The organism is Enterobacter cloacae complex sp. HYC033_NIDB, from assembly GCF_056673335.1.
The window spans coordinates 2697614-2753501 of the sequence record NZ_CP115123.1 but is presented as its reverse complement, the minus strand read 5'-3'; the positions used below and the strand labels follow the sequence as shown (position 1 = coordinate 2753501).

At 53.0% G+C, this 55888-nt stretch carries 66 protein-coding genes and 1 pseudogene (2 of these 67 cut by a window edge); 14 read left to right on the top strand and 53 right to left on the bottom strand.

Features of this window, described 5'->3' with window-relative positions; translation table 11 throughout:
* On the top strand, positions 1-1010 hold the 3' portion of the coding sequence (gene pbp4b / locus O1721_RS13235; protein ID WP_032648033.1) for a penicillin binding protein PBP4B. The gene continues 292 nt to the left of window position 1, outside the view; only the last 1010 of its 1302 coding nucleotides appear in the window; its start codon lies off the left edge, out of view; it ends in the stop codon at positions 1008-1010.
* Positions 1011-1059: 49 nt separating this feature from the next.
* Here the strand turns inward: pbp4b and O1721_RS13230 are convergent, their stop codons facing one another.
* The 3 genes from O1721_RS13230 to O1721_RS13220 all read right to left on the bottom strand — a co-directional run bounded on the left by O1721_RS13230 (position 1060) and on the right by O1721_RS13220 (position 4698).
* Entirely contained in the window at positions 1060-2982 is a 1923-nt protein-coding gene (locus O1721_RS13230; RefSeq protein ID WP_017384681.1) for a DNA topoisomerase III, read from the bottom strand.
* A 4-nt stretch (positions 2983-2986) separates the two neighbouring features.
* Positions 2987-4030: a selenide, water dikinase SelD gene (gene selD, locus O1721_RS13225; protein ID WP_017384682.1), complete on the bottom strand. Its 1044-nt coding sequence runs from the start codon at positions 4028-4030 to the stop codon at positions 2987-2989.
* A 116-nt stretch (positions 4031-4146) separates the two neighbouring features.
* Entirely contained in the window at positions 4147-4698 is a 552-nt protein-coding gene (locus tag O1721_RS13220; RefSeq protein ID WP_032104149.1) for an NAD(P)H nitroreductase, read from the bottom strand.
* Positions 4699-4865: 167 nt separating this feature from the next.
* On the opposite strand from O1721_RS13220, the gene sppA reads away from it, so the two are divergent.
* From sppA to chiD, 4 genes are all read left to right on the top strand, one after another.
* Positions 4866-6722 carry a signal peptide peptidase SppA gene (gene sppA, locus O1721_RS13215; protein WP_023303508.1) on the top strand — a complete coding sequence of 619 codons (1857 nt, stop codon included), beginning with the start codon at positions 4866-4868 and terminating at the stop codon, positions 6720-6722.
* A 62-nt stretch (positions 6723-6784) separates the two neighbouring features.
* Positions 6785-7801 carry an asparaginase gene (ansA, locus tag O1721_RS13210; RefSeq protein WP_023303507.1) on the top strand — a complete coding sequence of 339 codons (1017 nt, stop codon included), beginning with the start codon at positions 6785-6787 and terminating at the stop codon, positions 7799-7801.
* A gap of 9 nt (positions 7802-7810) precedes the next feature.
* Positions 7811-8452 carry a bifunctional nicotinamidase/pyrazinamidase gene (pncA, locus tag O1721_RS13205; RefSeq protein ID WP_017384686.1) on the top strand — a complete coding sequence of 214 codons (642 nt, stop codon included), beginning with the start codon at positions 7811-7813 and terminating at the stop codon, positions 8450-8452.
* A 219-nt stretch (positions 8453-8671) separates the two neighbouring features.
* Positions 8672-9928 (top strand): chitinase ChiD, encoded by a 1257-nt coding sequence (gene chiD, locus O1721_RS13200; protein ID WP_032104147.1) that lies wholly within the window; start codon positions 8672-8674, stop codon positions 9926-9928.
* A 60-nt stretch (positions 9929-9988) separates the two neighbouring features.
* Here the strand turns inward: chiD and O1721_RS13195 are convergent, their stop codons facing one another.
* Together O1721_RS13195 and msrB are read right to left on the bottom strand one after the other, a co-directional pair.
* Positions 9989-10267, bottom strand: a complete 279-nt coding sequence (locus O1721_RS13195) for a YeaC family protein (protein WP_003857863.1) — start codon at positions 10265-10267, stop codon at positions 9989-9991.
* Between the two features lie 41 nt (positions 10268-10308).
* Positions 10309-10722, bottom strand: a complete 414-nt coding sequence (gene msrB / locus O1721_RS13190) for a peptide-methionine (R)-S-oxide reductase MsrB (RefSeq protein WP_003857865.1) — start codon at positions 10720-10722, stop codon at positions 10309-10311.
* Positions 10723-11063: 341 nt separating this feature from the next.
* Between msrB and gapA the strand changes: the two genes are divergently transcribed.
* Positions 11064-12059: a glyceraldehyde-3-phosphate dehydrogenase gene (gene gapA / locus O1721_RS13185; protein ID WP_006809136.1), complete on the top strand. Its 996-nt coding sequence runs from the start codon at positions 11064-11066 to the stop codon at positions 12057-12059.
* Positions 12060-12133: 74 nt separating this feature from the next.
* Positions 12134-13018, top strand: a complete 885-nt coding sequence (locus O1721_RS13180) for a D-hexose-6-phosphate mutarotase (protein ID WP_032104146.1) — start codon at positions 12134-12136, stop codon at positions 13016-13018.
* Positions 13019-13084: 66 nt separating this feature from the next.
* Here O1721_RS13180 and O1721_RS13175 read toward each other — a convergent pair whose 3' ends face one another.
* Positions 13085-13831 (bottom strand): MipA/OmpV family protein, encoded by a 747-nt coding sequence (locus tag O1721_RS13175; RefSeq protein WP_017384691.1) that lies wholly within the window; start codon positions 13829-13831, stop codon positions 13085-13087.
* A gap of 432 nt (positions 13832-14263) precedes the next feature.
* Here O1721_RS13175 and yeaG point away from each other — a divergent pair, with 432 nt between their 5' ends.
* Positions 14264-16198 carry a protein kinase YeaG gene (gene yeaG, locus O1721_RS13170; protein WP_006809140.1) on the top strand — a complete coding sequence of 645 codons (1935 nt, stop codon included), beginning with the start codon at positions 14264-14266 and terminating at the stop codon, positions 16196-16198.
* Positions 16199-16287: 89 nt separating this feature from the next.
* Entirely contained in the window at positions 16288-17571 is a 1284-nt protein-coding gene (locus tag O1721_RS13165) for a YeaH/YhbH family protein (RefSeq protein ID WP_032104144.1), read from the top strand.
* A gap of 259 nt (positions 17572-17830) precedes the next feature.
* On the opposite strand, the gene O1721_RS13160 is transcribed toward O1721_RS13165, so the two are convergent.
* From O1721_RS13160 to O1721_RS13030, 27 genes and pseudogenes are all read right to left on the bottom strand, one after another.
* Positions 17831-18151: a hypothetical protein gene (locus O1721_RS13160; protein WP_032668956.1), complete on the bottom strand. Its 321-nt coding sequence runs from the start codon at positions 18149-18151 to the stop codon at positions 17831-17833.
* On the bottom strand, positions 18151-18390 hold the full coding sequence (locus O1721_RS13155) for a hypothetical protein (protein ID WP_022650864.1): 240 nt from the start codon (positions 18388-18390) through the stop codon (positions 18151-18153). The genes O1721_RS13160 and O1721_RS13155 overlap by 1 nt, the downstream gene beginning before the upstream one ends.
* An 82-nt stretch (positions 18391-18472) precedes the next feature.
* Entirely contained in the window at positions 18473-19771 is a 1299-nt protein-coding gene (locus O1721_RS13150) for a phage tail fiber protein (protein ID WP_047719380.1), read from the bottom strand.
* Between the two features lie 59 nt (positions 19772-19830).
* Positions 19831-20796: a DUF6453 family protein gene (locus tag O1721_RS13145; protein WP_032104413.1), complete on the bottom strand. Its 966-nt coding sequence runs from the start codon at positions 20794-20796 to the stop codon at positions 19831-19833.
* 1 nt (position 20797) lies between these two features.
* The gene (locus tag O1721_RS13140; protein ID WP_479953046.1) at positions 20798-24376 is read right to left on the bottom strand and encodes a TipJ family phage tail tip protein; all 3579 of its coding nucleotides are present in this window, start codon (positions 24374-24376) and stop codon (positions 20798-20800) included.
* A 53-nt stretch (positions 24377-24429) separates the two neighbouring features.
* Entirely contained in the window at positions 24430-25035 is a 606-nt protein-coding gene (locus O1721_RS13135; protein WP_032668962.1) for a tail assembly protein, read from the bottom strand.
* A gap of 43 nt (positions 25036-25078) precedes the next feature.
* A complete protein-coding gene (locus O1721_RS13130; RefSeq protein ID WP_072026015.1) occupies positions 25079-25420 on the bottom strand; it encodes a hypothetical protein in 342 nt (113 codons plus the stop codon).
* A gap of 29 nt (positions 25421-25449) precedes the next feature.
* Positions 25450-26160: a C40 family peptidase gene (locus tag O1721_RS13125; RefSeq protein WP_032668965.1), complete on the bottom strand. Its 711-nt coding sequence runs from the start codon at positions 26158-26160 to the stop codon at positions 25450-25452.
* A 1-nt stretch (position 26161) separates the two neighbouring features.
* Positions 26162-26920 (bottom strand): phage minor tail protein L, encoded by a 759-nt coding sequence (locus tag O1721_RS13120; protein WP_023305932.1) that lies wholly within the window; start codon positions 26918-26920, stop codon positions 26162-26164.
* The gene (locus tag O1721_RS13115; RefSeq protein WP_432465059.1) at positions 26917-27255 is read right to left on the bottom strand and encodes a phage tail protein; all 339 of its coding nucleotides are present in this window, start codon (positions 27253-27255) and stop codon (positions 26917-26919) included. Before O1721_RS13115 ends, O1721_RS13120 begins: the two co-directional genes overlap by 4 nt.
* Before the next feature lie 2 nt (positions 27256-27257).
* Complete coding sequence (locus tag O1721_RS13110; protein ID WP_479953043.1) at positions 27258-30761, bottom strand: phage tail tape measure protein; 3504 nt, start codon at positions 30759-30761, stop codon at positions 27258-27260.
* A gap of 61 nt (positions 30762-30822) precedes the next feature.
* Positions 30823-31188, bottom strand: coding sequence for a hypothetical protein (locus O1721_RS13105; protein ID WP_063845038.1), 366 nt, complete (start codon positions 31186-31188; stop codon positions 30823-30825).
* Between the two features lie 46 nt (positions 31189-31234).
* Positions 31235-31513 (bottom strand): phage tail assembly protein T, encoded by a 279-nt coding sequence (locus tag O1721_RS13100; RefSeq protein WP_062939316.1) that lies wholly within the window; start codon positions 31511-31513, stop codon positions 31235-31237.
* An 8-nt stretch (positions 31514-31521) separates the two neighbouring features.
* Complete coding sequence (locus O1721_RS13095; RefSeq protein ID WP_001549114.1) at positions 31522-31905, bottom strand: phage tail assembly chaperone; 384 nt, start codon at positions 31903-31905, stop codon at positions 31522-31524.
* A gap of 32 nt (positions 31906-31937) precedes the next feature.
* A pseudogene (locus O1721_RS13090) lies at positions 31938-32357 on the bottom strand (phage tail tube protein); the annotation flags it as partial.
* Between the two features lie 59 nt (positions 32358-32416).
* Entirely contained in the window at positions 32417-32764 is a 348-nt protein-coding gene (gene gp17, locus O1721_RS13085) for a tail completion protein gp17 (protein ID WP_063922089.1), read from the bottom strand.
* Positions 32761-33210, bottom strand: a complete 450-nt coding sequence (locus O1721_RS13080; RefSeq protein WP_022648887.1) for an HK97-gp10 family putative phage morphogenesis protein — start codon at positions 33208-33210, stop codon at positions 32761-32763. The genes gp17 and O1721_RS13080 overlap by 4 nt, the downstream gene beginning before the upstream one ends.
* Complete coding sequence (locus O1721_RS13075; protein ID WP_032648717.1) at positions 33207-33557, bottom strand: phage head closure protein; 351 nt, start codon at positions 33555-33557, stop codon at positions 33207-33209. The genes O1721_RS13080 and O1721_RS13075 overlap by 4 nt, the downstream gene beginning before the upstream one ends.
* Before the next feature lie 8 nt (positions 33558-33565).
* Complete coding sequence (locus O1721_RS13070; RefSeq protein WP_032648721.1) at positions 33566-33892, bottom strand: head-tail connector protein; 327 nt, start codon at positions 33890-33892, stop codon at positions 33566-33568.
* Positions 33889-34803: a phage portal protein gene (locus O1721_RS13065; RefSeq protein WP_032648723.1), complete on the bottom strand. Its 915-nt coding sequence runs from the start codon at positions 34801-34803 to the stop codon at positions 33889-33891. The genes O1721_RS13070 and O1721_RS13065 overlap by 4 nt, the downstream gene beginning before the upstream one ends.
* On the bottom strand, positions 34800-36155 hold the full coding sequence (locus tag O1721_RS13060; RefSeq protein WP_032668515.1) for a phage portal protein: 1356 nt from the start codon (positions 36153-36155) through the stop codon (positions 34800-34802). The genes O1721_RS13065 and O1721_RS13060 overlap by 4 nt, the downstream gene beginning before the upstream one ends.
* Positions 36155-36322: a hypothetical protein gene (locus O1721_RS13055; protein ID WP_086623572.1), complete on the bottom strand. Its 168-nt coding sequence runs from the start codon at positions 36320-36322 to the stop codon at positions 36155-36157. Before O1721_RS13055 ends, O1721_RS13060 begins: the two co-directional genes overlap by 1 nt.
* A 36-nt stretch (positions 36323-36358) precedes the next feature.
* Positions 36359-38293 carry a phage major capsid protein gene (locus O1721_RS13050; protein ID WP_032668517.1) on the bottom strand — a complete coding sequence of 645 codons (1935 nt, stop codon included), beginning with the start codon at positions 38291-38293 and terminating at the stop codon, positions 36359-36361.
* 58 nt (positions 38294-38351) lie between these two features.
* The gene (locus O1721_RS13045) at positions 38352-40013 is read right to left on the bottom strand and encodes a terminase large subunit (protein ID WP_087654008.1); all 1662 of its coding nucleotides are present in this window, start codon (positions 40011-40013) and stop codon (positions 38352-38354) included.
* Positions 40010-40504, bottom strand: a complete 495-nt coding sequence (locus O1721_RS13040; protein WP_000954404.1) for a terminase small subunit — start codon at positions 40502-40504, stop codon at positions 40010-40012. The genes O1721_RS13045 and O1721_RS13040 overlap by 4 nt, the downstream gene beginning before the upstream one ends.
* Positions 40505-40609: 105 nt before the next feature.
* Entirely contained in the window at positions 40610-40978 is a 369-nt protein-coding gene (locus O1721_RS13035) for an HNH endonuclease (RefSeq protein ID WP_032648734.1), read from the bottom strand.
* Positions 40971-41564 carry a hypothetical protein gene (locus tag O1721_RS13030; RefSeq protein ID WP_032648736.1) on the bottom strand — a complete coding sequence of 198 codons (594 nt, stop codon included), beginning with the start codon at positions 41562-41564 and terminating at the stop codon, positions 40971-40973. The genes O1721_RS13035 and O1721_RS13030 overlap by 8 nt, the downstream gene beginning before the upstream one ends.
* Before the next feature lie 164 nt (positions 41565-41728).
* Between O1721_RS13030 and O1721_RS13025 the strand changes: the two genes are divergently transcribed.
* On the top strand, positions 41729-41950 hold the full coding sequence (locus O1721_RS13025; protein WP_032648738.1) for a hypothetical protein: 222 nt from the start codon (positions 41729-41731) through the stop codon (positions 41948-41950).
* Positions 41951-42061: 111 nt separating this feature from the next.
* On the opposite strand, the gene O1721_RS13020 is transcribed toward O1721_RS13025, so the two are convergent.
* From O1721_RS13020 to O1721_RS12930, 19 genes are all read right to left on the bottom strand, one after another.
* The gene (locus tag O1721_RS13020; RefSeq protein ID WP_032668519.1) at positions 42062-43519 is read right to left on the bottom strand and encodes a glycosyltransferase family 2 protein; all 1458 of its coding nucleotides are present in this window, start codon (positions 43517-43519) and stop codon (positions 42062-42064) included.
* Positions 43520-43535: 16 nt separating this feature from the next.
* The gene (locus O1721_RS13015) at positions 43536-43763 is read right to left on the bottom strand and encodes a hypothetical protein (RefSeq protein ID WP_032667396.1); all 228 of its coding nucleotides are present in this window, start codon (positions 43761-43763) and stop codon (positions 43536-43538) included.
* Between the two features lie 11 nt (positions 43764-43774).
* On the bottom strand, positions 43775-44662 hold the full coding sequence (locus tag O1721_RS13010; protein WP_432465058.1) for a hypothetical protein: 888 nt from the start codon (positions 44660-44662) through the stop codon (positions 43775-43777).
* Positions 44663-44963: 301 nt separating this feature from the next.
* A complete protein-coding gene (locus tag O1721_RS13005; RefSeq protein WP_047719375.1) occupies positions 44964-45152 on the bottom strand; it encodes a hypothetical protein in 189 nt (62 codons plus the stop codon).
* Between the two features lie 29 nt (positions 45153-45181).
* On the bottom strand, positions 45182-45373 hold the full coding sequence (locus tag O1721_RS13000) for a hypothetical protein (protein WP_047719374.1): 192 nt from the start codon (positions 45371-45373) through the stop codon (positions 45182-45184).
* Positions 45324-45599, bottom strand: a complete 276-nt coding sequence (locus O1721_RS12995) for a hypothetical protein (protein WP_074128402.1) — start codon at positions 45597-45599, stop codon at positions 45324-45326. The genes O1721_RS13000 and O1721_RS12995 overlap by 50 nt, the downstream gene beginning before the upstream one ends.
* Before the next feature lie 7 nt (positions 45600-45606).
* Positions 45607-46236 (bottom strand): glycoside hydrolase family 19 protein, encoded by a 630-nt coding sequence (locus O1721_RS12990; RefSeq protein ID WP_032668767.1) that lies wholly within the window; start codon positions 46234-46236, stop codon positions 45607-45609.
* On the bottom strand, positions 46236-46517 hold the full coding sequence (locus tag O1721_RS12985; RefSeq protein WP_032668766.1) for a phage holin family protein: 282 nt from the start codon (positions 46515-46517) through the stop codon (positions 46236-46238). Before O1721_RS12985 ends, O1721_RS12990 begins: the two co-directional genes overlap by 1 nt.
* Positions 46504-46899: a phage holin family protein gene (locus tag O1721_RS12980; protein WP_032668765.1), complete on the bottom strand. Its 396-nt coding sequence runs from the start codon at positions 46897-46899 to the stop codon at positions 46504-46506. The genes O1721_RS12985 and O1721_RS12980 overlap by 14 nt, the downstream gene beginning before the upstream one ends.
* Before the next feature lie 155 nt (positions 46900-47054).
* Complete coding sequence (locus tag O1721_RS12975) at positions 47055-47633, bottom strand: DUF1133 family protein (RefSeq protein ID WP_032668764.1); 579 nt, start codon at positions 47631-47633, stop codon at positions 47055-47057.
* Positions 47634-47645: 12 nt separating this feature from the next.
* Positions 47646-48635, bottom strand: a complete 990-nt coding sequence (locus O1721_RS12970) for a DUF968 domain-containing protein (RefSeq protein ID WP_032668763.1) — start codon at positions 48633-48635, stop codon at positions 47646-47648.
* On the bottom strand, positions 48632-49021 hold the full coding sequence (locus O1721_RS12965; RefSeq protein WP_126498266.1) for a RusA family crossover junction endodeoxyribonuclease: 390 nt from the start codon (positions 49019-49021) through the stop codon (positions 48632-48634). Before O1721_RS12965 ends, O1721_RS12970 begins: the two co-directional genes overlap by 4 nt.
* On the bottom strand, positions 49018-49341 hold the full coding sequence (locus O1721_RS12960) for a LexA family protein (RefSeq protein ID WP_032668762.1): 324 nt from the start codon (positions 49339-49341) through the stop codon (positions 49018-49020). The genes O1721_RS12965 and O1721_RS12960 overlap by 4 nt, the downstream gene beginning before the upstream one ends.
* A complete protein-coding gene (locus O1721_RS12955; protein WP_032668761.1) occupies positions 49338-49997 on the bottom strand; it encodes an MT-A70 family methyltransferase in 660 nt (219 codons plus the stop codon). Before O1721_RS12955 ends, O1721_RS12960 begins: the two co-directional genes overlap by 4 nt.
* Positions 49997-50491, bottom strand: coding sequence for a hypothetical protein (locus O1721_RS12950; RefSeq protein ID WP_032668760.1), 495 nt, complete (start codon positions 50489-50491; stop codon positions 49997-49999). The genes O1721_RS12955 and O1721_RS12950 overlap by 1 nt, the downstream gene beginning before the upstream one ends.
* The gene (locus O1721_RS12945) at positions 50488-51414 is read right to left on the bottom strand and encodes a conserved phage C-terminal domain-containing protein (protein WP_032668759.1); all 927 of its coding nucleotides are present in this window, start codon (positions 51412-51414) and stop codon (positions 50488-50490) included. Before O1721_RS12945 ends, O1721_RS12950 begins: the two co-directional genes overlap by 4 nt.
* On the bottom strand, positions 51377-51583 hold the full coding sequence (locus O1721_RS12940; protein WP_044703888.1) for a DUF4222 domain-containing protein: 207 nt from the start codon (positions 51581-51583) through the stop codon (positions 51377-51379). Before O1721_RS12940 ends, O1721_RS12945 begins: the two co-directional genes overlap by 38 nt.
* Before the next feature lie 163 nt (positions 51584-51746).
* Complete coding sequence (locus O1721_RS12935; protein WP_032668784.1) at positions 51747-52301, bottom strand: YmfL family putative regulatory protein; 555 nt, start codon at positions 52299-52301, stop codon at positions 51747-51749.
* Between the two features lie 22 nt (positions 52302-52323).
* Positions 52324-52527 (bottom strand): Cro/CI family transcriptional regulator, encoded by a 204-nt coding sequence (locus O1721_RS12930; protein WP_032668783.1) that lies wholly within the window; start codon positions 52525-52527, stop codon positions 52324-52326.
* A gap of 100 nt (positions 52528-52627) precedes the next feature.
* Between O1721_RS12930 and O1721_RS12925 the strand changes: the two genes are divergently transcribed.
* Entirely contained in the window at positions 52628-53260 is a 633-nt protein-coding gene (locus O1721_RS12925) for a LexA family protein (protein ID WP_032668758.1), read from the top strand.
* 378 nt (positions 53261-53638) lie between these two features.
* On the opposite strand, the gene O1721_RS12920 is transcribed toward O1721_RS12925, so the two are convergent.
* Positions 53639-54085, bottom strand: a complete 447-nt coding sequence (locus O1721_RS12920; protein WP_159425653.1) for an ECs1072 family phage-associated protein — start codon at positions 54083-54085, stop codon at positions 53639-53641.
* Positions 54086-54470: 385 nt separating this feature from the next.
* Here O1721_RS12920 and O1721_RS12915 point away from each other — a divergent pair, with 385 nt between their 5' ends.
* The 3 genes in view from O1721_RS12915 to O1721_RS12905 are tightly spaced (each overlapping or abutting the next) and all read left to right on the top strand, a layout consistent with a single transcriptional unit that may run on beyond the window.
* Positions 54471-54815 (top strand): hypothetical protein, encoded by a 345-nt coding sequence (locus tag O1721_RS12915; protein WP_225990899.1) that lies wholly within the window; start codon positions 54471-54473, stop codon positions 54813-54815.
* The gene (locus tag O1721_RS12910) at positions 54808-55830 is read left to right on the top strand and encodes a chromosome partitioning protein ParB (RefSeq protein WP_032668756.1); all 1023 of its coding nucleotides are present in this window, start codon (positions 54808-54810) and stop codon (positions 55828-55830) included. Before O1721_RS12915 ends, O1721_RS12910 begins: the two co-directional genes overlap by 8 nt.
* Positions 55817-55888, top strand: the 5' end (the start) of a protein-coding gene (locus O1721_RS12905; protein WP_050594993.1) for a hypothetical protein. The gene runs 348 nt beyond the window's last position; only the first 72 of its 420 coding nucleotides appear in the window; its start codon is at positions 55817-55819; its stop codon lies off the right edge, out of view. Before O1721_RS12910 ends, O1721_RS12905 begins: the two co-directional genes overlap by 14 nt.

Below are 55888 nucleotides of genomic sequence, written 5' to 3'. Positions count from 1 at the left end.
ACGATCTGGCTTCCAATACCAAAATGTATGCAACAAACTTTGCGCTACAGAAGCTGGTCTACGAAGGCAAAATAAGCGCGACCGACCTTGTCGCGAAATATATTCCAGGGTTCGCGGATAACCCCACCGACAAAATTAAAGGAAAAGATGCCCTGCGAATTATTGATATTTTGCATCATACCGCCGGCTTCCCGGCCGATCCGCAATATCCAAACAAGCGTGTTGCAGGCAGCCTCTACTCTCAGGATAAACAGACCACGCTGGAGATGATTAAGCGAACGCCGCTTGATTATTCGCCAGGTACAAAACATGTCTACAGCGACATCGATTACATGATCCTCGGATTTATCATCGAGTCCGTTACCGCAATGCCGCTTGATGTGTATGTTGAGAAACATATTTACCAGCCGCTCGGCCTGAAGCACACGGTGTTTAACCCTCTGTTAAAAGGCTTTAAGCAACAGCAAATTGCCGCCACCGAACTTAACGGTAACACCCGGGATGGTGTAATCAGTTTTCCGAATATTCGTACCACTACCCTCTGGGGCCAGGTTCATGATGAAAAGGCATGGTATTCCATGGAGGGCGTTTCAGGTCACGCAGGTCTGTTCTCAAATACACATGATATTGCCGTGCTGATGCAGACCATGCTTAACGGGGGGCATTATGGCAACGTTACGTTATTTGATCAGAGTACAGTAGATGAGTTTACCCGTAGCTCGGCAGCAGATGTCACCTTTGGACTGGGCTGGAGGGTTAACGGTAATTCCTCTATGACCCCAACCTTTGGCGTACTGGCAAGCCCTCAAACCTATGGGCATACGGGCTGGACAGGCACGCTCACCGCCATTGATCCCGTAAAACGTATGGCGATTGTCATTCTGGGCAACCGACCACACTCCCCCGTCGCTGATCCTAAAATGAATCCGAATGTTTTTGTCAGCGGGACCTTACCTGCGGCAACATATGGATGGATTGTCGATCAGATCTATGGCGCACTGAACGAGTAAACGCCACCCTTCATGCCGGGTGGCGGCTTCGCCTTACCCGGCCTACGGTTTAAGCGGTTGTATTTTTGGCTGCGCTTTTCTTCTTTTTGAACGGTTTCTTCGCCCCGCCGCCCGGGGCGACCATTCCCCGGAATCGCTTCACTGGCGTACTGCGCGCCTGGTCAATCAGCTGATAAAGCGTCCCTACCAGCGGCTGCATAAAGTCCTGATAACGGCACTGCTTTTCGCTGATCTGCGTCAGCACCGACTCCCAGTGCGCGGTCATGTCCGGCCTGGCGGCCAGCTCCGGCAGCGAATGAATTAGCGCCCGGCCCGGTTCTGTTGAATGGATGTAACGTCCCTTTTTCTCCAGGAAGCCGCGCTTAAAGAGCAGTTCGATGATCCCCGCGCGGGTCGCCTCCGTCCCCAGACCGTCGGTGGCGCGCAGGATCTTCTTCAGATCTTTATCCTGCACAAAGCGGGCGATGCCGGTCATGGCCGAAAGCAGCGTCGCATCGGTGAAGTGGCGCGGCGGCTGGGTTTGTCGTTCAACCACTTCGCCCTTCTCGCACAGCAGTTCGTCGCCTTTGGCCACGACCGGCAGCGGCGTGCCGTCGTTCTCTTCGTCACGCTCTTTGTTGCCGAGCAGCGTGCGCCAGCCCGCTTCTGCAAGGAAACGCGCTTTGGCGATAAATTTGCCTTTGGCAATTTCCAGTTCAATAACGCACTTGCGGAACACCGCGTCCGGGCAGAACTGCATCAGATACTGACGCGCGATCAGGTTATAGACCTTTGCTTCGTTGTCGGTCAGGTTGACGTTGCTGGTGCGCGCCGTCGGGATTATCGCGTGGTGAGCATCGACTTTTTTATCGTCCCAGCAGCGGTTATGGGTATCCGGGTTTACCGCCGGTTGCGGCAACAGATCCGGCGCATGGACGCCAATGGCATTCATCACCGAGTGGCGTCCGGCGAAGTGTTCTTCCGGCAGATAGCGGCTGTCCGAACGCGGATAGGTGATCAGCTTGTGGGTTTCGTAGAGCTTCTGGCAGATATCGAGCACGTTCTGCGCGCTAAGACCAAAGCGCTTAGCCGCCTCAATCTGCAACGCCGAAAGGGAGAACGGCAGCGGTGCGGGCTCCGTTTCCCGTTTGTCGTTATAGCTGGTGACGATTGCGGGCTGGCCGGTAATGCGGTTGACCACGTGCTCCGCCAGCGGGCGATGCAGCAGCCGTCCCTCTTCGTCCTGATATGACTCACAGGCATCGCTTGGCTGCCAGACGGCGGTAAAGCGTTCGTCTTTCGGCGTGACGATATGCGCTTTGACTTCGAAGAAGTCTTTGGCGACGAAATTTTCGATCTCTTCGTCGCGACGCACCACCAGCCCCAGCACCGGTGTCTGGACACGACCGACGGAGAGTACGCCCTGATAACCCGCGTTGCGCCCGAGAATGGTGTAGGCGCGGGTCATGTTGATCCCGTACAGCCAGTCCGCACGGGCACGCGCCAGCGCGGAGACACACAGGGGAATAAATTCGCTGTTGGCGCGCAGGCGTGAAATGGCCCGCTCTACCGCCTGAGGGTTGAGGTCGTTGATCAGGCAGCGCTGCACCTGCTGGCGCTTTTCCGGCGCCAGCTCCAGGTAGTCCAGCACTTCATCGACCAGCAGTTGCCCTTCCCTGTCCGGGTCACCCGCGTGGACCACTTCCGTCGCCTCATGCAGGAAGCGCTTAATGACGTTGAGCTGTTTGGTGACGGAAGGACGCGGTTGGAGACGCCACTTTTCCGGCACAATCGGCAGATCGTTGAGGTTCCAGCGGGCGTAGCGGCTGTCGTAGACATCCGGCTGCGCCTGTTCAAGCAGGTGACCGATACACCAGGTGACCACCTGCCCGTTACCGCATTCGATAAAGCCGTCTCCTTTGCGATGCGGCCTGGGCAGCACATCGGCGATGGCACGCGCCAGACTCGGCTTTTCGGCAATAAACAACCGCATCGAATTAACGGATCTCAATCATCGGGCGACCACCGCGGGCGGTCACCAGCTCACCAATGGCCGTCAGGGTGATGCCAAACTCGGCAGCCGTCGCCTGAACGTCAGCTTCAGCTTCCGGCGTCACCGCCAGCAGCAGGCCGCCGGAGGTTTGCGGATCGCACAGCAGGTTACGCCACGCTTCCGGCATTTCGCCCATTAAATGGCCGTAGCTGGCGAAGTTGCGCTGCGTCCCGCCCGGCACTGCGCCCTGAGCAATGTACTCTTCCACGCCCGGCAGCTTAGGCACATCCTGATACCAGACCTGCGCCTGCACGCCCGCGCCCTGACAGACTTCAGAGAGGTGCCCCAGCAGACCAAAACCGGTCACGTCGGTCATGGCCTTCACGCCGTCGATATTGGCGAATGCCGCACCGGCGAGGTTCATCTGGCACATCACTTCCGTTGCCAGACCGATATGCTCGGGCTTCAGCAGGGATTTCTTCTCGGCAGTGGTCAGTACGCCAATGCCCAGCGGCTTAGTGAGGAACAGCTTGCAGCCCGCCTGCGCCGTGCTGTTGCGCTTCACGCGCTCGGTCGGCACCACGCCGGTGACGGCCAGGCCGAAGATCGGCTCCGGCGCATCGATAGAGTGACCACCGGCCAGGGCAATACCCGCCTGCTGGCAGGCAAAGCGTCCGCCTTCGATCACGTCGCGGGCAATCTCCGGCGGGAGGGTGTTAATCGGCCAGCCCAGAATGGCGATCGCCATAATCGGTTTACCGCCCATCGCAAAGATATCGCTGATGGCGTTGGTGGCCGCAATGCGCCCGAAGTCGAACGGGTTGTCGACAATCGGCATAAAGAAGTCAGTAGTGCTGATAATGCTGGTGCCGTTACCCAGGTCATAAACCGCTGCATCGTCACGCGTTTCGTTACCGACAAGCAGGTTCGGGTCGACAAACTTCGCCTGCTCACTGTGCAGGATGGTCTCCAGCACTTTCGGGGAAATTTTACAACCGCAACCGGCTCCGTGGCTGTATTGCGTTAAACGAATGGTTTGCTCGCTCATGGACGTCTCCTGTCATCTCAATCGCGCTATGGTAGCGCTCATTCCATAAAGAGGTAAGTATGACTGTCTGAATTCTGCGGCGGATGCTCAGAATCCAGACAGTTTAGCGCGGGTGATTAAAAACGGCTGACGAAAGGCGTGGTGTCCGGCACGCTAATGGTGCTGGAAGCTTTAAGCTGCGGGGTGCCAAGATAGAGGAAGCCGACAATTTTATCCTGTTCGCCGCAGGAGAAACCTTCCCGCACGGCGGCGCTCCCGGTCAGCGGTCCGGTGCGCCAGATGCCATTGAAGCCCTGCGCGACGGCGGCCATTTGCATCGCCATTACCGCGCAGCCTGCGGACATTTCCTGCTCCCAGACCGGCACCTTATGGTCGGCCTGACATTTCGCCACGACAGCGATGATCATCGGCGCGCGGAATGGCGCACTGCGGGCTTTATCAATCCCCTTCTCATCCTGGCCTGCGGCAACAGCCCCCTGCTCCAGCAGCTGGCTGAAGCGGTCGCGCCCTTCGCCTTCAATAATAAAGAAGTGCCACGGCTGCAATGTGCCATGGTCCGGCGCACGCATTCCGGCACGCAGAATGTTTTCCAGCTGCTCGCCGACGGGTGCCGGTTCGGCCAGGCGGGAAGCGCTACGACGGTTAACAAGCAGTTCAAGTGCGTCCATTGGTTAACTCCTTTCATGAAATTTACTCACAAAATTAACACGACAGCAGAATTTGTTACAGCGTGGCAGGCGATTCCTGCTGACAAGTGGCGGTTGGGTCATTACGATAACCGCACATTACCGTCCCGTGGCGACGGAAACAGTCCTTTTCTGGTTAGGGAGAATACATGCGAACCCTTTGGCGAATCTTTGCCGGTTTCTTTAAATGGACGTGGCGACTGCTCAACTTCGTCCGCAACCTGGTGATGAACATCTTCTTCATCTTCCTGGTCCTGGTATGCGCAGGTATCTGGATGCATATCAGCAACGCAAACCAGTCGCAGCATTCGACGCGCGGCGCGCTGTTACTCGATATCACCGGGGTGATTGTTGATAAGCCATCGACCAGCAACCGTCTGGGCGTGATTGGTCGCCAGCTGTTCGGCGCAACGTCAGACCGTCTTCAGGAAAACTCCCTGTTTGATATCGTCGACACCATCCGTCAGGCTAAAGACGATCGTAACATTACCGGTATCGTGCTGGACCTGAAAGATTTTGCCGGCGCCGATCAGCCGTCAATGCAGTACATCGGTAAGGCGCTGCGCGAATTCCGCGACAGCGGTAAACCGGTTATTGCCATTGGCGACAGCTACACCCAGGGACAATATTATCTGGCGAGCTTTGCCAATAAGATCTGGCTTTCGCCACAGGGTACGGTCGATCTGCATGGCTTTGCCACTAACGGTCTGTACTACAAATCGCTGCTCGACAAGCTGAAGGTCACCACCCACGTCTTCCGCGTTGGGACCTATAAATCCGCCGTGGAGCCGTTTATCCGCGATGATATGTCCCCTGCCGCCCGTGAAGCGGACAGCCGCTGGATTGGCGAGCTGTGGCAGAACTACCTCGGCACCATTGCCGCTAACCGTCAGATTACCGCTGAGCAGGTCTTCCCGGGCGCGCGCGGCGTGCTGGACGGCCTGCGCAAGGTGGACGGCGATACAGCGAAATACGCGCTTGATAACAAACTGGTCGATCAGCTGGGTTCCAGCGCTGAAATTGAAAAAGCGCTGACCAAACAGTTCGGCTGGAGTAAAGAGGATAAAAACTACAGCGCCATCAGCATGTATGACTACGCCGCGAAAAAGCCGGACGACAGTGGTGACAGCATCGCCGTGGTGTTTGCTAACGGGGCCATTATGGATGGCGAAGAAACGCCGGGGAACGTCGGCGGGGACACTACCGCGTCGCAGATCCGCGATGCGCGCCTGGATCCGAAAGTGAAGGCGATTGTCCTGCGGGTGAACAGCCCTGGCGGCAGCGTCAGCGCCTCTGAAGTGATCCGTGCTGAACTGGCCGCCGCGCGCGCCGCGGGCAAGCCTGTAGTGGTATCGATGGGCGGCATGGCGGCTTCCGGGGGGTACTGGATCTCGACGCCAGCCAACTACATTGTGGCTAACCCAAGCACGCTGACCGGTTCGATTGGCATCTTCGGCGTGATCAACACCGTAGAGAACAGCCTGGATTATCTCGGCGTCCACACCGACGGCGTTTCCACCTCGCCGCTGGCGGATGTGTCCGTCACCAAATCCCTGCCGCCTGAGGTGTCTGAGATGATGCAGCTCAGCATTGAGAGTGGCTATAAACGTTTCATCACGCTGGTTGCGGACTCCCGTAAAAAGACGCCCGATCAGATTGACCAGATCGCTCAGGGCCATGTCTGGACCGGCCAGGACGCGAAGAGTAACGGCCTGGTAGACAGTCTGGGTGACTTCGACGACGCCGTGAAGAAAGCAGCGGAGCTGGCGAAGCTCAAGCAGTGGCACGTGGACTATTATCAGGACGAACCAACGTTCTTCGATATGGTCGTGGACAGCATGTCCGGCTCCGTTCGTGCCATGCTGCCGGACGCGCTTCAGGCTTATCTGCCGGCGCCGGTGGCGACCGCGGCGAAAGCCATGAAAGCGGAGAGCGACAAGCTCGCAGCCTTTAATGATCCACAAAGCCGCTACGCGTTTTGCCTGACCTGTGCGAACGTGCGTTAAAAACCGTCCCCTCTTCCCGTGAAGAGGGGATTTTTTCTTTTGAAGAACAAGAACTCATTACCATGCAGAAGAAATCAATTTATGTCGCCTATACCGGCGGTACCATCGGTATGCAGCGCTCAGAAAATGGCTATATCCCGGTTTCCGGCCACTTACAGCGCCAGCTGGCGCTGATGCCTGAATTCCACCGTCCGGAAATGCCGGACTTTACCATCCACGAATATGAGCCGCTGATGGACTCCTCCGACATGACGCCGGAAGACTGGCAGCATATTGCGGACGATATTAAAGCCCATTACGACCAGTACGACGGCTTCGTGATCCTGCACGGTACCGACACCATGGCGTTCACCGCCTCGGCGCTCTCCTTCATGCTGGAGAACCTGAGCAAGCCCGTCATCGTGACCGGCTCGCAGATCCCGCTGGCGGAACTGCGTTCAGACGGGCAGATCAACCTGCTTAACTCCCTGTACGTGGCCGCTAATTACCCGATCAACGAGGTAACGCTGTTCTTCAACAACCGACTGTACCGCGGGAACCGTACCACTAAAGCGCACGCTGACGGCTTTGACGCTTTTGCCTCACCTAACCTGCAACCGCTGCTGGAAGCGGGGATCCATATCCGTCGTCTGGGCACGCCGCCCGCGCCGAATACCGCAGGCGAGCTGATCGTTCACCCCATCACCCCGCAGCCGATTGGCGTAGTGACGATTTATCCGGGTATTTCCGCTGACGTGGTGCGCAACTTCCTGCGCCAGCCGGTGAAGGCGCTGATCCTGCGCTCCTATGGTGTGGGTAACGCCCCGCAGAACGGTGAATTCCTGAAAGAGCTTCAGGAGGCGAGCGATCGCGGGATTGTGGTGGTCAACCTCACCCAGTGTATGTCCGGCAAAGTCAATATGGGCGGCTACGCCACCGGTAATGCCCTGGCGCACGCTGGGGTGATCAGTGGTTTCGATATGACCGTTGAGGCAACGCTGACTAAACTTCACTATTTACTGAGTCAGGATCTGGATATTGATTCCATTCGCCGCGCCATGATGCAAAACCTGCGCGGTGAACTGACGCCGGACGAATAAGGAGGTCCCATGAAGCAACGCGCCCTGTTACTGGTCGATTTGCAAAATGATTTCTGTGCGGGCGGTGCGCTGGCCGTCGCGGAAGGCGACAGCACCGTAGACGTCGCGAATTCGCTGATTGAGTGGTGTAAAGCTCGTGGTGAAGCGGTGGTGGCGAGTCAGGACTGGCATCCGGCAAACCACGGCAGCTTTGCCAGCCAGCACAACGTTGAGCCTTACAGCCAGGGCGAACTGGACGGGCTGGCGCAAACCTTCTGGCCCGATCACTGCGTGCAGCAGACGGAAGGCGCTGAGCTGCATCCGCTGCTGAACCAGAAGGCCATCGACGCGGTGTTCCACAAAGGTGAAAACCCAACCATCGACAGCTACAGCGCGTTCTTTGATAACGGTCATCGTCAGAAGACGGCGCTGGACGCGTGGTTGCGCCACCATGAGATCACCGAGCTGATTGTGCTGGGCCTGGCGACGGATTACTGCGTGAAGTTCACCGTGCTGGATGCGCTCCAGTTGGGCTATACCGTGAATGTCATCACCGACGGCTGTCGCGGGGTGAATATTCAGCCGCATGACAGCGCTCAGGCGTTTATGGATATGGCCGCAGAAGGCGCAACGCTGTATACGCTGGCTGACTGGATGGAGACGCAGGCGTAAGCTTTTTAGCCGGGTGACGGCTTAGCCTTACCCGGCCTACTTTCTCTGGTTTTGTAGACCGGGTAAGCGTCAGCGCCACCCGGCATTTCTTCCCCAATCCCCATAAAGTGAACTCCCTCGCATCACAAGCGAAACGGCGATGCTATTCTCTTCAGGCTGTTTTTTCGCCACGCCTTTTCTGTGGCGTGGTTATTTTTATTTGGTCAAAGAGGAACTTATATGAAACGTTTGCCCTTGCTGGCAGCATTACCCTTGCTTTGCGCGTCACTGGCTTCCGCCGCGCCCCTGATGTCCGTGGGCTACTTCAATGGCGGTGGCGATGTTACCGCCGGACCGGGTGGCGATATTAATAAACTCGACGTCCGCCAGATCACTCACCTCAACTACTCGTTTGGTCTGGTCTATAACAACGAGAAAGACGAAACCAACGCCGTGCTGAAAGATCCGGCAAAACTGCATCAAATCTGGTTATCACCTAAGGTGGCATCCGATCTGGCGTTACTTCCTCAGCTTCGTAAACAAAACCCGAACCTGAAAGTCCTGCTTTCCGTTGGCGGCTGGGGCGCGCGTGGTTTTTCTGGTGCCGCGGCGACCAAAGAGAGTCGCGCGGTATTTATTCGCTCCGCGCAGGAGATCGTCAGTCAATACGGCCTGGACGGGATCGACCTGGACTGGGAATATCCGGTCAACGGCGCGTGGGGACTTGTCGAAAGCACCCCTGCCGACAGGGATAATTTCACCGCGCTGTTAAAAGAGATGCGTGACGCGTTTGGTAAGAAAAAGCTGGTCACGATTGCGGTGGGCGCGAATGCGGAAAGTCCGAAAAGCTGGGTGGATGTGAAAGCCATTGCCCCCCTGCTCGATTACATCAACCTGATGACCTACGACATGGCGTACGGTACTCAGTATTTTAACGCGAATCTGTATGACTCCAGCGCCTGGCCGACCGTGGCCGCTGCCGATAAATACAGCGTCGATTTTGTGGTGAATAACTATCTGGCCGCCGGGCTGAAGCCGCAGCAGATGAACCTCGGAATTGGTTTCTATGGGCGCGTGCCGAAACGTGCCGTAGAGCCAGGGATCGACTGGACGAAACCGGATGCGCAAAAAAATCCTGTCACCCAGCCCTACTTCGGGCCGCAGGAACTGAGCCTGTTTAAATCGCTTGGCTATGATCTGACCAAAGATACCTATGTGAAATACAACGATATCGTCCGCAAACTGCTGAACGATCCGCAGAAACGCTTTACCGAGCACTGGGACGAACAGGCGAAAGTGCCGTGGCTGTCGGTGAAATCCGCCGACGGTAAGGCGCTGTTTGCGATTTCCTATGAGAACCCGCGCTCCGTGGCGATCAAAGCGGATTACATCAAGGAAAAAGGTCTGGCTGGCGCCATGTTCTGGGAGTACGGGGCTGACGACGAGAACCAGCTCGCGAAACAGCTGGCGGAGTCGCTTGGGATCCCGCATCAGTAGTAAGACAATCAAGCCCTCTCCCACGGGGAGAGGGTTGGGTGAGGGCATCAACCCGCACCGTTATTGCATTTTCATCGTCGCAATCGGCTTCGGCGTGATGCCGAAGTCTTCTTTCAGCTCGCGCTTGCTTTTCATCACCATCTGACCGTTAGTGTCGATGGTCATGTGCTGGGCGTCGGTATTGTGACGCGCCTGCCACAGCATCACCAGCTGCAAACTGTTCTCTTTTTGCTCAGGTGTGAGCGCCACACCGTCCGGCCATTTTCCCAGCTCAACGGCCGTCACCAGACGCTGATAAACCTCCGGGGTCATACCTGCAATCATGTCATCAATATTCATGATCTCTCCCTTTCAAAGGAATAATTTGCTGAATCGTTTTTTCAACCCTTGGTCTGGTCGCCGTTTTCATCATCGGTAAAGCTCATGGAAGCCGAATTTACGCAGAAACGCTCCCCCGTCGGCTGCGGGCCATCCGGGAAAACATGCCCGAGATGGGCGTCGCAGTTCCCGCAACGAATTTCGGTGCGTACCATGCCGTGCGAGGTGTCCGTCAGGTAGCGGATCGCATCATCGCTTACAGGCTCGTAAAAGCTCGGCCAGCCGCAGCCAGAATCGTACTTCGTCTGGGAGTTAAACAGCGGTGCATCACACACCAGGCAGTGGTAGACGCCTTCCCGTTTGTTGTGCAGCAAACGCCCGGAAAACGGCGGTTCTGTGCCGTGATTTTGCGTCACGTAAAACTGCATCTCTGTAAGGTTTTTTTTCAAATCGTCGGGGTTACGTTGGTTCGACATATGCTTACATCTCGCTGTTGAAACAGACATCTTTTAACCCAGATTCTAACAAAACATTAACACCCGCGCGTGCACTTTTGTTCTAAACTTATGTGCCGCGAAAAGGCGGTCAGGCAATTGTGATCAATTTCACATTTTAATCCTGCGAGGCCTTTAAAATTCCGGGCGCAGCCCCCATGTGGTTGCTAGCTCAAAGGGAAAGTGAGGCGAGTCAGTCGCACAAACGTTAGTCACAGGATTGATTTGTCGCAATGATTGACACGATTCCGCTTGACGCTGCGTAAGGTTTTTGTAATTTTACAGGCAACCTTTTATTCACTAACAAATAGCTGGTGGAATATATGACTATCAAAGTAGGTATCAACGGTTTTGGCCGTATCGGCCGTATTGTTTTCCGTGCTGCTCAGAAACGTTCTGACATCGAAATCGTTGGTATCAACGATCTCCTGGACGCTGAATACATGGCGTACATGCTGAAGTACGACTCAACTCACGGTCGTTTCGACGGCACCGTTGAAGTGAAAGACGGCCACCTGGTTGTTAATGGCAAAACCATCCGCGTTACTGCTGAGAAAGACCCAGCTAACCTGAAATGGAACGAAATCGGTGTTGACGTTGTAGCTGAAGCTACCGGTATCTTCCTGACCGACGAAACTGCACGTAAACACATCACTGCGGGTGCGAAGAAAGTTGTTCTGACTGGTCCTTCCAAAGACAACACCCCAATGTTCGTTCGCGGTGCAAACTTCGAAACTTACGCTGGCCAGGACATCGTTTCCAACGCATCCTGCACCACCAACTGCCTGGCACCGCTGGCTAAAGTTATCAACGACAACTTCGGCATCATCGAAGGTCTGATGACTACCGTTCACGCAACCACCGCTACTCAGAAAACCGTTGATGGCCCGTCTCACAAAGACTGGCGCGGCGGCCGTGGCGCGGCTCAGAACATCATCCCATCTTCTACCGGTGCTGCTAAAGCAGTAGGTAAAGTACTGCCAGAACTGAATGGCAAACTGACTGGTATGGCGTTCCGCGTTCCAACTCCTAACGTATCCGTTGTTGACCTGACCGTTCGTCTGGAAAAAGCTGCTTCTTATGAAGAAATTAAGAAAGCAATCAAAGCTGCTTCCGAAGGCCCAATGAAAGGCGTTCTGGGTTATACCGAAGACGACGTTGTATCTACCGATTTCAACGGCGAAGTGTGCACTTCCGTGTTCGATGCTAAAGCAGGTATCGCACTGAACGACAACTTCGTGAAACTGGTTTCCTGGTACGACAACGAAACTGGCTACTCTAACAAAGTACTGGACCTGATCGCTCACATCTCCAAATAAGTTGAGATGAGTGCTTGATCCTAAAAGGCGACTTCGGTCGCCTTTTTTATTGTTTTTAGACAGAGGATTGCTTAATGATTAATAAAATTTTTGCACTTCCGGTAGTCGAACAACTTACCCCTGTGCTCTCCCGCCGTCAGATCGACGGTGCCGATATCATCGTCGTTGATCATCCGCGCGTTAAAGCCTCCGTAGCGCTCAATGGCGCCCACCTGCTCTCCTGGAAACCAGAAGGTGAAGAAGAAGGCCTGTGGCTGAGCGAGGCCACCTCGTTCAAAAAAGGGGCGGCGATCCGCGGCGGCGTACCGATCTGCTGGCCATGGTTTGGCCCGTCAGCGCAGCAGGGTTTACCCTCACACGGTTTCGCCCGTAACCAGCAGTGGACGCTGAAAGCCCACAACGAAGATGAAAACGGTGCGGTGTTGACCTTTGAACTCCAGGCGAATGATGAAACGCGTGCCCTGTGGCCACACGAGTTCACCCTGTATGCCCGCTTCAAGCTGGGTAAAACCTGCGAGATTGAACTGGAAGCGCACGGCGAATTTGAAACAACGTCCGCCCTGCACACCTATTTCAACGTAGGCGACATTCAGGCCGTTAAGGTGAGCGGACTTGGCGATACCTTTATCGACAAAGTGGATAACGCGAAAGAAGGCAAGCTGGACGACGGCGTGCAGACTTTCCCGGATCGTACCGACCGCGTGTATCTGCACCCGGAAGCCTGTAGCGTCATCCACGACAGCGCGCTGAACCGCGGTATTGATGTGGTTCATCACCACCACAGCAACGTGGTGGGCTGGAACCCGGGCCCTGCCCTTTCCGTCAGCATGGCGGATATCCCGGATGACGGTTACAAGACCTTCGTGTGCGTGGAAACCGCGTGCGTGACCGCGCCGCAGAAAACCAGCGAAGAAAAACCGTCCCGCTTAGGCCAGACGATCAAGATTGTGAAGCGCTAATATTGTTCAGGCATCATAAAAAACAAACGGGGCGCTAGCGCCCCGTTTTAATGCATCACGTTCTGGTCAGAACTTGTAGGTCACACCCACGGAGAAGATGCCAGACCAGGACTTGTCGACCATCGGGCTGTCTTTCACCTCATCGCTCAGACGAATGTAACGGCCAGTGCCGTACACATTCCAGTCACCGAGGAAGTTATACGAGGCGGTGAGTTCCAGGTACGGGTCCCAGCCATCATCCGCGCTGTAGCTCTTCAGACCGCTGCGGCGAGACTCCGCTTTAGACACGCCATAGTAGTAGTCGTTGTAATTCTCGCTGCTGTACTGCACACCAATACCCGGCGTCAGCGTCACTGCGCCGTTGGTATAGCGATAAAGCCACGCCAGATCCCAGATGAAGCCGTTGCTGTTGTCCAGGGTATCGCCCGCCAGCGCAGTGCGCAGGAAGCCATACTCGGTATTATGGACGTAAGAAAGCCCCGCCATCAGTGAGCTTCTGCGTTTGTCCAGCTGACGAAGCGCATTGCTGTCGCTGTCGCCTGGTTTAAAGTGCGTTGGATCGTAATAGGCCATGATGGAGAGCTTATCGGCCGTATCGTTCCACAGATAGTAGCCACCGCCCAACCCACGGAACCAGAAGTTATCGCCTTCATAGGTGACAACGGGGACAGGATAAACGTCGCGGTCATACTGCTTGTACGGGCTGTTAATCACGCCAGCACCCGCGCCAACAGTCCACTGGCTCTCAGCCTGTACGGTGCTCGCTGCGGTAGCGGCAAGGATGCCCAATGCCAGAAGTTTGAGTTTGGTCACAATCCATTCTTTCCTGTAGTCAAATAATCAGCGGGTGAAGTGTAACCGCCATTCCCGTACATCCCAAAATTTTTTGCGCGCTAATCCGTTTGATTAACCCGTTATTTTTCATTTTTCAGATGACATCCCGCTTTCATTTATGTGACCGATAAATGAAAAACCCACTTTTCGCTTATAACCGCAGTGGAAATTTTTGGATGAGTTATTGATATGTCATTGAAAGTAGATTTTATCCGTATGCAAGTTTTGCAATTGCCATCTACGCTTTAATTTAAGAAGAGGTTTTGCTGAACACCCTGCGGTTCATAGCCTTCGACCTGGCACACAGGTTGCTGCTCTGGCAGTGAGGTGCGAAAAATTCTCTTCCGGGAGCCTCCACTACTCATACGAACGGCTCTTATCCTGTGCTAAAAAACGAAAGGACGGCATGCCATGAATATATTCGATCACTATCGCCAGCGCTACGAAGCTGCCAAGGACGAAGAGTTCACACTGCAGGAGTTTCTTACCATTTGTCGGCAAGATCGCAGTGCCTATGCCAATGCGGCAGAACGGCTATTGATGGCTATTGGTGAGCCAAACATGGTTGATACTGCCCTGGAGCCACGGCTTTCCCGTCTATTTTCGAATCGGGTGGTCGCCCGATACCCGGCGTTTGAAGAGTTCTATGGCATGGAAGACGCCATTGAGCAGATCGTCTCCTACCTGAAGCATGCCGCTCAGGGGCTGGAAGAGAAGAAACAGATCCTTTACCTGCTGGGTCCTGTCGGTGGGGGTAAATCCTCCCTGGCTGAACGGCTGAAAGCGCTGATGCAGCGCGTGCCGATCTATGTGCTGAGCGCCAACGGCGAACGCAGCCCGGTCAATGACCATCCGCTGTGCCTGTTTAATCCGCAAGAGGATGCGCAAATTCTGGAAAAAGAGTTTGGAATTCCGCATCGCTATCTCGGTACGATCATGTCGCCGTGGGCGGCAAAACGTCTGCACGAGTTTGGCGGGGACATCACCAAGTTCCGCGTCGTGAAAGTGTGGCCGTCTATCCTCGAGCAGATCGCCATCGCTAAAACTGAACCCGGTGACGAGAACAACCAGGATATCTCGGCGCTGGTGGGTAAAGTCGATATCCGTAAGCTGGAGCATCACGCGCAAAACGACCCGGATGCCTACGGTTATTCCGGTGCGCTGTGCCGCGCCAACCAGGGGATTATGGAATTTGTCGAGATGTTTAAAGCACCGATCAAAGTGCTGCATCCGCTACTGACCGCCACCCAGGAAGGGAACTACAACGGGACAGAAGGTATTTCCGCCCTGCCGTTTAACGGGATTATCCTTGCCCACTCTAACGAATCTGAATGGGTGACCTTCCGTAACAACAAAAACAATGAGGCGTTCCTTGACCGTGTGTACATCGTCAAAGTGCCTTATTGCCTGCGGATCTCCGAGGAGATCAAGATTTACGAAAAACTGCTCAACCACAGTGAGCTGGTTCATGCCCCTTGCGCACCGGGAACGCTGGAAACACTGTCGCGCTTCTCGATCCTGTCGCGCCTGAAAGAGCCGGAAAATTCCAGCATCTACTCAAAAATGCGCGTGTATGACGGTGAAAGCCTGAAGGATACCGACCCGAAAGCGAAATCGTACCAGGAATACCGCGATTACGCCGGGGTCGACGAAGGGATGAACGGTTTGTCGACGCGTTTCGCGTTTAAGATCCTCTCCCGCGTCTTTAACTTCGACCACGCGGAGGTGGCCGCCAACCCGGTACATCTGTTCTACGTGCTGGAACAGCAAATTGAACGTGAACAGTTCCCACAGGAGCAGGCTGAACGCTACCTGGAGTTCCTGAAAGGCTACCTGATCCCGAAATACGCCGAGTTTATCGGCAAAGAGATCCAGACCGCCTACCTGGAATCCTATTCCGAATACGGCCAGAACATCTTCGACCGGTACGTCACCTACGCTGACTTCTGGATCCAGGATCAGGAGTATCGCGACCCGGATACCGGCCAGCTGTTTGACCGTGAATCCCTGAACGCGGAACTTGAAAAAATCGAGAAACCAGCCGGGATCAGCAATCCGAAAGACTTCCGAAACGAGATTGTGAACTTCGTGCTGCGCGCCAGAGCGCATAACAACGGCCGCAATCCGAACTGGACCAGCTACGAAAAACTGCGCACGGTTATAGAGAAGAAAATGTTCTCTAACACGGAAGAGCTGTTGCCGGTCATCTCGTTCAACGCCAAAACCTCAACCGACGAGCAGAAAAAGCACGACGATTTTGTCGACCGTATGATGGAAAAAGGCTATACCCGCAAACAGGTCCGCCTGCTCTGTGAATGGTATCTGCGCGTGCGTAAATCGTCTTAAGACAAGTGCCCGGTAACGCGCTTACCGGGCCAACAAAATGTCCGGTACTTACGGACGCTGCAAGTTGGCAAATGCAGTACGGGGGATATATGACCTGGTTTATTGACCGGCGTCTTAACGGCAAAAACAAGAGCACGGTGAATCGCCAGCGCTTCTTGCGCCGTTATAAATCGCAAATTAAACAGTCGATCTCCGAGGCCATCAACAAACGCTCGGTGACCGACGTCGACAGCGGCGAATCCGTCTCCATCCCTAACGATGACATCAGCGAACCGATGTTTCATCAGGGGCGTGGCGGCCTTCGCCATCGCGTGCACCCAGGTAATGACCACTTCGTCCAGAATGACAGAATCGAGCGGCCCCAAGGCGGAGGCGGCGGTTCTGGCAGCGGTCAGGGGCAGGCCAGCCAGGACGGTGAAGGCCAGGACGAGTTCGTCTTTCAGATTTCAAAAGACGAATATCTCGACCTGCTGTTTGAGGATCTGGCCCTGCCGAATCTGAGAAAGAATCAGCACCGTCAGCTCAACGAATACAAAACCCATCGCGCGGGTTATACCGCAAACGGGGTGCCCGCCAACATCAGCGTGGTGCGTTCACTGCAAAACTCACTGGCGCGACGCACGGCGATGACGGCAGGCAAACGGCGCGAACTGCGCGAGCTGGAAACCAGCCTGAAAGTGGTGGAAAACACGGAACCCGCACAACTGCTGGAAGAGGAGCGCCTGCGTAAAGAGATCGCCGAACTGAGGGCGAAGATCGACCGGGTGCCGTTTATCGACACGTTCGACCTGCGCTACAAGAACTACGAAAAACGGCCGGAGCCTTCCAGTCAGGCGGTGATGTTCTGCCTGATGGACGTATCAGGTTCAATGGATCAGGCCACCAAGGATATGGCTAAGCGTTTTTATATTCTGCTCTATCTGTTCCTGAGCAGAACGTATAAGAACGTGGAGGTGGTCTACATCCGCCATCACACTCAGGCGAAAGAGGTGGATGAACATGAGTTCTTCTACTCGCAGGAGACCGGCGGCACCATCGTGTCGAGCGCCCTGAAGCTGATGGACGAGGTGGTGAAGGAGCGCTACGATCCGGCGCAGTGGAATATCTACGCCGCGCAGGCATCGGATGGCGATAACTGGGCGGATGACTCGCCGCTGTGTCATGAAATTCTGGCGAAGAAGATCCTGCCGGTGGTGCGTTACTACAGCTACATTGAAATTACCCGTCGCGCCCACCAGACGCTGTGGCGTGAGTATGAGCATCTGCAAGCGATGTTCGATAACTTTGCGATGCAGCACATTCGTGACCAGGATGACATCTACCCGGTCTTCCGGGAACTGTTCCAGAAGCAGAGTTCGACAACCTCCAATTAAATGTTATTAATCAGCCAGTTAACTCTGTTTTTCTGGCTGATTTTATTGCATTTTCATCCTCACTTTTCTCCATGTTTTTCATTCACTTAAATTTTATTTTGGGGAATGCGATTTTGAAGAAGTGATTATGCAAAACTTCCTTTGAGCTTTAGGATGCCATCATGGGATGGAGGTTAAAATTCTCTCGTTCCGACCAAACCACACAAAAAACCAGCCGCTTATGGCTGGTTATTCGTCAGTGAAGCATGGGGAACTTTATCTATATTGCAGGGCAATCATCATCTAATGCACGATTGATGAAGAACGTCACTCTGCCCAACACTTCCACCTCTTCCAGAGCGGTTCCCTCTATTGCCTCGCCATCATCCGTGATCAATGACTTACCCATCAGTTTTGCAAACTGCGTGTGGCCGTCGCACAAAATTAACAATACATCTCCTGGCCTTTTTTTCGTGGCTGGCTCAATGACTGCAAACCCAACATCTGTTTCAATTACCCTGCTTTCCGTCCCTATGTTGCACAGAACGGATGGAGAAAGTTGGCGTTCGACGTAATCGGTCGCAGGGGATGCAAATCCCATCAGAGGACCCTCCCCATGTTTCTCAGGATCCAGTACCGGTTATCGCTACCGTCTGTCGTCTTGTCAGCGAAGCCTGGCTGATTACGCTCTATCCATGCATTGGCGTCGGCTCGGGTGAAGTGCCAGTTAAAACCACGCAACTTTTCTATAAAGCTGTCTGTTCTCAGGTAGCGGTAGCCCTTTGGGTTAAGCTCTATGGCCGCAATAAAGGCGGCCTGAATATCTGAAATTCGGGGCATAATCTGCACTCCCTTTTTTACTGTGTTTATATACAGTAGTTTCAAATGGGATGCAGATCAATTTGGGTTCGCCTATTAATTTTTAAGGCTGAATGTCCTCAGGCTGCTCTGTCAGTTCAAGAGAAGCTTCGGAAGCTCTTGTTTTCCAGATGCTATCCTCTGGCATATCGAGGCGAACGTCGATCCAGCTGTTGGCAGGAACATCTATAGGAGCCCCTTTCGTTTTAACAATTTCGCCTTCTTCGTTGAGTATATATTTCCGCTTATACAGGCGGATAGTCAGCCCGCCGCTTTCGGTTTGCTCTGCTTCAACCACTCCCAACTCGCCCATCCCTCCCGGGTCCATTGGTGGCAATAACTGCCAGCCCTCAGAGGCCAGTCCCGCTGAACCAGTCAGGACATAAACACCAACATCCAGTCTTGAAATCTTGATCCCTTCAGCTTCTTCATTGGCAGTTCCACCTCCACACCAGCTGAAACCGTCAGAATCAATGTCCTCACGCTGGCAGTCCTCACGGGATTTAACAATACGGGCGACAGGGGACGCCGCCTTCAAAGTACCATCACTTGATTTTGTCGTATTACCAGTAGTGTAAGCTTCATGATAGGCCCATGCGCTCCCACTGTAATATGAAAACCAGGTACGACGTAGAGAGTATGCCTGATGTATTCTGGTTGGCCTGTTGCCCCGATTGAGAATGATGGAAGTTAGTCCTGTATTCGATGTCAGGCCCAACTGAGTCAGACCATCATTTTGATGTGAGGTAAATCCGGTAGGCGTGAACCCGTCCATATTATCGAGGGTTGGACCGTCCCCCTGGATAGCGCCAAGGTTGAATGCGCCTACCTGCATGACGTTTCCTGCGGCTGTTCCAACGTCCTTCGTGGCGCTACTTCCCAAACCGAGGTTTGTGCGAGCGTCAGCGGCATTCGTTGCCCCGGTCCCGCCGTCCGAAACTCCTACCGCCCCATTGCTCCCTTTCTGGACCATTTTGCCGATCGCCGGAATAGTTACACGAGCGCCGTTGATGGTAACGGTGATGTTCTGGTTTGCTGAGGTGGTGGCGAACGTCTCCCACGCGCCGATGTTTTCGTCATACTCGTTGATGAGCTGAGACATGCTCTGCGCCAGGCCGTCGACCGAGAGACTATCAGTAACAAGAATGCCGTATTTCTGTCCGCTCAACGCCGGAGACGCGGCAGGCGTAACCGTCAGTGACGTCGCACTGTTGATGGCGGTGATCTGAAACATCTGTACCGGGTTAGAAAGAACAAACAACGTCTGGCCAACCCGAATCTGACTGGCTGGCGCCGTCCAGTTCGTGCCGGTGCCGGTTGCGGTGTTTCCGTTAATGGCGATGGTGCCAGTGTTATAAAGCATATTTTCTCCAGGCAATAAAAAACCCCGCCGAAGCGAGGTTGATTAAAAAGACTGTTTATTCAGACGTACATATCGGGAAGAACGGGAAGGTTCAGTGGCGTTACCGTGTCATTACCAAAAATTGCATACCGCTCGCGCCCCAGATATTTCCCACCCTGAACTGAAGCACTGCCGTTCTGTATTTTTATTCCGAACATTCGATACACGTACATGCCATTAACTTCGTGAGCCATCAGCCCGAACCTACCCAGCGGAACATACCCGCTGCCGATGCTCACGGCATTTTTTGAAGGCGTCCAGAGCTGGTTGAGGTAGACGAAAGGCCGCTTTGTCGTTGAAAACGTGCAGGCCCCGGCTGCATTGAAGATGTTGAGCCCGGTGCCCGGCTGCGGCGCCACGCCACTGGCAAAGATGACAATATCTATCGTGCCGGTCGTTGGAGCATCATCGTTGGTGGATGGAGGGCTGAAGAACCTGACCGTGTTGCCATCGAAATCGACGGTGTTACCGCTATTACAGCGCCCAAAGACGATATATTTGGACTTGTCGTACCCCGCTATCGTGGGAACTGCCCAGCCGCCTGTGGGGACATTGACGGTCCCCTTCCAGATACACTGCCCTGACTGCGTGGCATTGGTTATTGAGGTGAAGTCAGTGCTGTTGCTTATGAGCAGTCCCACCCCACTACGCTGGCCTGACGGAAATATCTGCCAGAGGCTTCCGGGGAACGTGTACGTACTCTCACGCTCACTGATACTTACATCCTTCATCGTGGAGTTCTGCGTTACGCGGCCACCGGATATGGTGACCGAGTTCATTTTATGAAGCAGCCCTGAATCAAGGTAAGCCGTCGCGTGAGGGATAAACAGCACCTGCGCCCCGGAAACATAACCGGCAACATCAGCGTACTTGGCTTTCTGGTAGCCACTGTCAAAGTTGGCCCCAAACGACGGGCATCGCAGGCCCGCAGTTATCTCCATGCGCTTTCCGCCGTCATTCAGGTCAATCAGTAGTCCTGTCGGCATTTTATGTCCACGTCCCCAGTACGATGCGGCCGCCACCCGGAATATTAATGGTTACGCCATTACCATTAATCACCGTTGTATTGCCGGAGCCATTGAAAGAAAAATTACCGTTTGTGGCGTAAATCGAGCCGCGAACGGTCACGTTGTTAAACGTCGCGTAGCCAGATTTGTTGATGTGCCAGCCAACGTTCCCTGTGCCGTCCCAGGTTGAAGATTGGATATAGCTGCCGATCTTGGCGTTTCCAATCGTCCCGTCTCCAATAACCGTGTCCCGAATTATGGTCTGCCCATTCTGGATAACGAAAGGAAGCGTAACGGTCGCTCCGGCCTGGTGCGTTACGGCGAAGCAGTCAGCCAGGAAGATAACCTGCGACTGCATGCCGGACGGCGTATTCTCAACGCCGATCCCCATCCCTGCCGCGTAAAGCTGACCATTGCTGGATAACCCGACCTTAATGCTGTACATCGCCTTCAGGTCGCCGTTGACGTTCGCAATGGCCTGCGCGTTGGTGGTGATCGCTGAAGTGTGCCCGTTGATGGTCGCCGTGATGCCGTTTATCTGCGTGGCGGTGGCCTGCTGATAATCGGAGAACGTCTGGTTCAGGCTGTTGATGGATGCCTTGTTGCCGTTCACGTCAGTCTGCAAACTCAGCAGCGAACGCGCCGTTGCCTCCTTCTCGCTGACGATCACCTCATCAATGCGGTCCAGCTGCGCGCTGTTACCGGCGACCGATGCCGACAGCGTTTTGCGCGCCGCTACCTGCGCCAGATTGCCCTGAATAATCGCGATGGCAGAGTTCTTCACTCCTCCCGTCATACCGTCCACAGACACGCTGATGTTATCGATTCGCTGACCCAGCGCGGTATCAGCAGTCGCCACTGTCTGCTCAAGTTCGTTCAGAGAAGAAGACACATCTCCGACCGTGCTCGACAGGTTTGTAACGCTGGTCTGAACCTTCCCGATATCCTGGGCATTTTGGGCAATTTTCTGCGCCTGTTGCTCCAGTTCGTCGTTGGCCTGTTTGATGTCGTTTGCCATGCCAGCAATTTTTTCATTGCTGTCCACCGCGTTCTCGATCAGGTCTTTGAACGTATCGGAGCCTTTCATGTCCTCCAGAATGGCATCGGTGATATCGGATACATCAATGCTGGCCTGTCCGCGCACAAAGTCTGTATACCCTGATTCGTTTCCGCTGCGGTCCACCAGCTGCGCGCGGTACCAGAAAATTTGCCCTGCCTTAAGGCCCATCTGCTGATACTTGCGCTGCGGATAGGGTACATCTGCCAGCAGCATCGCATCGTCTTCGGTACCGGTCAGGCTGTACTGAATTTCCGTCTTCAGCGTGTCGTCGGTATTCGCCGGAAATCCCCAGCTCAGTTCGATACCAAATACCACATTATCGGAAGCGATGAAGCCGACCGGTTTCGGCGGATTGCCCACTTTACCGGTCAGCGTTTTCTCTTCTGAATAGCCCCATCCGGACGAGATTTCTGCGGCATTGATTGCGCGCACGCGCACCAGGTAGCGCCCGGCATATATCCCCGGTACGTCGAATGACGTTGTAGAGCTGCGCGGCACGTTAACCCAGTTCCCGTCGTTGCGGCGCCATTGCGCTTCATAGGCGATAGCGTTCTGCGCCTGGTCCCAGCTCACGCGCATCGTTTCGACGCTGATATTTTGCTGCACCACAGAAAACGAGCTGATCACGATGTTCGCAGGCGGCGACTGGTTGCCCGGCGGGATCACGCTCACCGGCCGCTGGTCAATGATGGCTCCGGTATCGATTCGGGCATATTTATCCGGATCGTGCCATGCACCGGTAATGGTGAAAGTGCCATCATCGTTATCAGCGACGCTCACAACACGATACTGCTGCGCGTAGAGTTCGTTTGACTCAACCACCCAGACAGCTTCGGCCTGAGGCGTCTCACTGTACGCGGTGGTTACTGTGACCGATTCCCCGTTAACCGCCTGAATGGTCCTGCTCTGTGACGCTCCGGAGGGAAGGTTGAGGATAAGACGATCACCTGCTGCTGCATCAGCTACACGGTCAAGTTTGATAACGCGACCGTTAACGGCGCTGATGCGACCGCCCATAACCTTTCCGGAAAGCAGCTCGTCTGCCACAGCGATGATATAGCCTGGCTGCGGTATGTTTCCGTCCAGCCCGACATCGAACGAAACAACGCGATCCTTGTTGTTGGTGAGAATACCCCAGCGCCCCTTTCGGTTCGCTTCTGACTGTCTGGTGCAGCCGATGGCTGTCATTTCCAGCTGATTGAAGCCGTACCGAGCCACCAGCGCCTGCTCGAATACGGGTTCCATCGCGTCAGCATAGGCGTTACCCGGATCGGACCATGAAACCAGCGCTGTGGTGTAGCGCGTTTTCGTGGTGCTGCTTGAATAACGGGGTTTGCCGACAATATTTGCGAGCGTGTAGCTGTAATCCACATCACGGGGCATATCGGCCAGAGCAACGATCTGATCGCCGCCCCAGTACGTCATGCCACGGAATATGGCCGCAAAATCACGCAGGACTGTATAAGCGTCGTTTCGGTCCTGGATGTACACGTTGCAGGTATAGCGTGGTTCTGTTCCATCGCCACCCTTACCGTCCGGCACCATCTGATCGCAATACTGGGCGACCTGATAAAGCGTCCATTTATCGATGTTAGCAGCAGTCAAACGGTGACCGAGGCCGAACCGGTCAGAAACAACCAGATCGTAAAATATCCACGCAGGGTTATCCGTCCATGCCCACTTAAATGCCCCGGTCCATGTCCCGCTGTAAGAGCGGGTTTCTGGGTCGTAAGTATCAGGAACCCGAATAACGCGGCCACGAGGCTCACAGGAGATCTGAGGTATAGAACCATTAAACTGGCTGGAGTCGAATTCGATGTACAGCAGCGCGGTGTTCGGGTATCGCAATTTCGCATCAATCACCTCAGTGAAGCTCTGTAGCGTCATCGTGTCGCCGATCTTCGCACTGTTGGCGTCAGCGGTAATTTTTCGTAGTCTGATTGTCCAGGTGCTGCCTGCCTGAGGTAAATCAATACGGTGGCTACGCTCATAACCTGAGGTCGTTTTCCCGGTCACGCTGGTATTGAGGACTGTCTGCCATGTCCCGCCGTCCGTCTGCAAGTCAATCGCATAATTAACCGAGTAACCAACCAGATCGCCATCGTCCTCCTGTTTGAAAAGCGAAGGCCATTTGAGGCGTAAACGAACCGCCGAAAGCTGTGTATTGGTGAAGGTTCGTGTCCACGCTGTAGCGCTCGTTACCTCGGTTCCCACGCTGATTTCGTTTTCGGTACCGGGAATGCCCTGAATGTACTTCTGGGCCTGCGTACCCGAGCGAAATTCCCACGTAACGCCGCTGAAGTTTTGGGAGCCGTCGGCGTTCTCCAGCGCCGTTCCGTCCAAGTAGATATCCTTCCCGGTGAGCTGTCCAGCAAACTCCCCTTCCCCAAGCGCAACGAGGATCTTTGCCTTCGCTACAGATTGCAGATCATCAGGCTGTTCGGTAGGAGTTCGGGAGCTGGAGCTCCCCCCTTTTTGTCCGGTAATTTTATTCGCCATATCGCGCCCATAAAAAAAGCCACCCGAAGGTGGCTTGTAAAAAGGTTTGTTATCTACTGCTGATCTTCGACATAAATCCCGGCGGAAATAATTGCCCCGCCGATTCGCCGGCGGCCGTAAAGGAGCGGAACCGGGTAGCCCTGTGCGGCGGTATTTGTCACCCCGCCGAACGCATACGATGCACGGTTATCTGCGCTTTGTTTACTGGCTATGCCTGATGGCTGCGGTGAAAGCAGTTGAATAACCCCACCGAGGACCAACGAGGCACCAGTGGCAGCAGCAAACCCCGTCAATCCACCAGCAGCGAAAGCAGCGCCAACACCACCAGAAACAAAGACAGCCGCGGCTATTAAAACTGCTCCTAATATGGTCTGAAAAAGACCAGCGCGCTTACTACCGATAACAACTGGCATGATCCTTACTACGTCGCCTTCACACGGAAAACCCATCTCATCGGCGGCAATATTCTTTTTTCCTTTAAATACTGCGAAAGTTAATCCACGACGCTTACTGCTGATCATGAAGCTTTCGAAACCGGGTAATGTTTTACTTAAAGCAATAGCTGCTTCACCAGTACGGGATATCAGTCGTTTATGTGTTTTACCGAAGGTCTTTCCTAATACTCCGCCGAGCTGAATTGTTGTCATTACTTCTTTCATATTCTCACCATAAAAAAACCCGCCGAAGCGGGTTAAGTATTGGTTAGATACAGTGTTCTATTACTTTTATCCGGCTGTTGATTCGATAAGCAAAAAGGCCACCTTGATGTCGAAATTCTATCTTGGTAATTCCACCTTCAGATATTAAATCAACCATCTCAAGTTGAGATTGTGTAAAAACAGTTTTGCCACCGTCATAAGGCTGAATAAAAACGCTTCCGTATTTTTGGCTTTCTTCTTGCCAGCCAACAAGTATACATTCAGATACCGCATCAATTTTTTTCCTTGATTGAAAAGTATTTGACGCTGGCTCATTCCGAAGATCCTGCATGCTCGAACATCCAGCCATGATTAACAAAGAAAGTGCCAAAAATGCTTTTTTCATATCCCTATCCCCTTTGGTTTTACAAAAGGTTAGCACAGAGATTTGTAACGTAGAATCTTCATCGTTCGTTCCTGCCAGTAACCGCCATATGGTACTCGCTGACTCAGGTGACCGTACAGGTGGTGCAGCAGCATATTGCCCTCCAGCAGAATTCCCGCGTGGTTCCACTTATCAGCCTGCACCTGCATAATCACCATGTCGCCAGGCTGCGGCGGGCCGTCAAATTCACGGAAACCGCATTCGTACCAGCATTCCTGATAGAAATTGTCAGGGTAGTCATTTTCCCACCATGGATAATTTACCCGGTAATCATGCAGCTCAATGCCGTGCGTCTGCCGGAAATAACTCATCACCAGCCCCCAGCAGTCGTACACGCCCAGGACGAAAGGTCGTTCAATTAGAGGAATTTCTCCCCGCGGCATGATGGTTCTCAGGTCGCCTTCCGGCCAGCTGACAATGTGCCAGGGCAGCCCGTTAAGATCACACTGGGCCTTGTCAGTTTCGCTCGGCTGGGTGGTGGCGTCAGGGTGGCTGTGAACGATAGCAGTGACCGGCCCCCATTCTTCCGCCGCGGCGTAGTCTTCAGGGCAAAGGACAAAATTGTCCTCAGGGTCATCGGCCACGTTACGGCAGGGAAAGTAGCGCTCCACCCGGCTTTTCTGCGCCACCACACCACAGCACTCACGAGGATATTCAGCGGCGGCATGCGCCATAATCGCATCAATGGTTTTCTGACGCATATCAGCTCCTGATCAGCGACGTACCCGGGAACCCACCAAACGAGAGTTCGTTGCTTTCACCGAACCGAAGTTTGCAGGCCGTCAGCGTGCCGTTGCATTCATCCAGTGACGGATCGCTTACCGGGTTGTTGTTTTTGTCGAAATAGCGCGTACCGGCATAGTCGCAGCCATCGCCGGTGCGGTACTTATTACGAATGCACCATGTACACAAGGAATGAAGCTGCCGCGTCGGGATCATTTGTCCCTGAAGATCCATAGGGCTGGACAGTACAAACTCGATGGTTTCGCCAGCAAGCTCGGTCGTTTTCCCGTCGATATACCAGACCTGAAGTTTCTCCTGAGTCGGATCTGCTGTAGGGTTACCGCCTGCGAAGTTTTTCGCGTCGAGATATTTTGCCTTTGTGTCGTGAATAGTGACCTTAGCCTGTAGCAAATCGTCGTACGCAAGACACAGGGCAGAAATAGAGCTTTCGATGTTCGCGACCGTCAGAGATGGCGTCGCATTGCTGCCACTGGTCGATTTCTCCAGCCCTTCCAGCTGATACGGCCAGGCGGAATATTCATTACCCTGCCACCAGATTGGTTTCGCCGGGAGCTTGGCCTCATCCCCGCCAGCGGCGACTATTTCCGCTTCGGTGTGGGGAATGTTGTAATTGTGAAACCGGAGAACGTCCGTCAGTCCAAAAGAAGAACCGTCCACCTCAATCAGGCGAACGTCGTTCCCTGATTCCAGCTTCTGATAGTCTGCGTTTAAGCTCATGGTTTAAATGCCTGGATGAATGTTGCTTCAAGGTTGAATTTCCCCGCGCCGAGCCCGGTGGGTTTATATGTTTCGCAACGATACAAACCCAAAGGTTCGAGCGGTGGCTTCCACTGAAAGGCTTTCGTCCCTTCATGCCTGTCGAGAAAAGATTTAATGGCGGAAATGTAGGTTTCTTTGCCAGTAAAGTTGAGCGTCCACTGCTGGGTTCTGGTATTCAATCCATCCCCTGAAACCTGCTCATATCCATCACCAAACTGTGCTTTCCTGACGCGGAAATTTATATCTGCCTCAGCGTTAATTCGTGGGCACCAGGTGAAAGTTTCGATAGCCATTTTTATCGGGTTCCTTTCATTGCGTTCCAGATGTCACCGCCAGGGCGAATATCTCGCATGATGTTCTGCTTATATCGCTGATCAACATATTTACCGACATCAGCACCAAATTGCTCAAGGCCGGGTGAAGTCTGCGTGGAGGTATTTCCGTTGCCATCGATGGTGATATAAACCTGTGGTGCCGAAGATACAGACTGACCACCACCAGCGCCGACCGCACGAACACCGAGTGAACCATCCGGTGCGCGGGTCAGCGGCATGATTGCCTCCGGCCCAGCCTCGGCAAAAACCCCTGCGCCTTTGGCAAAAGCAAACAGCTGAGGCGTCTGAAAAACGCCATTGCTGTAAGCGCTCAGGGACGGAGAGTCGTAAACATTACCCTTCGCATTAAATGTGAAGTTCGCGCCAGCATTCTGAATAGCGGTACCGCTGCTGGCGGTTGCGGCTGTCGAGGCACCAAAACTGAACAGTGATCCAATTGAGCTGACACCATTAGCAACAGCCATGTTCACCAGAACGTTCTGGATAATCTTCAGTACGCTCACGCCCCAGTCCTTCCAGCTGTCAACGTTGCCATTAAGCATGTCGGTGATCGTGGTGACCGCCCCCCCCATGGCCTGCTTCATGCCGTCAGCGGCCATGGAAGAATAGTCAGTAGCTTCGTCCACCCAGTTCGCATAACCCTCAGACAGTCCCGTCATCCAGTCGTCACGCTGCGCATCAGAAGCAGTGTAATATCCCTCCTGGTCGCGCAGGCGCTCTTCTAGGTAGCGCTTATTAAGTGCCAGCCCCTGCTGATAGAACGTCTCGTCGATTTCACCAGCCTGACGCTGGCGGAGAAGATCGGTATTCTTCTGCTCAAACTCCTTACGCAGATTGAACTGCTCCTGAAGTCTTTCACGGAACCTGGAGCCCTGCCCGTAGCCCAGCAGTTGCGCTTCATTGGCTGCGCGGGCGCTGGCGTTACTGTCAGCAAGGTTGGCTTCGTAATTTCGCAGTTGCTCACGTAATTTAACCTGGTCAATCAGCGCAGCATTCTGCAATACCGTCTTTTTCTGGGCTTCTGTCAGAGAAGCAAGCTCCCCCTGGCTGACCTGGTATTTAACCTTCGCCAGTTCAGTATTCTGGCCTTGCAGGGCAATCTGCTCTTTTTGCTGCTTGATAAGGCGCTTATACACATCCTCGGTTTTCTCGCCTTCGGTTTTACCGCCCTTCGCCTTAGGTTTGTTGGCCTCATTATTCCGCCATTCAGCAAGACCGTTATTAATCAACTCCTGACGGCCTGTCTGGAATTGCGGATCACTGGTTAACCCCAGGTCATCGGCTGCATAACTCAGACGCAGGCGCTCTTTGGCCTCACCCTTCAGGCGTGACAACTTCAGATCCCGGCGGCTCTTTTCGAGGGCATCGGTTTGCTTTTTGTCGAGATCGGCCTGCGGAAGTCTGAGCGGGACGTTAGCCAGCCCCTGACGCGCCATAAGGAGTTGGTTACCCAGTCCGAGTAATCGATTAAGTTCATCGTGCTGCCCATTCATCAACAGAAGTGATTGATAAGCCCGGTTCTGATTCGCTGCCTCCTCCCGAATTAGCGTCACACGCCGATGCTCAAGACCTTCAAGAACCTGTTGGATAGAGGCAGATTTCTCCTGCATCTGGGCAAGCCTTTCCTGCTCAACAGATAACTGTTCAGTGGCTGTAGCCAGTCCACGGGTCACGGTATCCAAAGATGTCAGGTGGTTAATCATGAAACCACCGCTGGTCGTTGGACCGGGATTACTGATCACTGACTGATAACCAGCTATCTGCTCTTTCAGATTTTCTATCTTGCTCTTTTGTTCATCTATCAGCCTGTTCTGCTCATTCAATGCTGCGCGCGTTTTCTCAGCATTGTCTGAAGCTTCAGGTAAAGACATTGCCTTCGACTTTTTACTGACTTCATCAATCGTGGTGGCGTATTCCTGCGCCGAACGCCGAGCCTGCTCCTGATTCTGATACATCGCATACCAGGCTCCTGCTCCCAGCATCACCAGACCCGGCACGCCGCCAATCAGGCCAAGCGCACCACTCATCAGGCGAGTGCCGACAGATGTTACGCTATTGAGATTGCTTTGAGTCGAAACACGATTTGAGATGTTACGGTTTAAAGCAGCCTGAGCGGCAGCCAGACGCCTTTCAGCGACAGCCTGAGCGTCGGCATTTTTAGCTGCTACCAGCCCTGCCTGCGCGCGTTCAAGTGCTGTTCTGGCTCGCACCTTTTCCGTAGCTGTACCACTGGCAAGAGCGGTAGTCAGTCTGGTATGGGCCGCAGTGACTTTTGCTTCAGCCGCCGCGACCTTTTCTTGCTGAGCCGCCTGAACATCTGCACTTCTTGAACTCTGTACTGCTTGCTGAGCCCGATAAACTTCAGCCCTGGAAGCCGCAACAGCAGACTGCGCCGCTTTATCCTGCGCGACTGCAAGGGCAACCTCTGATTTCGCAGCTGAAATTAGCGCACCTGTTGCACTCGTGGCACTGGTTACAACTCCGCTTAGGTAGCGTGCCAGTCCCACGCCAACAAGCGCCCCAGCGACTGTTGTAATTGTTGACATATTGTCAGCAACGTCACTAAGCGCGCCGCTCACAGCTGATGAAGTAAAAGAATCAAGCGTCTGGGCAACATTATCCAATCCGCCAGACAACGCATCAGTAGCACCGGTTGCCTGGTTTACACCGCCCACCCAGGCCATGAATGAGTTAGTTACTTTTTGAAGGGATCCAGAAACCGTTTGTGGCATGCTGGCAAATTCGCCCTGCAATGCTCCTAACTGGCTCATTAAAGCTGGGACAACCTTATCGATCGTAAGCTGTCCCTGGTCAGCCATGCTCTTGAGGTCTTTACGGGCTACACCCATTCCCGCAGCCAGAGCGCGGATTACCCGATCACCGGCTTCGTTAACGGCATTAAATTCTTCACCACGAAGAACGCCTTGTGCGAGCGCCTGGCTGAATTGAGTGATAACAGAACTCGCTTCCTGGGTGTTAGCCCCAGAAAGTTTGAGGCCGGTAGAGACAGCTTCTGTAATTTTCAGAACTTCGTCAGAGCTATAACCGTACTCGCGCATTGAGGCTGCTGCGCGGGAAAAAAGGTTTGCGTTATCTGAAAATGCCGTGCCGGTTCTTTGGCTGATTTCCATTAACTGACGCTGTGAAGCGGCAAAATCATCAGCAGAAGATGATGCCTGTTTAAGGCGAGCGTTTAAGGAGTTCCACTCATCAGCAATCTGCACAATTTTACCCGTTGCAAAAGCTGCCGTAGCTGCGGCGGCAGCCCTTCCAGCAGATGCAAATCCGGCAGTCAAATCAGAGAGCGCCCTTTCGCTCTCTCTGGCAGCAGCAGCGGCCTGCCGACCACCATTCTGCATAGTGCGGTAATAATCCTGCCCCATTCGTGAGGCGCGGGAAATTTCCGTCTGGAATGATTGCGAGTTAGCAGAAATTTTAATAATCAATTCACGTAATGTTGCCATCACATTTCTCCAGGCGAAAAAAAACCCGCCGAGGCGGGTTATCATAATGAGATAATTAATTTCATTTGCATTCTTTGATTATTTCCAAAACTTCCTTTTCAGAAATTGGTACGAAGTCAGTTTCAGAACGTTGATAAGAGATTAAAGATTGACTATTGTTTTTTTTAACCTCTACCCTATGAAAATACTTCATGCGGGAGAACTGAATCGCACCAATATAAATCTCCAAACCTTCCCCATCAACTAAGTTATTGGTAACAACTTTTTCTGGTATTAAAAAATCTAGTTTATCTAGTATACAACCACTTACGTCATCTGCACTTTTGCTTGATGAGAAAGAAAGTTTTTTATTATTCTTTATATCGTTCCTTGTATCACCAGTACAACCCGCAATCAGAAATATTATGAGTATTAAAATTTTCACCATAATCCCTCCAGTTAAAGAGGGATAATATTATGTATGTAGCAAAATGTCACTGAGTTGCAGCAGTTAGCGCCGCCTCAAGCCCTGCAAATGGGTCCTTCGGTGCTGATTGCTCATCACCACCCCAGCGCAGGATCGCATCGTCCAGCGGTACTTTTGCCCCCTGCGATCCGTAGATGGCAGAGACGAGCTGGGCGGCCTGAATGTCGCCACGGATATCGCCAACCGGACTTTGCCTGTCGAACTCAATCCACATCAGAAGCTCGCTTGCCGTCATATTCTGCCGAAGCTCTGAGAGCGTGCGCCCCATCCGGAGCGCAAGCGACATCAGAAACTTTACGCCGGGGGTTGAGACTTTTCCCGCGCTTCGTCCGCATTGTTGATCAGGTCAAGCGCCTGTTTGAGCAGGCGTGAATGGACGGGGCCGTAGATTTCACGCACCTGCTCTTCTTCGTCTACGCTGAATACCGGTTGCTTATCGGTGTCGCACAGGACGTCAATGAAGAGCACCACGTCAGCGCAAAGATTACGGTGTGCCTTTTCCGATACCGACACATTTTCATCATCAGCACCCGCTTTCACCACCTCCTGCCAGCGCAGCCAGGCTTCTCCAGACGGCTCACGGAGAACCACTTTGACGCCTTCCCACTCAGGAACGGCGACCGTCTTATGACGAAATCCCGACATCTTAGCCAGGGCGAGATTTTTAATATTCTTCATGCGACCTCTCAGGAGCCAGACTCGATGTTTTCAGGCTTACCTTTCAGGCGCAGGGAGAACGTTGCCGCCACTACGCCGTTGGTACCTGAAGACCAGGTGTGCTGGCGTATTTCAGCTAGGAACTTAAAGCCCTTGCCGGACGGGAAGATAACCTGGAAAGCGTAGGTCGTATCGTTGTCATAGGCCTCACGCAAGGCGTCCTGCGCCGGATTCTTGTAGAAGTTGCCGGACAGAGAGATTTCTGACGGAGAAGGCAGGCCGTTGATGTTCTCCTGCTCGGTAGAGCAAAGTGTTGTTACGTCGATATCCTGCTTCTGACCACCGGTGAACTGAATTTCTTTGATGGTGCAACTCAGATCGAGGAAGGTTGCGGAATCCATCGTTTCTTTGGTGGCTGGCAGGGAGGAAATAAGGATCTTCGTCAGCTGCGATTTTTCATAAAGTGCAGACATAGCTGTCTCCTGGAAAAAGAAAACCCGCCATCAGGCGGGTTCGTTGGGTGAATTAATTGTCAGGGGGTAACTTTAAAATCCAGGGTGACACGGTAGAGCCGATAATCTGGCTCGTACCCGGGGATTTTTACCACCTCTGTAGGGGTTAACGGCTCAAGCGAAGCGAGCACCAAATCTCTCAGGGATCGTGATTCAGCGATCGAAGTGGAATACACATCGACCTGAACGGAAACCCTGCTCTCTGCCTGGCCACACAGTACGTCAGCGGAAACATCATCGACGATGGAAAAGATAATCCAGGGTGGAGAGACAGACGGTTTCCCGTCACTACCTAATGGCGCAACATAGGGGTATACCCGTCCTTCTGCCAGGGAAGAAAGCAAGGCGTAGATATTATCTTCATTCACTTGCTCAATACCTCATCAATAGCCTGATTCATCCTGGCAATGGCGACGCTGGCGGCCTCTTCCTCGCGAGTATCGTAAGCGGGTCGCACAAACGGATGTGCAGGCATGTTCGCGGTGCCCAGCTCAACGAATCGCCAGTAAAAGGCGTTTCTCGGGTTATTCGCCTTCATCGTGTTATCGCTGTTTCCGGTGCGCAGGTTAACGCCACGAATATGGACGCCGGAAGAAATCTCCCCGCGGCGGCGGCTTTTTTGGGTAACAACCACCACGTTTTTTTTCAGTTTTCCGGTGCGTACCGGTGCACGTGCGATCACTTCGTCCTTAAGCACCTCCGCACCGGCGCGCGTGGCATCACGAAGAACCTTATTGTTTTCAGCGCGGCTAAGCGCCTCCAGATCCTTTGCGATGTCATTCAGGCCGGAAAAATCGAGGCTCGTCTCAATCATTTTTCAGCTCCCAGCTTGCACAATATCTCCAGGCGTTCCCCCTTTTCATCGGGTATTGGCGGGCCTATAACGTTAAGGGTTTTGCCTCGGTATGGCCCACTCTGAACCTTTAGCCTGGATGCCGCTGTTATAGTTTCTCCAGATTTTCCGCGAACCCATACCCTGACATCAGCCTGAGCAATTTCGGCACCGGCCGCCATTAATTCTCTTCCGCTCCGACCTCTGATATCTGCGCGGATGGTTTCACAATCTACCCATGTTTCAACAGGCTGGCCTGATTTGTCACGAATATGTACGGGGTTTTGTATCACAATAATTTGTATGAGCTTACCAGCGGATATAGCCATGAATGCCCTCAAATAATTGTTGGAAGACGAAGGTCATGAATCAAAAACGACACAGAAAATGGAAGCTCCCCATGCAGTAAATCTTCCTTGTCAGCCAGATCAGGGTTTCGGTACAGCATGCCCACCAGACGCATCGTAGCAGCCTTCATCCGGCTTAACGCTTCACCTTCGATTAACTTTCCTGTCTCATCAACAACCTTGTCACGGCTTCCCTGTATAAAAGCCAGTAACACAGAACTGGCTTCCTGAATTTTTTCCTTAAGCGGCCCGTCGTCAGCATCATGATCAATGTGCAGGTGATCCTTAATCTCAGCCAGCGTCACAAGTTCAATCACGTTTTATCCCTCCCGTCGCGGCCACGCTTAGCTGCCAGCGTCCAGCCTTTCGAGCCAGCCTCACCCGGCTTGTCCTGCGTCCGTTCGTCGCAGTGCCACAGGGAGCCGCCCCATGTAACCGTGTCGCCAGGCAGATATTCCTGACCGGATTTGAATACGCCCTGATAAATCATTACAGGCACGTCAAAGGATTTGGTTTCACTGGTGCCACTGGTGCGGTTAACCTTCAGGGTGAAGCAACGCTGCTCTGATTGCTGAATATCAATACCCGCCACGCCATCAACAAGACACTCCCAGCCTCGCATGCCATGGGTTTTCTCGTAAGCGCGCCACAGGCCGCCGTTATGCGTTGCATAGCTGCCACGCGGATAGCTTTTCTCTTCATCAATAAAGGGGAGAATTTCAAGAGCCAGCGCGTCCCGACCATCTGCGCCATCCTTACCCGGTTCAGCGGCTGGCATTGTGGATACCGCATCGCTTACGGCCTGCTCAACGAGCTGTTTAAGCATGGAAGGGTCAAAATCCTTACCATCCTTCGGCGTAGGAATTTCTGCCACGGCATTCCTGACCAGCTCCTGAATCATCGGCTGGACGTCTTCAGGCGTGACGCTTTTACCGTCGCGCGGTGCCGGGATTGCAGCTACCGCATCGCTGACCATAGTGGCAATATCCGGCAATCCTGGTGCTGTCGGCGCAGGTAAATGAGCGATGGCCGCCTTTACCATGCTCTCAATGTCGGGATCGGGCGCATTGCTGATTTCTTCAACCTGCTTTGCGAGCCTCAATAGCTTTTCTTCATATTCCTCTCGCTGCGCCTGAAGGTTTTTACTGAAGCTGTCACGCATTTCAGCGAGAACCTGACCAAATTCCTCACCCAGCACCTTTATCAGGGATAGTTCGCGTTCGTTCATTTTGTAAGAAATCCTCTGATCATGGCTTTGGCCGCCGATTGCTCGGCGTCGGTTAAAGCCTTTCCTTCATTCCCGGAGGTTGAAGACTGTGACGAACTGCTTTTACCGAAGGGATCATCCGAAGCATCACGGCGCGCCAGCGCCTCAAGGCTAAAATTCTGCTGCTGTAGGTAAAGAGAATCACCGCCGGCCAGCGGGGGAAGGTTCTCACTTTTTCGCGCTTCGTTTGGTGTGAGGATGGTATTTTTCACCCCCTCGCCCAGGGATTTGATACGGCGTTCACTGTCCATACGCAGCAGCGCATTAACGTCAAACTCAGTTCCTGTATCGCCTTCAAGCTCAAACGCTTCATCCAGCAGCAATTCGATGGATTCAATCAGGGACTGAAGACACTGCGAGTAATACTGCTGATCCTGCGCCTCAATATTGTCATGTGTCGGCAGCTCACCGATGCCAACCTTATAAGCTGGCACGTGAAACACGGAACAGACAATCTGCGCGGTCATGCGGAGCTGTTCGACAGTCTGCGCATCAGCAGCTGAGACCGTACGGGGAACATATTTCGCACCATTGCTCAGAATGGCGGTTTTACCCGCATTTTCCCCGGTATAACCAGTATCCCAGTTTTCTTTGATCTTCCTGGCGTTCTCTTCCGTAATCGAGCCCGGAACCTCGATAACACCGCTGGGTTTCCCACCATTGCGGAAAAAGTACGCCGAGCTTTCCTGAATATGGTGACCCTGCATTGCAGCCAGACCAGCAGCATAAATCGGGGAAAGACCAATAAGGGGATGGAACAGACAGTTGAACCTATCGTGAATAACCTCTCGTGCCGGTACTGTCACAGTTGAATCAATGCCCGCCATGTTATCCGGGTTGATCTGGTAGAAGACAGATCCATCATCAGCCACCAGCGGCGTAACCTTGTTCCAGTCCAGCAGCCTCAGCTCAGTTATTTCACCGCGATTGTTCCGGATCTTGAGCGCAACGGTATTGCCTTCGCACAGCTTGGAATTCAGCCAGTGCTCAAAGAACTGGATGCGATTCTGAAAGGCATTTGGCCTGGAATACAGCGCGGCTATCTTCCCGGTTTTAATTTCCCTCCGAACGCCGTTTGAATCCTGTTTCATCAGGCGCGGAGGCATTTTAGCGATATCACTTGCGATCAGAGATATGCAGGAAAACACAGCATAATAGGAGAGAACCGTTTTGGGTCTAATTTCCATGTTCTGCTGCCACGCCCCGGCGAAGGGTTCATGGACATAACTGAACATTGGCGTCCAGCCGCCACGGCTGACAGGCTGCTGTAGATTTTTGATTTGCCCCTCTTTTCTTCGGAAAGGATTCCACATTAACCGTTCTCCGCTTTACGCTTGTTCTTCCTCACCCCGGTAGTTACCTCGGTGAAATATTCAGCCTTACCGAGCAGCACCAGCACCCTTGCGCACCGATCGTCCACGGCCTTTATGTCTCCCGCAATTGAGTCATGGGTGCGTTGCAGATATCTGATTTTTGCCATGTTAATGGCGGGGATTCCCCCGCCCTCCTTCGGTAATTAGCTGCCTGCGCCAGCGCCGTAGTTGACGCCGGAAATCACCGCTACTGCGGCAGTACGGCGACGCTTCCAGTTGATCCAGCGCTCGGCACGAATAGCCACGCTGTTCGTCTGGAACATGGAAACCAGCTCGGTACCAGTTGGTGTAATGCTGTCACCAGCCGGATCGCTTTCCATTTCCAGAGACGCTTCGCGGGACATATCGACCGCCACGCCACCATCATCAGCGAGGTAGATATCCGGTGCGTTTACCAGCACCAGCTGGTTGCCAACGTACTGAGAGACAATCACTGGAAGGCCCTGGAAAGTACCGCCCAGTAGGGTCATTTCCGGGTACTCCTTCTGGCCCAGCGCATTCTTGCGCATGGACAGTGCCAGTGCCGTAGTGCTGGACATCAGCCAGACAGCACCGTTCGGCTGAAGGTTGGCCGCAACAAACACGCCAAATGCCGCAGCCGCGTCGTCATCCGGGTTTCCGGTAGACGGGACGGCGGTAATGCCGTTGGTAATGGACGCCGGAGAGACGTTGGCAACCTCAGATTTTGATGGGCTGATGAAGTCCGTATCAAGACGGGCAATGACCGCTTCTGCCAGCGCATTACGCACCAGTGCATCAGCTGCCGGATTGGAGAATCGGATCAGCTCATCGGTCAGCACCGCAATGGCTGCGACTTTGGCGAAGCTGAACGTTATGGACTCAAAGTCGAATTTGGTCAGCGGCTTGGCCTTACCCTGACCTACCCAGCTTGCAGATCCGCCGGAAGTTTGTGCCGGAATGCGAATGTTGAACGGGACCTGACGCAGGGCAGGAATACCACCCTGACCGAAACGACCGATAATGGTCTGCGGGCGGAGGAATTCAACAAAATCATTTGCGTATTCCTGATACTCCACCAGCGCACCAGCCCACTGAGGATCGGTCGTTGTGCCAGCACCAACAGCGGCTTTCAGCACATGGTGAAGTTTCGCATCATCCGGGTACTGCTTACGTGCAATTTCCAGCGCTTCAGAACGGCTGCCGTTTGCCGCCGCCAGTGCCTTGGCAAAACGGGCAAAGGCGATACCTTTCTCCAGATTTTGCTCAACGCGAATGATCCCCGGCGCGTTTGCCTTAACGGTGGTGACTTCGCCATTGGCAGTTTTTGTTACCGGTTTAGCCGTGGCTGCAATGCTGGCTTCCATATCACGAAGACGTTTCAGGTGTTCGTCTACAGATTTGATCTCAGAAGAAACGTTGTCATAGCTTTCAGTTTCTTCAGCATCGAGGGTACGGCCTTCATCGAATGCTTTGCTCATGATGTCACTTTGTGAAGCTGCCAGCGCCGCACGCTTATTTTCAAAACTTTTGATCTGTTCAGCGATATTCATCGAAATGTTTCCTTTTTTGGTTTTGGGTGCTGTAGCGCCAGCGGTTTTAGAGGTTTTCATTACCGGTTTCTCATTGCCTGACGCGGCGAGAAACTGGCGATCGAAAGATTTAACGGTCTGGATGGAGCATTCGGCATTGGCCGGAATGGTCACCGCCGAGACCTCAAGCAGGTCCCAGGACAAAAAGCGAATACCGCCTTCATCCAGGAAGGAATACTCAATTGGGCGGAACCCAATCGACAGGCCGCGTACCAGCCCCGCCTTAATCGAAGCCCACGCTTCATCAAGACGTGCGATTAACTGGGATGGCATGTCAGGGGTTGGTTTCACGAGCTTTGCTGTGATCTGCAACCCCTCTTTCACCATTTTTGGCGTGCAGGTGCCAATAGGCTGAGAGCGGTCGTGCTGCCAGAGGAACGGCGTATCGCTGCGGAATTTCGCCCCCTCCGGCTCCATAATGTCACCGTCACGATCGGGAGACGGTGTTGAGGCGATGCCGGTGATAATCCGCTCATCCTCATTTACCGACTTCACCGTCATGAGGGTGCAGGCGCGTTTAAGCGTCATTTGCTGGCCTCCAGAAATGAAAAAACCCGCATGCGCGGGCAATTAACTGACGTGTGTGTTAAACGAAAAATACCTGGTAGTCTTTTTTGACCGGTTCGGGGTTAAGAGCCATTAACGTAACGGCGTTGAATGTGGCCATAAGAGGGTCAATTTTCCCCTTCCCGCTGGCCTGTTTGGTGATGAGTATGGCGTTGCCTTTCGGCTCCACACGGGCGTTTCCTACGCACCATGCCATCAGAAGCTGACCACCATGAAGCAGAACACCCTCAGCCAGCTTTCGCTCGGTAGTCTTAATGGCGCCGCCGAGTTTCCAGCCCTGGCTGACCCCGGTTACAGCCTCATCAGGAATGCCTGCCTCACTGAGCGCATCAAGAATTTGCCCTACCTCAGAGGGGTCAATCCCGATTTTGTCCAGCAGTTCGGCTTCATAAATCCGGCTGACGTACTCTGCAACTTGCTCAACATCCTCGCCTACCCGCTTAACGATCGTCAGGTCACCGGCCCCCTCAAAATCCTTTAATTTTGAAATTTCGCTCTTTCGCCTTTCCAGGGCGATGGTATGTGCCCATGCATGGCACCAGCATAACCACTCGCGCGTCTGGCGATCGCGCCCGATAACAGCCAGGCCGAGAAGGTCATCGAGACCACCGCCATCGATACCAACGGTGACCACCTCAGCACGGCGCAAAATATCGTCAAAAGTGACGCGCCTTGCCTGTTGCTCCCAGAAATCTGCCCCTGACCATCTGTCAGCGCGCAGGGCGAGACCGATTTCAACGTTGGCGTGCTTGGACATAAAGCCACGGAAGTCTTCTTCCCCGGCCTCTTTCGCTTTGTTGTATTCGCGGTAAAGAAACTGCTCGTCAACGGAGTAACCCAGGTTGGGGTTAACCATCGCGAGGTTATCCAGAAGAAGATGCTCTCCGCTGGCAACCATTTCCGGTGGATGCTCAAATATCACCGGAAGAAAATGCGGGTCGTGAATTTTTCCGTCGCGAACATCACGGGCGTACTGTAACTTTTTCTTAAACACGCCAGCCGGCGGTTCGTTGGACTGCGTGGTTGTGTACATCACAAAGCCTTCAGGTCGTGATGCCATGCCACCGACTGCCTCACGCAGCATATCTTCGGAGTTATGTTGCTTACCAAAAAGCCACAACTCGTCAATGAGCGTGCCGACAGATTTAATCCCCGAAACGGTGTTGGGGTCGGCAGCCACCACTTTCAGCGTCGTGTCCGTTCCCCTGTGGGTGATTGTCCTGATGTGTGTCTGCACCTGGCAGAGGTCATCCAGATCATCATCCCGCTTTACCATGTCACGCGCCGGGTTAAAAGCGTTTGTCGCCACCTCTACGGTCGGGGCGATGATGGTGTACCCGGCAGCCTGACGCCAGTTAAGCAGCAACGCCGTCATCATGATCCCGGCGGCCAGCGTAGACTTGGAGTTTTTTTTGGGGATGAGCACAAACACTTCTGTAATGTGCCTGCGGCCAGTTTCGGCATCATACGAGCCGAACAGCGCTGCAACGAGATCGAAAACCCACTGCGCGCAGGATTCACCGAACGTTGGCGATCCTGGAGCATCAACGATTTTCAGTTGCCTGAAAACGTTCAGAGCTATTTCTGCCTGCTCCGGGTAAATCGGTGCAGGAATAATAGACTGGCCTTTCTTCAGGCGCTCCGCCCAGTCAGGGCAGGCAGTTGTCCACTCTGGCATCATGTATTCCCGCGATTATTAACCACCAGTTTCGGCGGTTGCTGAATGGCAAACTTATTGGCCGCTTTTTTGGCAGCCTCAGCTTTTGCATCCTTCTTACCGCCCTCACCTTTCTTCTGATGCATATAAGGCAGCATGGCCTTTGCAGCATCTTTCCTGGTTTCGATTTCGTAACCAACGTTGTTCATAACCGATTTCAGGAAGTCGAGAGGGTCTTCATACTCACCGGCGGACGATGCCGCAGGAGGTCGTTTTTCTTCAGGAGTGTTTACTGCTGGGGTATAAACATTCCTGCGATACGCAGGTTCGTCATCCACCTCAACTTTTTCTCGTTTTTTCCGCTCAATAAACGCGATGACCTCCGGGTCTTTAGCAAGCTGCGACCCCTTGGAACGCGCGGATTTTTCAGAATATCCCGCCTTTATTGCCGCATCCTTCTGAGACATCCCGGACATCAGCGCGAGAGCATATTTCCGCTTCTGCGCTGTTAACATGTTTACACCCTCCAGAGGGGGATTTTTTCTGCGAATGAGAGGGGGCGAGGTGTCCAGGGCGATCGATGTTTACTCTGGATGATACCCCCCCGGGGTTGGCTGGACTCAAAGCCCTACAAATCCTGATGCCTGATCGCCTTCAGGCACCTCATGCTTCAGGGCCTGCTCATCAGGCTGACCGGTGGCAACTTCACGTGCAGACTTACCTGCGTGACATTCAGTGCAGAGCGTCCACAGGTTGTGCTCCGAGTTATCGCCTCCGAACTGAAGCGCAATACGGTGGTCGAGTTCACTGTCAGTCAAATCAACAACCCGATTACACATACAGCAGAGACCATTGTCACGCGCATAGATACGTCGCTTCAAACTCACCCTTGCACTTCCACTTATGCGGCGCTGCTCACCGTAGATCGGCTTTATGCGTCGCGTATCAATGGCTTTCAGGCGTGGCTTTAACGTTGTTAGCTTAGACATGCAACCTCCACGCCCGGCGGCGTTCTATACGTGGTGCTGAGTCCGGGTGACGCTCAACCGGCTCACCATCGGCATGGTCCACCAGCGAGTAACACGGATAAACCACCGCGCCGCCATAGGCATCCCCGACTGCATAGTCGGCTGGCTTACTGCTGTCCCATCGAGAAAGGACTCGTTCAATATGCTGAGGCGGTACGCTGTAGCACACGCCGTGTATAAGGCGCGGCAGCGTGATGAAGTCAGACCGTGTCTTGTCAGCAACAATCAGACGTTCGGCTACCTGCATCTGATACTGAGGTGGTCGGCCAGTGCCCAGGTAAAAACTCACCAGCGATTCCGGGAAGCGGTTAAGCCAGCTCGTGACTGAAGTGAAGAACAAGTCCACTGGCATCGCATCATCTTCAACAACAACTACCCGGCAAGGTTGCTCAGCAGCCCATTCAAGTGCGCGTCGGTGATTCCAGTTCGCGCCGTGGTTACCGTCATCAATCAGCAGATGAGCATCCAGCAGCGCAGCAAGACGTTGTGCATGTCCTAAGCGGGTGTGATGGCCGACCACCACAAACTTAATCTCTTCAGCCACCAGCGAATCTCCAATAAAAATGCCGCACGATGGCGGCTACTGTTTGAATATCAGGGTGTTGCTTCGCTTTAACCCTGGTTAAGGTAATCATTCAGCCCGTCAGTGGTGGGACACTGGCGCACTCAGCGCAGAGGGATGGCTGATTACCTCTGGATAAGGAAAACAATATGTCTAACATCAGATATATCGAAGGGCTAAAGCTTTCAACAACATGTGACACTCTGGAAGACGTAGCAACCGAGGTAACAGCACTTAAATTGGCCCTTGGTTTATTATTCGCGAGACTGCCTGATGCAGAAAAAAATAATCTTTTGATTGAGTTGACTCAATACGACTACCCAGCATTTCAAAAGCTATCTACTGAATTGAAGCAATTTATGCCGAAGTAATTTTAAGGGCCAGGCAACTGGCCTTTAGTCGAAATTTTGGAGCAAAAAATACAACCATTTTCTTGTCTTCACTCAGGCACATGTAAGATTTACCCATAATACATATCTCTATTATTTATGTTTCCACCACGCAGACTCCTTGCCGAAGCCATCAGTTTTAAAAACGGTATGGATGCGCGGGCCGGTAACGATGCGATCTCCGAAAGATTTTGCTGCCATACCGAAAGCGCCCATGTCCACCAGCGTGGCGGGTGCTGTCTCCATCTTCCAGAAACGGTGGCTTTCAATCAGGTAATGCTGTCGGATGATCCGGTGAGCAAACTCCATTACGTCTTCACGGCTGCCACCAAGCAGCCCAGCATTCAGCAGTGGTTCATCACGATACTGCTGAATGAAATCGCTATACGCTTTGCCGTGGTGATTTGCCTTCATCCATTCGTCGGCATACGTCTTGTGCTCTGAGCCAACGTAAATTTTACCCGGCTCCATTTCTGCCCAGGGCTCTCGCAACATTTCAACGTCAGTACCGTCCGTACACCAGACAAGGTGATACTCAGGGTGCGCACGAAGAAACTGATAGATGTGAAGCCAGCGAGCAAAGTAAGGGCTCATGTCCACCAGCGGGACTTCAACCAGATCAGCACCAGTTGGCGACTCTTTTAATTCGTCAGCCAGGACAATCGGCAACGCGCCGGATATTGAGTCCGCCCAAACCTGAAGAGCCCGCGGGTCGGGTTTCATTTTTCCGCCCCGCTGTGGGTCTGGCTGACTCGTAAGCAGCGTCGTAATCACCAGATTCGGATTGGTACTATATGAAGCGAATCCGGTATAACCACTATCCCGCCGGGCGTTGAATATTCCGACGTTTCGTTTCACCAGTGCTTCACGGTCAGGCCGGGGAATAGAGCGCGTCCCCTCTTCATGCTCATCCATGGAGTGAATCAGCTTTTCAGAGCCGACCACATCAGCGAACGCCCAGGTCGATAACCCGGCGTTGTGAATGCGCAGCGCCAGATCGGGATGCTCGTACATGCCGCGACCGTATACCCGATCGAAACCACCAACCTTCTCGATAGCGCTACGGTGGTAATACAGCATCACGCCGCGCTGCCCGGTGTAAGCGATGTGCTTATCATCCCGGTACAGGACCGCCATATCCTTCAGCTTATTCGTCCCTGCCAGATCGAGAAACTGGTAAGCAAGGTGCGGTTCGGGTGATTCGAGGTATGGCAAGTGCCAGTTATCAGCGATGGGCCAGGCGTCATCGTCCCAAAGGAAAAGATGTTCGCACCCGGCGTTCATCAGCGCGGTTAAGCTGGCGTTCTTAGAAGCAACAATGCCGAGTGATGTTTCATGGCGAAGCAGCTGCACGCCGTCAGGCACTACTGCGGCAGGTTTTGAACCATCATCGACTACCACTACCAGCGCGCCGGCTGGCAGGTGCCTCAGATGCTGTTCGAGAGAACGTTTTAAAACGTCTGCGCGCTGATGTGTCGAAATGGAAATGCCAATCCGTGACGCTGAAGCGCAGGCAGGCACAAACGGGACACCATCAATAGTGACCTGCATAATTTCTCCATCGGGGTTATTGACGCTGGATGATTACTCGCCCGTAAAACGATTGCCGCTTTACTTCGCCGTTCTCTGCCGTCATGTAACCGCGATTATCCAGCACGGCAGCAATCACCTCGCCTTTTTCATCATCAGCAGTGAAGACGTGCTTAACTTCAACGCCATCGATATAGACTTTATATCGTTCCCGAGCGAGATTAATTTTCCGCCCCGGATCGTCATCCAATACGGTGATACGCATACAACCTCCCGTCAGAATCCACGCTTCAATGAAGTCCAGATCGTACCGCCTGGCTGAAGATTCTTTTTCAGTTCCGCAGATACAACATCTGAAATCGCTTTTTCCATTTCAGGGTATAGCTTCACGCTGGTCTTAATTTCGGGACCGATGCCAACATTTATGGCATAACCTTTTCGCGGGTCCGTTTCAGTACGGCTCAGTTGAACCTTCTGGATGACGGCATCCTTGATAAAAACCTGCCCGTCCTTCATGGCAAACGGAGATGATTCTGCCATCGCCTTTTCGTCGGCTTTCTGCTTCCTGAGGCGCTTGATGTATTCCACCGCATCGCGGACTTCTTCATGGGTGAAGTTCCCTTCGACAGCTACCCAGCGTCCATCCAGAGATACTGCGTTTGTTTTTCCTGATTCGGGGTGCCCGAATACCTCAAAGTAGCGGCGGCATACCTCGTCAAGTGCGTCGGCAATAGTGTTCATTACCTGCTGGTCCGCACTAATTTTCATGCGAGGAAGTTGATAAATATCATTCAGCGCCTTGAATGCTGCGTCGCTGTTACGGATTTTGTCGTCCAGCTCATCAAGAGCCTTTTGTGCGTCTGAGGTGTCCAGCTCAACGCCAATGGTGATTGAGCTGCAATACTGCTTATCAACCGGCTTACCAAAGCGGGTGTCTGCCAGGTGCTTAATGGCAAACTCCTGCCCTTCAGCAGTCAGGAAGGTAAAGTAATTCTCTTTCTGATACTCCGTCGCGGTATGGCGTGTTTCAGCGAATCCCAGCTCTCGAAGCTCAGCAGCGCCTGATTTAGCTGGCAGGTCACCAGACTGAAGCGCGCCACGGAAAAACAGCGCATAAAGAACATCCGTCGCAGCGCCGGACAACGTAATGATTTTCTGACCCATGATTTATTTCCTTTTAGGCGTGAGCCTGTCGCACGGCAAGGCCGCCGAAAGTTAACGGTTTGCCCAGGCTCACAGCTGAAAGACTTTCTTTGATGTGCGCGTGCGATGCGCATAAAAAAAGCCACCAGCGGATGCCAATGGCTTGAATAGATGTGGTGGCGGGTGCTGATCTCCCGCTTTGCGGCTTAACGATCTAGGTCTGCGGTGCCACAAGAACGACCGGTCACGCCAATCAGCCTTGGCTACTCCCCCACAAATTCGACATTATCACAGGCACTCAGTGAATGCCTGCTGTAATGCCTTAGCCCAACTTAGCGCGCACCAGAGCATCTTTGGCTTCAAGCAGCTTGCGTAAGCCTGCTGACTTTTCCGCGCTGTCTGGCATGGTTTCGTCCATCAGTGCCGCGAGATCACCGATTGGCTTACTCACTTCTTGTAGGTGCGCAGGTAGATGCTGATACGCAAAATACTTCATGATTGGAGATGACATTATTTACCCTCGGTTAGTAAAAAGCCCCGCTATTGCGAGGCTCTGGTTTGTTTCTGGCAGTTAGCCTGCCACGTTTTGTTATGCGCCAGGATGTCTTTCTTCGTCTGGCGGTCCAGAACGTCAATATCGTGGTTTGTCAGATAGATAATCCGGCTCCACAGGCAGCCCGTATCAATCACCACCGGGGCGGGTGAAGTTTTCGCGCAGCTCGCGATCAACATCGTCATCAGGCATGTGATTAACAGTCTGCTGGACATTACTGGCCTCTTTAGTGACTTCCGCTTTACGTTCTGCCGCCGCAACGGTCGCCGCTGCATTCTCTTCGGTGCGCTGCTGGTTGGCTTTAGCCTCTGCTTTACTGGTGCCGCGAATATGGCCCAGGCCAAAGGCACCGGCGATAGCGGAAATCACCAGTGCGGCCAGCCCGATTATCGTTTCGATACCCACACTCACCTCACACCAGAACAGATTTCGCCAGGTTAAACAGCGCGCGGCGTTTATCCAGACCATTACGGCCGCCATTGATAAGCAGTGTCACGCGCTCAACGTCGCCGGAATGAAGCAGGCAACCGCGGGAGGCAAAGAACCATGCAGCTGAGCGCGCGGCGTATTCATCCTGTTCAAGCAGCTCCGGATGAGTAACAAGGTCAAGTTTTAGAGCGTGGCCACAACTGCGATAGTTGCTCAGGCCGGTAATCTGTTTCAGCCCGCGACCGCGATATTTCCAGCCATCACCAGCGACCTGATTTCCCAGGTGTTCTTTACCCCATTCACCGCCGTACACCAGATTGGCGATCGCTTTCTGGTTTGCCGGTTGCGCTGCCGTTCTGCCAAGTGCAGCGGCCTGCTGTGGAGTGATGCGGTGGCTGCCGAACGTCGGGACCAGGTTTTCAGCCGCATAATTAAGATTTTCCACCAGCCGGGTAAATCTCGTGCTTTCATGCCCCATCTGGGCAATAAACATCGCCTGATCAAGCGGTGCGGTTATACCGTATTCCTTCATAGCGGCGTCGATATGCGGAAACCAGCGCGCAGCTAACCCGGCGCTGATACCAGCCGCCTTCTGAAATTGTTGTTGGTTCATTAGTGCCTCAGTGCATCAACCAGGCGCGCCATGTTTCCCCGTGCCCAGAGAAGAGCTGCGCAAATCAGGACGTTCACCAGCACCACAAACCAGTGTGATTCGTGATACAGGCCAAACAGGTAACGGAAAGGGACGCTGGCGTAAACCAGCACCGTGAAATAAGCCATCAGCGATATCAGAGGGCGATGTCTCGCCCCGCCGCGCTGGTAGAACATCAGTGCAATAACGATAACAGCAGAGATAATTGCGTTTGCCATTGCACTCGGATCACTTGTTACCATTGCTGGTCCCTCCTCCACGCAAGCGAGAGAGAATTCCAAACAGGCTACCCAAATCCTGACTATTGACGAACGTCAGCAGCTTAATAGCAATAGCGGCTACGATTACCGCGCCCAGCGCATCAAGTGGCCTGTCGCTATACCCCGTCCATTTGGAGAAGTAAGAGCCAAGCAGTGGAGCGCCGATAACGCCGAAGATGAAAGAGGTGATGAAGTAGCCCACCAACTTAAGGCGGCCGATATTAACCGCCGTAGCGACGTAGAACACCGCACCAGCGAATGCGCCAAATACCACACCGTAATCTATGCCGGTTGCCAGGCCGAACATGCTGGCTCCCATCAGACCACCAGCCGCTACCGTAGTGCCAGAAACAGGATCGGACATTTAGCCCCCTCTTATTGCCGTGAGTCCTCTCAGAACGAGGGGAAACAAAAAAGGCCGCCCGGAGGCAGCCCTTAAAATAAAAAACCCGCAGCAGTGGCGGGTTTATGTTTTGATTTGTTGCTCAGTACGCTTTACTGTCCCGAGCCTAGCACAATTTAAGCACTTTTTTGCTCACTCTGCAACTTAAATCTGTCGCTATTTGTGCCGAACGCGTCACAAAGTGGTGCGTAAAGGATCGATTCTGCAAGACTAACCCATGTATCAATGCGACGGCGGCACGTGATGAGGGTCCAGTCGGGGTGTTTTGAATTTAGCTCTTTAGCCATCTGGAGTTTGCTTTTACGCAGACGATGACGATCAACAATCACGCCATATAGCCCACGGTATTCTTCGTTCATAAGCACTGCGGCAATAACGCCGTCAATCTTTAGCCCCTCCTCGTCTGAGCAGAACGCCAGGCCAGTTTTGTTTTTACTGTCGAGAATTTCACGCAGGTATGCTTCCAGCTCGGGTTTAGTGATGCCGGATTTCTTCATGCGGCGCAGCGCATCGTTGATGGCGGATTTGGTTATTTTCCCGGATGCCAGCAGCTGGTTGAACATGTTTCCGCCCGAGCCACCACCGATATAAGACCAGCGGCCCCACATGCGGAGCTTTCCCTGTACCCAGATACTTTCGAGAGTGCGAAGGCGAACCAACTCGCCGGATTTGCCTACTTCTGAAGGATTGATCATTTGCGTCTCCACTTACGCCAGTACGCCGATTGCCAGCGCACGATCTAAAAACCGAAACAGCAGCGTTAACTGGTCGCCGTATTTCGCTTCAAATGCCACAGGATCAGCGTGTAACTCGTCGTGATGCGCTCTGCACAGCGGTATCACAAACAGGTCATGCGCCTTAGTACCCATTCCACCCTGCCCGTGGCCTATCAGGTGGTGGGGGTCGTCTGCTGGGTTATTGCAGCAACTGCACTGCTGCGACTTCACCCAGCGGGTGTATTTCTCGTTTTCCCAGCGTCGGCGCTTTGGCCTCAGCATGAAAGATTCCGGCGTTTCAGGATCGACCTTCACCGCCACTATCTTTTTTGCCTTCTCCTGAAAGATTTGCGTAGCCGGTAATGACGGGACAATGTCGCTTTCCCTCATCACTGAACTGTGCGGTTCTGGCTTGATTCTGAGTGCTTTACTCGCCACTGATTCAGGAACAAGGTCAGCCAGATCGTTACGTACCATCCACCAGCAGAACTCAGGAAGCGAAAGAGTGTGGTCAGCGCTGAAACCTAAATCAATATTTACCCTTTCCAGCAGCCATTTTACCAGGTTCTGCATGGCAATTCCTGCAAGTCTTTCAGTGGTTTGCTCACGTAAATGGTTATCACACGACCAGCAAAGACGAATGCTCCCCGGAGCGTGGCGCATAACCGTAAAGTCACTGGCATGCCAGTCAGTGTGAGGCCACTGACATTCAAATTTTCTCTCCAGCCAGGCATCAAGGCTACTCAATCCACCAGCTCGCTGAATGACCCTCTCGTTAACGAAAATAGCCTGCATGTTGGCATCGTCAGTAAGAGGCTGGTGGGCTTCAGGGATTAATCCAGATGGCAGATGCTGGATGGCTTCGGATGGTGGCTCAATAACTACCCTTCCCTGACGGAATAGCCAGAGCAGTTCTGTACCAGGGCGGAACAGAACCACCCCGGACATCGGCGCAATTTCAGGCGTCAGTATGGCTCTCACCCAATTCCCCCCATTGTTGGTTGATGCCTGGTTATCGATATTTCTACCCTTCCGCCATGCACTTTAGGTCCCCACTCCACCAGCATTCTCTGCACCTGGCTGTCATCCTCCCAAATGCCTGCGTGCGTGAGCGCGTCAAACAACGCCTTGTTGTAGTTGTCGATGTCGCGGCGGCGGGCATCTGGTGGAAAGAGAAGGATCTCCACCGCAGCTGGTGATGATGATGGTTTTGGAAGGCAACGCAGTTGCTCAATGATCGCAGCACATGCCGCGCTCTGGCATGCCCTGCCCTTCTCGCTGATAAGATGGCGGCCTTTTAACGGCCCCTTGTTTGGGGCTCGCCAGTAAGTGTTTACGCTCGGTGGGAACGGGAGCACCAGTTTCATAACGTCACTCCCTGTTTTTTCAGCCATTCAACAGCGTTATCTCTGGCCTTATCTCCACCGGATAGCAGGTCTTTGATGATCGTCACTGGATCTGCATCCCATTCCGTTTTGACGACGGTAATGCCCCTGGCAGCGCCAGGAGCAACAGTGATGTAACCTTTTTTCTTAAGCGACTTCACGTGCGCTACAGCAGCGTTCGGTGATGCGCAGCCAATTAATCCGGCAAGCTCCAGCATCGTAGGTGGGAAGCCTGCCTTTTCGATATGAACCTTGATAGCTTCAAACACTTCATTCTGACGCGGCGTTAATTCAGGTTTCATGCGGCGCGCTCCTGTTGTTTTTTCATGGGAACGGCAACTGCCGGTATAAGCTCAACAGCTGGTGATTCAGATTGATTTCCCCAGTGGTCCCAGCCAGGCGCACCGCAACGGCTGAATAGTTCGATGCGCGGGACGTCACCGTAAAGCTTCTCCAGACGGAAACGCGCCTCTGCTGGCTTCTGGCTGTGCTCACCGAGTGGGCTGTAAATAACCTGCTTGATGCTGGCGCACTTGCGTTCAAGTCCATTTCCCCTGGTGGCGATCAAGAGGTCTTCGGTATTGGCTCGGGTGTAGTTCCCGCCGTTCATGCGTGTTTGTACGTTCAGCAGGTCGAGGAAGTCGTAAAAATCCTCCACACACCCTGCCTGAAGTGCTTTGTTGATATGCTGCTCTGCCAGTGGGTTGAACTTAACCCAGGTAAAGCCCTTCATCGTGCGGACCTTAAAGCCCCACGCTTCAGCCAGTTCGATAGCCTCTCGGGTGTGCGTACCGGTGAACCACATAGCCAGAACTGCATCCTCGGCAGCCAGGTCCCAAACCGCGAGGCGTTTCATGTCGATAAGCTTCATCGTGCCGTAATGGTTATTTGCAGCGCCATTGCTGATGGTATTCCCGTATTCCCACGCAGGGTCGGCATAAATCAGTGAATATTTCATCAGACATTCCTCGCTCGGCCAGCCAGACACCATGCATCAGAGGGTGCTTTCACTTTCGGTGCCATGCTCAGGCAACGCTGCCGCTCAATCAGTATCTTCATTCGCTGCTCTTCGTTCTTGGAGCGATTGAAGGCATCCATCAGAACGGTGGCCGCACGCAGGTAGAGCCCTTTTTCAAACAGGTCCTGAGCCTTATCCATCATCGTGGTTACAGCTGGATTCGGCGCTTCTTCCTGTTCTGATACAGCGGGTGTATCTGCCCGGTTAATTTTTAGTGCAGAACGCCCCTCGCTAACGTCACCACCCGGTGCTTTGGCAAAATACTGGTAGCACTTGCCGTTATGCTGGCGGGTTGCGCGATTCAGTCTGACCAGATGACATACACCGCGCTGAACAGCGTGAACGTCGTATTGAGGCATCGAAGCTGCGATCTGTTTGTTCGTTAAACCAGGATTATCAGCGATAAATATTTGAATATCTTTCAGAAGGCTCATGAGTTCGCTCCTCTGAAGCCCGCCGGGACTTTGCTGTAGTCGGTATTCTGGAAGCTGGATTTGAAGATTCCATCCTCACGCTCCCACTTCCCGTTAACACGCGCTGGCCTTCCGGCATTCGCCCAGTTGGTAGCGGACTTCAGGTAAGCTGGAAACTTCGTTGGCTGGAAAAGCGTTTGTGGGCGCAGGTAGGCCGCCATTGTTAAATCGTCGCTCCACTTGGCGTTGCAGTAGTCCACCACCAGCGACAGCTCTTCAACGGTGAATCCCTCCCCGATGCGGGCGCGAATGTTTTGCAGCGAGGTTGTTGAAACCTGATAACGCGAACTGGTCACCTGGTTCAGGTGGGTTAAAACTTGTTTAGCCTGATCGGTAATCAACACATCACCGTCTGGTTGCGGCGCAACCGGACAAATAGGGTTTTTAATATCTGTAGTATTCTCTGTTGTATTCTCTGTAAGAACATCAGTGCAATTTGACCTGATGAGAGCGGTTCGTTTTGACCCGATGGAACGTTCCACTTTGACCTCTTCCATCGGTTCATTTTGACCTGATGGAAGAGTGCATTTTGAACTCTTCGATTTGGTCACTTTGACCTCATCTAAAAGCTCACTTTCGTAGTTAATCGTGTAATAGTTCGTCATGTCGCGCTGAGACTTATTCAACTGCTCAACTTTGAGTACGCCAAGGTTTTTCAGGCGGGTGAATGTGCGCTTCAGGGTGGATTCAGACCAGAACGGGAACTGCTCCAGCCACTGCTCATTGGTGTTGTAAATCCAGCGCACGCCGTCACGCTCCAGTCCGGAGGTGGTTTCTTTCAGCCAGTAATTAACCTGCTGCAACGCAATGGCCTCGTTCAGCCCAATGCTGTACGCAAGGTCAGGGTTAATCACTATCGGGCGGGATGGCATTAACAGGCTCATGATCGTCCTTTAACTCTGTAAATTTACGCTGGAATTGCTCAAGAGGGCTGAAGCACTCATGATCGTACCCTTCGCGAAGGTATATAACGCGTCGAGTCTCGGGCTCCCATCTGATGACGCGCACCGGGACGCCATAGTGATCTCTGAAACGCCGGTTAAGTTCTCGCATAGCGCTCTCCCCTTCCGACGCCAGACACCCACAATCGCCATAGCCCTGCTGTGGTTACATGGAACCCAGCGGCCTGATACCATGCGCTCATACCGAAACGACGAGGTTCCAACAACGGGAATACCACGGAGTTGCGGGAGACGGTTGTTTACCGTTAAACTGTTCATGCGTTAGTTTCTCCACTGATACGACACGCCAAGGGGCCCGGAGCTGCACACTCGCGGGCCTCACCCATTTCTGGAAGGCAATAAACACGGGAAATAAGGTTCAGGAATGTCATGAGAGTGACCCTGAACTGATATGCGATATCGTTAAGACTTTGCCACTCGCTCCGGTCAACTACGCCATCTTCGATATAATGACGGTATGCGTTGACCAGCTCACCTAGCCTCCCCACCAGCTCGGCCAGTTTCAGGCCAATCTCTTCGTTTTCATCATCTGGCACGGCGCCGGGAACGTGAATACCGTTATCAGTTTCACGAGAGAACGCGTCAGCGATATAACTCACGCTAGCAGCGCTCTGAAGCACCAGTGCCCAGCCCATTGGGAAGATCTGGTCACCACCAGCACGAAGGCGGTTAAAGAGTGAATTCTGGGTTTCGTCCAGAATCTCCGCCGCTTCAGCGTATCCGCCTGGCAAAGCGGCAATCGTCTTCCTGATTGCGCTCACCAGCCAGGCGGGCTGCTTCTCAACTTTCCATTCAGGTTCTTTACCCACGGTCATATCCTCCTTTCTGTGGTTACTGCTTGTGTTGAGAATTGTTAAATTTGCTGTAGAGAGAGGCGTCGTATTTCAACTTCCCGTTTGTAATTCTTTCGATGTAAAGAGCCTGTTTTTCTGGAATAACCTCTCCCCATTGACAAACGGCACTGTGAGTTACCCCTAAGGCAGCTGCGGTTTTAGAAATGCCGCCGTAGTAGTCGACGACTGTCCCTTTATGCATGGTTTGAATCCTCATTAGTTAGCATTCTTACATCGTATATGGACAGCATACTTACGTCAATAAAATGTAAGATTGCTAACGTGCATTCCGAGGAGATTATATGGATACCGTTGGCAGCAGACTGAGATTCAGAAGAAAGCAGAAAAAACTAACCCAGCGCGATGTCGCTGAGTGGGCTGGAGTAAGCGCGTCTGCTGTGACCCAGTGGGAAAGTGATTTAACTAAACTTTCTGGTGAAAACTTGATACTGGTGTGTAAGTGCCTTCAGTGTTCGCCGGAGTGGTTGGTTTTTGGTTCAGGCGATATCGAAAATGGCATTAACATCAACTTAATGTCTGCCAGAGAGGTCCCTCTGATATCCTGGGTGCAAGCTGGCAATTGGACTGAAGTAATTGGCAATCCAAGCAATGAGCAAGTTAAAACGACTCGCAAGCTTTCCGATTCAGCCTTTGCTTTGAGGGTTAAAGGGGATTCAATGACTTCCAGTCAGGAGTTGAGTATTCCTGAAGGTTCTATTGTAATTGTTGAGCCCGAGTTCGGCTTCGTGGATGAAGCAAACGGTAAAATTGTCGTGGCTCAAACGGTTTCTGGCGGTGAGGCGACCTTAAAAAAACTAGCGATAGATCCCCCTTTTTCGTACCTGATTCCACTAAATCCGGCGTTCAAACCCATTGAGGTGAACCAAGAAACCAATCTAATTGGTATAGTTAAGCAAATAATCATTGATCTTTAGACCAAGCCCAACCCTTACAAGCCCGCCGTTCGCGCGGGCTTTTTAGTACTCAAAAAACAATAGTAAGCAAACTTACAAAATTAACTTGACTGTAAATGTAAGACGTCTAATATTGAATCCATCAGCAGCGAACATTGTGAGTAATCAACATGAGCGAGCAATCAAAGGGTGTAGTTAGCTTAAAAGCTGGATTCATTTATCAGAAGGTAGGGGCTACCGAAGGAGAGCCAGTTATCGACGCAAGTGGAATGTCTGATGAGCAGATCTTTGGATGGATGGAGAAAAAGGTTGAGGCAGTAAGGCGGCTTCAGAGTCTGGTTCTCACTAAAGCCGAAATTGAAAAACAATTATCTATCCTGAATACACAAATTGAAGAGGCTACTGCGCAGAGTCGAATAGAAGTTTTTCGGCCAGATCAGGATCCCACTCCTCATCGATAAAATCAGTAAACGTAACTGGGTATCTCCCGGCAATCATTGTTGAAAAGTAGCTTTTAGCCTGACCCTCAAGAGATTCGAGTGATAGTTCATCGTGAAGTGCGATAAAAACATCTGAAAGGCTCATCGCGCGAATCTCTGACAGTGGCCAGTTATATTTCTGAAGAAGTTTGTGGTGGAGAGCTTTAGCGCCGGGGAGTTTGTTAATCGTGGTCTCATGCTTATTGCGATGTGCAGCAAGCAATAAGTCGAGGACGCACAGTTGAACGGCGCGATTAGTTACTTTAGATAATTCGTTAGAGTCAACAAAACCGATGGTTTTGATTTCTCTGATTTTTGCAATGTGCTGCTCCGTTGCGGAGTATAGGTGACCAAATCCGTTAATCATGAGCATTACCCTTCTTGGCTGTGTGAGAACTCCAAGAATACCACCGAGCCTGATGTGGTGAAAAGACAGGCAAAGTTTTGATTGCTGTGTGTAGTCTTGGCGGTCGGCAGTTTTGAATGTCCTTAATGTCGACCGCCCCTTTTACACAACTGAAAGCGCGTTCAGCGTTCAACTTGAGAGGCCGTAGTCGTTAAATCAACTCAGGAGAACGCGCTTCCAATTGTGGAGAAGCTAACTGGCGGTGGCAGCCGCCCGTTTCACTAAGTGCCCTGGCTGGGTGCTTACTAAAACGAACCCCCTTAATTTTTTGTCGCCAACCGGCGAGGGATTCGTGCAACCAAAATTCAGCGCTGTGCAGAGCGCTCATAACACGGAGAAACTATCCATGACGAACACACAGAACGTCACCGAGTTACAACCACGCATGACCAGAGAGCAGCTGATCGAGGCGGCACGTATCGCCGCTAAGTTCCTGCCAGTTGCATCAGCTCAGCTTATGAATGAGCTTGCTAACCGTCTCGATATCACCAGCGTCGCGCTTTGTGAAGCGATGGGCCAACGCAAGGCATTAATTGAAGCTTTAACCACCATAGCTAATTCGGAGCTGCTTGAAGGCGAAACTGTAGTTTGTGATTTTTCGTCTTTGGTTTCTGTGGCTGCTGGTGCATTACACAAGGCCTACAGCAGCCAATGCAAACAAGATATTGAAGGGGTCACCAACAATGGCTAACTCATTCAAGCAAATGACCCGTGACGGGACCATCAAGCGCACCGATACCGGGATGTTCATCAGCCTCGACCAAATCCATGTGCGGGAAGGTTTCAACAAACGCGAAGATGATGAACGTACCCGCCAGGCAGATGATGACCTTTTCAACTTTCTGATGAATGGTGGCTCCGTTCCCCCGCTGGAGGTTATCGCCCGTGATGAAGGTGGAGTGTGGGTTGTTGAAGGCCACCGTCGGCGTCGCTGCTATGCGCGCTGTGCAGAAGCTGGTAAGCCAGTAGACCGCATCCACATCATGCCGTTCAACGGTAGCGATGTTCAGCGCCTGGCGCGCATCATGACCAGTAATAACCAGCTTCCGCTATCCGATATGGAACAGGCAGCTGTTATTCAGGAGCTACATAACGCCTTTAACCAGACCACCAGCGAGATAGCAAAGCTGGTGAATAAGTCTGTGGCCACCGTCGAGAAGCTGCTGCTCCTCAGTACGGCGAACCATGACGTTCAGCAGGAGGTTAAATCCGGTGCTGTGTCAGTCGATGTCGCGGTTGATCGCGTTATGGAGTATGGCGAACAGGCCGGGAAAGTACTCCAACATGATAAAGCTGTAGCGGCTGCTCAGGGTAAATCGAAAGTAACCCGTAGCTCTATCGCGCCGGAGCTGAGTGTAAAGAACGCGCGCCGTTTCGTTGAGCTGATGGCTCAGGCCACGATCAGTGATGAAGGCGTCTTCACTCTTGAAGGGAGTGCACTGGCCGAGGCGCTGTCGATTATGGACGAACATAAAGCGATTGCCGAAGCGCGTGAAACTTACCGCCTGTCACAACCAGTCCCTGAAACTGAGATCAGAGGGAAAACTCTTTACGTCAGACTTGAAGGTAATGAGATCGGGAAAGCGCAAATCTATCGCGGTAAGAACGTCATCCTTAATGGGATTGTCACCAGCCAGTCAAAGGCAGTGGCCTACTTCGTTAAGCAACACAAATTGCAGCAGGAGCAAAATCATGACAGCCAATAAACCAATGACCGGCAAACAGCTGGATGAACTGATGACTATTGCAGTCAACATGCAACGA

Bases quoted from the DNA above. Each gene is read 5' to 3' on its own strand.
- O1721_RS13230 (WP_017384681.1), bottom strand. From the start codon at position 2,982: ATGCGGTTGTTTATTGCCGAAAAGCCGAGTCTGGCGCGTGCCATCGCC.
- selD (WP_017384682.1), bottom strand. From the start codon at position 4,030: ATGAGCGAGCAAACCATTCGTTTAACGCAATACAGCCACGGAGCCGGT.
- O1721_RS13220 (WP_032104149.1), bottom strand. From the start codon at position 4,698: ATGGACGCACTTGAACTGCTTGTTAACCGTCGTAGCGCTTCCCGCCTG.
- sppA (WP_023303508.1), top strand. From the start codon at position 4,866: ATGCGAACCCTTTGGCGAATCTTTGCCGGTTTCTTTAAATGGACGTGG.
- ansA (WP_023303507.1), top strand. From the start codon at position 6,785: ATGCAGAAGAAATCAATTTATGTCGCCTATACCGGCGGTACCATCGGT.
- pncA (WP_017384686.1), top strand. From the start codon at position 7,811: ATGAAGCAACGCGCCCTGTTACTGGTCGATTTGCAAAATGATTTCTGT.
- chiD (WP_032104147.1), top strand. From the start codon at position 8,672: ATGAAACGTTTGCCCTTGCTGGCAGCATTACCCTTGCTTTGCGCGTCA.
- O1721_RS13195 (WP_003857863.1), bottom strand. From the start codon at position 10,267: ATGAATATTGATGACATGATTGCAGGTATGACCCCGGAGGTTTATCAG.
- msrB (WP_003857865.1), bottom strand. From the start codon at position 10,722: ATGTCGAACCAACGTAACCCCGACGATTTGAAAAAAAACCTTACAGAG.
- gapA (WP_006809136.1), top strand. From the start codon at position 11,064: ATGACTATCAAAGTAGGTATCAACGGTTTTGGCCGTATCGGCCGTATT.
- O1721_RS13180 (WP_032104146.1), top strand. From the start codon at position 12,134: ATGATTAATAAAATTTTTGCACTTCCGGTAGTCGAACAACTTACCCCT.
- yeaG (WP_006809140.1), top strand. From the start codon at position 14,264: ATGAATATATTCGATCACTATCGCCAGCGCTACGAAGCTGCCAAGGAC.
- O1721_RS13165 (WP_032104144.1), top strand. From the start codon at position 16,288: ATGACCTGGTTTATTGACCGGCGTCTTAACGGCAAAAACAAGAGCACG.
- O1721_RS13160 (WP_032668956.1), bottom strand. From the start codon at position 18,151: ATGGGATTTGCATCCCCTGCGACCGATTACGTCGAACGCCAACTTTCT.
- O1721_RS13155 (WP_022650864.1), bottom strand. From the start codon at position 18,390: ATGCCCCGAATTTCAGATATTCAGGCCGCCTTTATTGCGGCCATAGAG.
- O1721_RS13150 (WP_047719380.1), bottom strand. From the start codon at position 19,771: ATGCTTTATAACACTGGCACCATCGCCATTAACGGAAACACCGCAACC.
- O1721_RS13145 (WP_032104413.1), bottom strand. From the start codon at position 20,796: ATGCCGACAGGACTACTGATTGACCTGAATGACGGCGGAAAGCGCATG.
- O1721_RS13140 (WP_479953046.1), bottom strand. From the start codon at position 24,376: ATGGCGAATAAAATTACCGGACAAAAAGGGGGGAGCTCCAGCTCCCGA.
- O1721_RS13135 (WP_032668962.1), bottom strand. From the start codon at position 25,035: ATGAAAGAAGTAATGACAACAATTCAGCTCGGCGGAGTATTAGGAAAG.
- O1721_RS13130 (WP_072026015.1), bottom strand. From the start codon at position 25,420: ATGAAAAAAGCATTTTTGGCACTTTCTTTGTTAATCATGGCTGGATGT.
- O1721_RS13125 (WP_032668965.1), bottom strand. From the start codon at position 26,160: ATGCGTCAGAAAACCATTGATGCGATTATGGCGCATGCCGCCGCTGAA.
- O1721_RS13120 (WP_023305932.1), bottom strand. From the start codon at position 26,920: ATGAGCTTAAACGCAGACTATCAGAAGCTGGAATCAGGGAACGACGTT.
- O1721_RS13115 (WP_432465059.1), bottom strand. From the start codon at position 27,255: ATGGCTATCGAAACTTTCACCTGGTGCCCACGAATTAACGCTGAGGCA.
- O1721_RS13110 (WP_479953043.1), bottom strand. From the start codon at position 30,761: ATGGCAACATTACGTGAATTGATTATTAAAATTTCTGCTAACTCGCAA.
- O1721_RS13105 (WP_063845038.1), bottom strand. From the start codon at position 31,188: ATGGTGAAAATTTTAATACTCATAATATTTCTGATTGCGGGTTGTACT.
- O1721_RS13100 (WP_062939316.1), bottom strand. From the start codon at position 31,513: ATGTCGCTTGCGCTCCGGATGGGGCGCACGCTCTCAGAGCTTCGGCAG.
- O1721_RS13095 (WP_001549114.1), bottom strand. From the start codon at position 31,905: ATGAAGAATATTAAAAATCTCGCCCTGGCTAAGATGTCGGGATTTCGT.
- O1721_RS13080 (WP_022648887.1), bottom strand. From the start codon at position 33,210: ATGATTGAGACGAGCCTCGATTTTTCCGGCCTGAATGACATCGCAAAG.
- O1721_RS13075 (WP_032648717.1), bottom strand. From the start codon at position 33,557: ATGGCTATATCCGCTGGTAAGCTCATACAAATTATTGTGATACAAAAC.
- O1721_RS13065 (WP_032648723.1), bottom strand. From the start codon at position 34,803: ATGAACGAACGCGAACTATCCCTGATAAAGGTGCTGGGTGAGGAATTT.
- O1721_RS13060 (WP_032668515.1), bottom strand. From the start codon at position 36,155: ATGTGGAATCCTTTCCGAAGAAAAGAGGGGCAAATCAAAAATCTACAG.
- O1721_RS13055 (WP_086623572.1), bottom strand. From the start codon at position 36,322: ATGGCAAAAATCAGATATCTGCAACGCACCCATGACTCAATTGCGGGA.
- O1721_RS13050 (WP_032668517.1), bottom strand. From the start codon at position 38,293: ATGACGCTTAAACGCGCCTGCACCCTCATGACGGTGAAGTCGGTAAAT.
- O1721_RS13045 (WP_087654008.1), bottom strand. From the start codon at position 40,013: ATGATGCCAGAGTGGACAACTGCCTGCCCTGACTGGGCGGAGCGCCTG.
- O1721_RS13040 (WP_000954404.1), bottom strand. From the start codon at position 40,504: ATGTTAACAGCGCAGAAGCGGAAATATGCTCTCGCGCTGATGTCCGGG.
- O1721_RS13035 (WP_032648734.1), bottom strand. From the start codon at position 40,978: ATGTCTAAGCTAACAACGTTAAAGCCACGCCTGAAAGCCATTGATACG.
- O1721_RS13025 (WP_032648738.1), top strand. From the start codon at position 41,729: ATGTCTAACATCAGATATATCGAAGGGCTAAAGCTTTCAACAACATGT.
- O1721_RS13020 (WP_032668519.1), bottom strand. From the start codon at position 43,519: ATGCAGGTCACTATTGATGGTGTCCCGTTTGTGCCTGCCTGCGCTTCA.
- O1721_RS13015 (WP_032667396.1), bottom strand. From the start codon at position 43,763: ATGCGTATCACCGTATTGGATGACGATCCGGGGCGGAAAATTAATCTC.
- O1721_RS13010 (WP_432465058.1), bottom strand. From the start codon at position 44,662: ATGGGTCAGAAAATCATTACGTTGTCCGGCGCTGCGACGGATGTTCTT.
- O1721_RS13005 (WP_047719375.1), bottom strand. From the start codon at position 45,152: ATGTCATCTCCAATCATGAAGTATTTTGCGTATCAGCATCTACCTGCG.
- O1721_RS13000 (WP_047719374.1), bottom strand. From the start codon at position 45,373: ATGTTGATCGCGAGCTGCGCGAAAACTTCACCCGCCCCGGTGGTGATT.
- O1721_RS12990 (WP_032668767.1), bottom strand. From the start codon at position 46,236: ATGAACCAACAACAATTTCAGAAGGCGGCTGGTATCAGCGCCGGGTTA.
- O1721_RS12985 (WP_032668766.1), bottom strand. From the start codon at position 46,517: ATGGTAACAAGTGATCCGAGTGCAATGGCAAACGCAATTATCTCTGCT.
- O1721_RS12980 (WP_032668765.1), bottom strand. From the start codon at position 46,899: ATGTCCGATCCTGTTTCTGGCACTACGGTAGCGGCTGGTGGTCTGATG.
- O1721_RS12975 (WP_032668764.1), bottom strand. From the start codon at position 47,633: ATGATCAATCCTTCAGAAGTAGGCAAATCCGGCGAGTTGGTTCGCCTT.
- O1721_RS12965 (WP_126498266.1), bottom strand. From the start codon at position 49,021: ATGAAACTGGTGCTCCCGTTCCCACCGAGCGTAAACACTTACTGGCGA.
- O1721_RS12960 (WP_032668762.1), bottom strand. From the start codon at position 49,341: ATGAAACCTGAATTAACGCCGCGTCAGAATGAAGTGTTTGAAGCTATC.
- O1721_RS12955 (WP_032668761.1), bottom strand. From the start codon at position 49,997: ATGAAATATTCACTGATTTATGCCGACCCTGCGTGGGAATACGGGAAT.
- O1721_RS12950 (WP_032668760.1), bottom strand. From the start codon at position 50,491: ATGAGCCTTCTGAAAGATATTCAAATATTTATCGCTGATAATCCTGGT.
- O1721_RS12945 (WP_032668759.1), bottom strand. From the start codon at position 51,414: ATGAGCCTGTTAATGCCATCCCGCCCGATAGTGATTAACCCTGACCTT.
- O1721_RS12940 (WP_044703888.1), bottom strand. From the start codon at position 51,583: ATGCGAGAACTTAACCGGCGTTTCAGAGATCACTATGGCGTCCCGGTG.
- O1721_RS12930 (WP_032668783.1), bottom strand. From the start codon at position 52,527: ATGCATAAAGGGACAGTCGTCGACTACTACGGCGGCATTTCTAAAACC.
- O1721_RS12925 (WP_032668758.1), top strand. From the start codon at position 52,628: ATGGATACCGTTGGCAGCAGACTGAGATTCAGAAGAAAGCAGAAAAAA.
- O1721_RS12920 (WP_159425653.1), bottom strand. From the start codon at position 54,085: ATGATTAACGGATTTGGTCACCTATACTCCGCAACGGAGCAGCACATT.
- O1721_RS12915 (WP_225990899.1), top strand. From the start codon at position 54,471: ATGACGAACACACAGAACGTCACCGAGTTACAACCACGCATGACCAGA.
- O1721_RS12910 (WP_032668756.1), top strand. From the start codon at position 54,808: ATGGCTAACTCATTCAAGCAAATGACCCGTGACGGGACCATCAAGCGC.